Source organism: Nonomuraea sp. NPDC051298 (assembly GCF_055586305.1).
On sequence record NZ_JBVJIM010000002.1, the window covers coordinates 282478 to 336786 of the forward strand.

The 54309-nt window shown below is 71.1% G+C and carries 62 protein-coding genes (2 of these 62 cut by a window edge); 37 read left to right on the forward strand and 25 right to left on the reverse strand.

From position 1 onward, the window contains the following. A protein-coding gene (locus ACZ6S0_RS06370; RefSeq protein WP_465913863.1) for an alpha/beta hydrolase crosses the window boundary here: on the reverse strand, positions 1 to 199 show its start. The gene continues 488 nt to the left of window position 1, outside the view; only the first 199 of its 687 coding nucleotides appear in the window; its start codon is at positions 197 to 199; the stop codon falls past the left edge of the window. A gap of 12 nt (positions 200 to 211) precedes the next feature. Continuing rightward, positions 212 to 1633 carry an aminotransferase-like domain-containing protein gene (locus tag ACZ6S0_RS06375; protein WP_465913866.1) on the reverse strand — a complete coding sequence of 474 codons (1422 nt, stop codon included), beginning with the start codon at positions 1631 to 1633 and terminating at the stop codon, positions 212 to 214. A gap of 59 nt (positions 1634 to 1692) precedes the next feature. Here ACZ6S0_RS06375 and ACZ6S0_RS06380 point away from each other — a divergent pair, with 59 nt between their 5' ends. After that, positions 1693 to 2877 (forward strand): trans-sulfuration enzyme family protein, encoded by a 1185-nt coding sequence (locus tag ACZ6S0_RS06380; protein ID WP_465913868.1) that lies wholly within the window; start codon positions 1693 to 1695, stop codon positions 2875 to 2877. An 80-nt stretch (positions 2878 to 2957) separates the two neighbouring features. Then, positions 2958 to 3887: a serine/threonine dehydratase gene (locus ACZ6S0_RS06385; protein WP_465913870.1), complete on the forward strand. Its 930-nt coding sequence runs from the start codon at positions 2958 to 2960 to the stop codon at positions 3885 to 3887. A gap of 21 nt (positions 3888 to 3908) precedes the next feature. On the opposite strand, the gene panB is transcribed toward ACZ6S0_RS06385, so the two are convergent. Next, entirely contained in the window at positions 3909 to 4748 is an 840-nt protein-coding gene (panB, locus tag ACZ6S0_RS06390; RefSeq protein ID WP_465913872.1) for a 3-methyl-2-oxobutanoate hydroxymethyltransferase, read from the reverse strand. A 144-nt stretch (positions 4749 to 4892) separates the two neighbouring features. On the opposite strand from panB, the gene ACZ6S0_RS06395 reads away from it, so the two are divergent. The 3 genes from ACZ6S0_RS06395 (at position 4893) to ACZ6S0_RS06405 (ending at position 8739) form a co-directional block, all read left to right on the forward strand. Next, positions 4893 to 6173 carry an MFS transporter gene (locus ACZ6S0_RS06395; RefSeq protein ID WP_465913874.1) on the forward strand — a complete coding sequence of 427 codons (1281 nt, stop codon included), beginning with the start codon at positions 4893 to 4895 and terminating at the stop codon, positions 6171 to 6173. Positions 6174 to 6447: 274 nt separating this feature from the next. Beyond that, positions 6448 to 8010 carry an MFS transporter gene (locus ACZ6S0_RS06400; RefSeq protein WP_465913875.1) on the forward strand — a complete coding sequence of 521 codons (1563 nt, stop codon included), beginning with the start codon at positions 6448 to 6450 and terminating at the stop codon, positions 8008 to 8010. 21 nt (positions 8011 to 8031) lie between these two features. Continuing rightward, positions 8032 to 8739: a TetR/AcrR family transcriptional regulator gene (locus ACZ6S0_RS06405; RefSeq protein ID WP_465913878.1), complete on the forward strand. Its 708-nt coding sequence runs from the start codon at positions 8032 to 8034 to the stop codon at positions 8737 to 8739. 36 nt (positions 8740 to 8775) lie between these two features. Here the strand turns inward: ACZ6S0_RS06405 and ACZ6S0_RS06410 are convergent, their stop codons facing one another. After that, entirely contained in the window at positions 8776 to 9552 is a 777-nt protein-coding gene (locus ACZ6S0_RS06410; protein ID WP_465913880.1) for an ABC transporter permease, read from the reverse strand. Then, the gene (locus ACZ6S0_RS06415) at positions 9549 to 10499 is read right to left on the reverse strand and encodes an ATP-binding cassette domain-containing protein (protein ID WP_465913881.1); all 951 of its coding nucleotides are present in this window, start codon (positions 10497 to 10499) and stop codon (positions 9549 to 9551) included. The genes ACZ6S0_RS06410 and ACZ6S0_RS06415 overlap by 4 nt, the downstream gene beginning before the upstream one ends. Before the next feature lie 48 nt (positions 10500 to 10547). Here ACZ6S0_RS06415 and ACZ6S0_RS06420 point away from each other — a divergent pair, with 48 nt between their 5' ends. Next, a complete protein-coding gene (locus tag ACZ6S0_RS06420) occupies positions 10548 to 11300 on the forward strand; it encodes a TetR/AcrR family transcriptional regulator (protein WP_465913883.1) in 753 nt (250 codons plus the stop codon). 16 nt (positions 11301 to 11316) lie between these two features. Here the strand turns inward: ACZ6S0_RS06420 and ACZ6S0_RS06425 are convergent, their stop codons facing one another. Then, positions 11317 to 12027, reverse strand: a complete 711-nt coding sequence (locus tag ACZ6S0_RS06425; protein ID WP_465913885.1) for a hypothetical protein — start codon at positions 12025 to 12027, stop codon at positions 11317 to 11319. Between the two features lie 173 nt (positions 12028 to 12200). Then, a complete protein-coding gene (locus tag ACZ6S0_RS06430; protein WP_465913887.1) occupies positions 12201 to 13307 on the reverse strand; it encodes a PP2C family protein-serine/threonine phosphatase in 1107 nt (368 codons plus the stop codon). A gap of 97 nt (positions 13308 to 13404) precedes the next feature. Between ACZ6S0_RS06430 and ACZ6S0_RS06435 the strand changes: the two genes are divergently transcribed. Next, entirely contained in the window at positions 13405 to 13755 is a 351-nt protein-coding gene (locus tag ACZ6S0_RS06435; protein WP_465913889.1) for a hypothetical protein, read from the forward strand. A gap of 271 nt (positions 13756 to 14026) precedes the next feature. On the opposite strand, the gene ACZ6S0_RS06440 is transcribed toward ACZ6S0_RS06435, so the two are convergent. Continuing rightward, entirely contained in the window at positions 14027 to 14452 is a 426-nt protein-coding gene (locus tag ACZ6S0_RS06440; RefSeq protein WP_465913891.1) for a MerR family transcriptional regulator, read from the reverse strand. A 79-nt stretch (positions 14453 to 14531) separates the two neighbouring features. On the opposite strand from ACZ6S0_RS06440, the gene ACZ6S0_RS06445 reads away from it, so the two are divergent. From ACZ6S0_RS06445 to ACZ6S0_RS06455, 3 genes are all read left to right on the forward strand, one after another. Continuing rightward, on the forward strand, positions 14532 to 14819 hold the full coding sequence (locus tag ACZ6S0_RS06445; protein ID WP_465913893.1) for an SDR family NAD(P)-dependent oxidoreductase: 288 nt from the start codon (positions 14532 to 14534) through the stop codon (positions 14817 to 14819). A gap of 11 nt (positions 14820 to 14830) precedes the next feature. Next, positions 14831 to 15511: a hypothetical protein gene (locus ACZ6S0_RS06450; RefSeq protein WP_465913895.1), complete on the forward strand. Its 681-nt coding sequence runs from the start codon at positions 14831 to 14833 to the stop codon at positions 15509 to 15511. Positions 15512 to 15725: 214 nt separating this feature from the next. Further along, positions 15726 to 16022: a hypothetical protein gene (locus tag ACZ6S0_RS06455; RefSeq protein ID WP_465913897.1), complete on the forward strand. Its 297-nt coding sequence runs from the start codon at positions 15726 to 15728 to the stop codon at positions 16020 to 16022. Between the two features lie 38 nt (positions 16023 to 16060). Here the strand turns inward: ACZ6S0_RS06455 and ACZ6S0_RS06460 are convergent, their stop codons facing one another. The 6 genes from ACZ6S0_RS06460 to ACZ6S0_RS06485 all read right to left on the reverse strand — a co-directional run bounded on the left by ACZ6S0_RS06460 (position 16061) and on the right by ACZ6S0_RS06485 (position 21985). Further along, a complete protein-coding gene (locus ACZ6S0_RS06460; protein ID WP_465913899.1) occupies positions 16061 to 16759 on the reverse strand; it encodes a GNAT family N-acetyltransferase in 699 nt (232 codons plus the stop codon). After that, complete coding sequence (locus ACZ6S0_RS06465; RefSeq protein ID WP_465913901.1) at positions 16756 to 17823, reverse strand: DNA alkylation repair protein; 1068 nt, start codon at positions 17821 to 17823, stop codon at positions 16756 to 16758. The genes ACZ6S0_RS06460 and ACZ6S0_RS06465 overlap by 4 nt, the downstream gene beginning before the upstream one ends. A gap of 52 nt (positions 17824 to 17875) precedes the next feature. Further along, on the reverse strand, positions 17876 to 18370 hold the full coding sequence (locus ACZ6S0_RS06470; RefSeq protein WP_465913903.1) for an SRPBCC family protein: 495 nt from the start codon (positions 18368 to 18370) through the stop codon (positions 17876 to 17878). Next, on the reverse strand, positions 18367 to 18774 hold the full coding sequence (locus ACZ6S0_RS06475; protein WP_465913905.1) for a metalloregulator ArsR/SmtB family transcription factor: 408 nt from the start codon (positions 18772 to 18774) through the stop codon (positions 18367 to 18369). Before ACZ6S0_RS06475 ends, ACZ6S0_RS06470 begins: the two co-directional genes overlap by 4 nt. A gap of 123 nt (positions 18775 to 18897) precedes the next feature. Further along, a complete protein-coding gene (locus ACZ6S0_RS06480; protein WP_465913906.1) occupies positions 18898 to 20673 on the reverse strand; it encodes an NAD+ synthase in 1776 nt (591 codons plus the stop codon). Between the two features lie 100 nt (positions 20674 to 20773). Further along, on the reverse strand, positions 20774 to 21985 hold the full coding sequence (locus ACZ6S0_RS06485) for an MDR family MFS transporter (RefSeq protein WP_465913908.1): 1212 nt from the start codon (positions 21983 to 21985) through the stop codon (positions 20774 to 20776). A 59-nt stretch (positions 21986 to 22044) separates the two neighbouring features. On the opposite strand from ACZ6S0_RS06485, the gene ACZ6S0_RS06490 reads away from it, so the two are divergent. Next, entirely contained in the window at positions 22045 to 23007 is a 963-nt protein-coding gene (locus tag ACZ6S0_RS06490) for a DUF5937 family protein (RefSeq protein ID WP_465913910.1), read from the forward strand. A gap of 40 nt (positions 23008 to 23047) precedes the next feature. On the opposite strand, the gene ACZ6S0_RS06495 is transcribed toward ACZ6S0_RS06490, so the two are convergent. Continuing rightward, positions 23048 to 24064: a terpene synthase family protein gene (locus tag ACZ6S0_RS06495; RefSeq protein ID WP_465913912.1), complete on the reverse strand. Its 1017-nt coding sequence runs from the start codon at positions 24062 to 24064 to the stop codon at positions 23048 to 23050. A gap of 200 nt (positions 24065 to 24264) precedes the next feature. Beyond that, positions 24265 to 24810, reverse strand: coding sequence for an EF-hand domain-containing protein (locus ACZ6S0_RS06500; RefSeq protein WP_465913916.1), 546 nt, complete (start codon positions 24808 to 24810; stop codon positions 24265 to 24267). Between the two features lie 194 nt (positions 24811 to 25004). On the opposite strand from ACZ6S0_RS06500, the gene glnA reads away from it, so the two are divergent. Continuing rightward, positions 25005 to 26366 (forward strand): type I glutamate--ammonia ligase, encoded by a 1362-nt coding sequence (gene glnA / locus ACZ6S0_RS06505; protein WP_344889082.1) that lies wholly within the window; start codon positions 25005 to 25007, stop codon positions 26364 to 26366. A 54-nt stretch (positions 26367 to 26420) separates the two neighbouring features. On the opposite strand, the gene ACZ6S0_RS06510 is transcribed toward glnA, so the two are convergent. Further along, positions 26421 to 27038, reverse strand: a complete 618-nt coding sequence (locus tag ACZ6S0_RS06510) for an AAA family ATPase (protein ID WP_465913923.1) — start codon at positions 27036 to 27038, stop codon at positions 26421 to 26423. Positions 27039 to 27136: 98 nt separating this feature from the next. Further along, positions 27137 to 27862: a potassium channel family protein gene (locus ACZ6S0_RS06515; RefSeq protein WP_465913927.1), complete on the reverse strand. Its 726-nt coding sequence runs from the start codon at positions 27860 to 27862 to the stop codon at positions 27137 to 27139. A gap of 480 nt (positions 27863 to 28342) precedes the next feature. Here ACZ6S0_RS06515 and ACZ6S0_RS06520 point away from each other — a divergent pair, with 480 nt between their 5' ends. Further along, positions 28343 to 29059, forward strand: coding sequence for a PaaI family thioesterase (locus tag ACZ6S0_RS06520; RefSeq protein WP_465913929.1), 717 nt, complete (start codon positions 28343 to 28345; stop codon positions 29057 to 29059). A gap of 149 nt (positions 29060 to 29208) precedes the next feature. On the opposite strand, the gene ACZ6S0_RS06525 is transcribed toward ACZ6S0_RS06520, so the two are convergent. Beyond that, positions 29209 to 30069 carry an alpha/beta fold hydrolase gene (locus tag ACZ6S0_RS06525; protein WP_465913933.1) on the reverse strand — a complete coding sequence of 287 codons (861 nt, stop codon included), beginning with the start codon at positions 30067 to 30069 and terminating at the stop codon, positions 29209 to 29211. Between the two features lie 94 nt (positions 30070 to 30163). Here ACZ6S0_RS06525 and ACZ6S0_RS06530 point away from each other — a divergent pair, with 94 nt between their 5' ends. Continuing rightward, entirely contained in the window at positions 30164 to 30895 is a 732-nt protein-coding gene (locus ACZ6S0_RS06530) for a type 1 glutamine amidotransferase (RefSeq protein ID WP_465913937.1), read from the forward strand. Here ACZ6S0_RS06530 and ACZ6S0_RS06535 read toward each other — a convergent pair. Next, positions 30876 to 31430, reverse strand: coding sequence for an HXXEE domain-containing protein (locus ACZ6S0_RS06535; RefSeq protein WP_465913940.1), 555 nt, complete (start codon positions 31428 to 31430; stop codon positions 30876 to 30878). The genes ACZ6S0_RS06530 and ACZ6S0_RS06535 overlap by 20 nt on opposite strands. A gap of 89 nt (positions 31431 to 31519) precedes the next feature. On the opposite strand from ACZ6S0_RS06535, the gene ACZ6S0_RS06540 reads away from it, so the two are divergent. From ACZ6S0_RS06540 to ACZ6S0_RS06550, 3 genes are all read left to right on the forward strand, one after another. Further along, positions 31520 to 34456, forward strand: coding sequence for a bifunctional [glutamine synthetase] adenylyltransferase/[glutamine synthetase]-adenylyl-L-tyrosine phosphorylase (locus ACZ6S0_RS06540; protein WP_465913944.1), 2937 nt, complete (start codon positions 31520 to 31522; stop codon positions 34454 to 34456). A gap of 99 nt (positions 34457 to 34555) precedes the next feature. Next, positions 34556 to 35584: a hypothetical protein gene (locus tag ACZ6S0_RS06545; protein WP_465913949.1), complete on the forward strand. Its 1029-nt coding sequence runs from the start codon at positions 34556 to 34558 to the stop codon at positions 35582 to 35584. A gap of 25 nt (positions 35585 to 35609) precedes the next feature. Then, positions 35610 to 36137 carry a GNAT family N-acetyltransferase gene (locus tag ACZ6S0_RS06550; protein ID WP_465913953.1) on the forward strand — a complete coding sequence of 176 codons (528 nt, stop codon included), beginning with the start codon at positions 35610 to 35612 and terminating at the stop codon, positions 36135 to 36137. Between the two features lie 37 nt (positions 36138 to 36174). Here the strand turns inward: ACZ6S0_RS06550 and ACZ6S0_RS06555 are convergent, their stop codons facing one another. After that, positions 36175 to 37014: a LysR family transcriptional regulator gene (locus ACZ6S0_RS06555; protein WP_465913957.1), complete on the reverse strand. Its 840-nt coding sequence runs from the start codon at positions 37012 to 37014 to the stop codon at positions 36175 to 36177. Positions 37015 to 37098: 84 nt separating this feature from the next. On the opposite strand from ACZ6S0_RS06555, the gene ACZ6S0_RS06560 reads away from it, so the two are divergent. Then, complete coding sequence (locus tag ACZ6S0_RS06560; protein ID WP_465913961.1) at positions 37099 to 38379, forward strand: MFS transporter; 1281 nt, start codon at positions 37099 to 37101, stop codon at positions 38377 to 38379. A gap of 160 nt (positions 38380 to 38539) precedes the next feature. Here the strand turns inward: ACZ6S0_RS06560 and ACZ6S0_RS06565 are convergent, their stop codons facing one another. Beyond that, the gene (locus ACZ6S0_RS06565; RefSeq protein ID WP_465913965.1) at positions 38540 to 38743 is read right to left on the reverse strand and encodes a DUF397 domain-containing protein; all 204 of its coding nucleotides are present in this window, start codon (positions 38741 to 38743) and stop codon (positions 38540 to 38542) included. 36 nt (positions 38744 to 38779) lie between these two features. After that, on the reverse strand, positions 38780 to 39661 hold the full coding sequence (locus ACZ6S0_RS06570) for a helix-turn-helix domain-containing protein (protein WP_465913970.1): 882 nt from the start codon (positions 39659 to 39661) through the stop codon (positions 38780 to 38782). Positions 39662 to 39884: 223 nt separating this feature from the next. Between ACZ6S0_RS06570 and ACZ6S0_RS06575 the strand changes: the two genes are divergently transcribed. Next, positions 39885 to 40124, forward strand: a complete 240-nt coding sequence (locus ACZ6S0_RS06575; protein WP_465913975.1) for a hypothetical protein — start codon at positions 39885 to 39887, stop codon at positions 40122 to 40124. A 319-nt stretch (positions 40125 to 40443) separates the two neighbouring features. Here the strand turns inward: ACZ6S0_RS06575 and ACZ6S0_RS06580 are convergent, their stop codons facing one another. Further along, positions 40444 to 41802 (reverse strand): tyrosine-type recombinase/integrase, encoded by a 1359-nt coding sequence (locus tag ACZ6S0_RS06580; protein WP_465913979.1) that lies wholly within the window; start codon positions 41800 to 41802, stop codon positions 40444 to 40446. 546 nt (positions 41803 to 42348) lie between these two features. Here ACZ6S0_RS06580 and ACZ6S0_RS06585 point away from each other — a divergent pair. From ACZ6S0_RS06585 to ACZ6S0_RS06660, 16 genes are all read left to right on the forward strand, one after another. Continuing rightward, positions 42349 to 43413 carry a hypothetical protein gene (locus ACZ6S0_RS06585; protein WP_465913984.1) on the forward strand — a complete coding sequence of 355 codons (1065 nt, stop codon included), beginning with the start codon at positions 42349 to 42351 and terminating at the stop codon, positions 43411 to 43413. Continuing rightward, positions 43410 to 43721, forward strand: a complete 312-nt coding sequence (locus ACZ6S0_RS06590; RefSeq protein WP_465913987.1) for a hypothetical protein — start codon at positions 43410 to 43412, stop codon at positions 43719 to 43721. Before ACZ6S0_RS06585 ends, ACZ6S0_RS06590 begins: the two co-directional genes overlap by 4 nt. Positions 43722 to 44136: 415 nt before the next feature. Continuing rightward, a complete protein-coding gene (locus ACZ6S0_RS06595; RefSeq protein ID WP_465913990.1) occupies positions 44137 to 45195 on the forward strand; it encodes a hypothetical protein in 1059 nt (352 codons plus the stop codon). Positions 45196 to 45218: 23 nt separating this feature from the next. Continuing rightward, positions 45219 to 45368 (forward strand): hypothetical protein, encoded by a 150-nt coding sequence (locus ACZ6S0_RS06600; protein ID WP_465913994.1) that lies wholly within the window; start codon positions 45219 to 45221, stop codon positions 45366 to 45368. Positions 45369 to 45391: 23 nt separating this feature from the next. Continuing rightward, positions 45392 to 45958, forward strand: coding sequence for a hypothetical protein (locus ACZ6S0_RS06605; RefSeq protein WP_465913997.1), 567 nt, complete (start codon positions 45392 to 45394; stop codon positions 45956 to 45958). A gap of 154 nt (positions 45959 to 46112) precedes the next feature. Further along, entirely contained in the window at positions 46113 to 46280 is a 168-nt protein-coding gene (locus ACZ6S0_RS06610) for a hypothetical protein (protein WP_465914000.1), read from the forward strand. Positions 46281 to 46352: 72 nt separating this feature from the next. Further along, positions 46353 to 46631 (forward strand): hypothetical protein, encoded by a 279-nt coding sequence (locus ACZ6S0_RS06615; protein WP_465914002.1) that lies wholly within the window; start codon positions 46353 to 46355, stop codon positions 46629 to 46631. An 11-nt stretch (positions 46632 to 46642) separates the two neighbouring features. Beyond that, positions 46643 to 47371 carry a protein phosphatase 2C domain-containing protein gene (locus ACZ6S0_RS06620; RefSeq protein WP_465914005.1) on the forward strand — a complete coding sequence of 243 codons (729 nt, stop codon included), beginning with the start codon at positions 46643 to 46645 and terminating at the stop codon, positions 47369 to 47371. Further along, on the forward strand, positions 47368 to 47772 hold the full coding sequence (locus ACZ6S0_RS06625) for a hypothetical protein (RefSeq protein WP_465914009.1): 405 nt from the start codon (positions 47368 to 47370) through the stop codon (positions 47770 to 47772). Before ACZ6S0_RS06620 ends, ACZ6S0_RS06625 begins: the two co-directional genes overlap by 4 nt. Then, positions 47769 to 48215, forward strand: coding sequence for a hypothetical protein (locus ACZ6S0_RS06630; RefSeq protein WP_465914012.1), 447 nt, complete (start codon positions 47769 to 47771; stop codon positions 48213 to 48215). Before ACZ6S0_RS06625 ends, ACZ6S0_RS06630 begins: the two co-directional genes overlap by 4 nt. After that, the gene (locus tag ACZ6S0_RS06635) at positions 48212 to 48706 is read left to right on the forward strand and encodes a hypothetical protein (RefSeq protein WP_465914016.1); all 495 of its coding nucleotides are present in this window, start codon (positions 48212 to 48214) and stop codon (positions 48704 to 48706) included. The genes ACZ6S0_RS06630 and ACZ6S0_RS06635 overlap by 4 nt, the downstream gene beginning before the upstream one ends. Further along, a complete protein-coding gene (locus ACZ6S0_RS06640; RefSeq protein WP_465914019.1) occupies positions 48703 to 48873 on the forward strand; it encodes a hypothetical protein in 171 nt (56 codons plus the stop codon). The genes ACZ6S0_RS06635 and ACZ6S0_RS06640 overlap by 4 nt, the downstream gene beginning before the upstream one ends. Before the next feature lie 46 nt (positions 48874 to 48919). Continuing rightward, entirely contained in the window at positions 48920 to 49363 is a 444-nt protein-coding gene (locus ACZ6S0_RS06645) for a hypothetical protein (protein WP_465914022.1), read from the forward strand. A 43-nt stretch (positions 49364 to 49406) separates the two neighbouring features. Beyond that, positions 49407 to 50054 carry a hypothetical protein gene (locus ACZ6S0_RS06650; protein ID WP_465914026.1) on the forward strand — a complete coding sequence of 216 codons (648 nt, stop codon included), beginning with the start codon at positions 49407 to 49409 and terminating at the stop codon, positions 50052 to 50054. After that, the gene (locus tag ACZ6S0_RS06655; protein ID WP_465914029.1) at positions 50051 to 50290 is read left to right on the forward strand and encodes a hypothetical protein; all 240 of its coding nucleotides are present in this window, start codon (positions 50051 to 50053) and stop codon (positions 50288 to 50290) included. Before ACZ6S0_RS06650 ends, ACZ6S0_RS06655 begins: the two co-directional genes overlap by 4 nt. 58 nt (positions 50291 to 50348) lie before the next feature. Continuing rightward, positions 50349 to 51965 (forward strand): DUF3560 domain-containing protein, encoded by a 1617-nt coding sequence (locus ACZ6S0_RS06660; protein WP_465914033.1) that lies wholly within the window; start codon positions 50349 to 50351, stop codon positions 51963 to 51965. Between the two features lie 20 nt (positions 51966 to 51985). Here the strand turns inward: ACZ6S0_RS06660 and ACZ6S0_RS06665 are convergent, their stop codons facing one another. Beyond that, entirely contained in the window at positions 51986 to 52927 is a 942-nt protein-coding gene (locus ACZ6S0_RS06665) for a hypothetical protein (protein WP_465914036.1), read from the reverse strand. Positions 52928 to 53334: 407 nt separating this feature from the next. On the opposite strand from ACZ6S0_RS06665, the gene ACZ6S0_RS06670 reads away from it, so the two are divergent. Beyond that, positions 53335 to 53538: a hypothetical protein gene (locus ACZ6S0_RS06670; protein WP_465914040.1), complete on the forward strand. Its 204-nt coding sequence runs from the start codon at positions 53335 to 53337 to the stop codon at positions 53536 to 53538. Beyond that, positions 53532 to 54309, forward strand: the 5' portion of a protein-coding gene (locus ACZ6S0_RS06675) for a DNA cytosine methyltransferase (protein WP_465914044.1). 2354 nt of this gene lie beyond the right edge of the window; 778 of the gene's 3132 nt are visible here — the first part of the coding sequence; its start codon is at positions 53532 to 53534; the stop codon falls past the right edge of the window. The genes ACZ6S0_RS06670 and ACZ6S0_RS06675 overlap by 7 nt, the downstream gene beginning before the upstream one ends.

A 54309-nucleotide genomic window follows, 5' to 3' on the forward strand; every position in this document is an offset into this window, starting at 1 on the left:
CCAGCACCACGGGGGTGACCGGGGTGAGCGCGCGCACCGTCGCCACCACCCTCGGCCAGTACGGCGCCCCGCCCACCGTCACGTCCGTCAGGTCGGGCACCACGGCGGCATGCCCGCGGCGCTCCAGCGACTCGGCCACGGGCGCCCACGTCGAGGGCCCGACGGACGGGCTGTGCACGAGTACGAACGTCGTCTGCATGCGCCCACCCTCTCAGACGACCAGGGGACGGTGGGAGGGCGTGCGCCCGGCCCCGTCGTAGGCGGCCCAGGCGGCGGCCAGGTTGGTCACCGCGCGCGACAGTTCGTCCTCGGGGAGCAGGAAGTGCAGCCGCAGGTGGGCGGCGAGCCCGCCGAGGGGGTCGAACGACCTGCCGGGCGGCACGGCGACCCCGTGCCTGAGCGCGACCTGGGCGTAGGAGTCGGCGTCGCCGCGCGGGAGGCGTACCCAGAGGGTCTGGCCGCCGAGCGCTGGCTCGAACGTCCAGGACGGCAGCCGCGCCCGCAGCTCCGCGCACAGGTGGTCGTGCCGCGCGCGCAGCGTGCGGACCTGCGCGGCGCGTACGTCGTCCAGGCGGCGCAGCAGCGCGGCGGCGGCGAGCTGGCTGAAGACCTCGCCCCCGAGGTCGTGCACCGCGCGCAGCCGGGCCAGCCGGGAGACCAGCGGCGCCGCGGCGCGGATCCAGCCCACCCGCAGCCCGCCCCACACCAGCTTGCTCAGCGAGCCGATCGTGATCACCTGCTCGCCGCGCCCGTACGCCGCCACCGGCGGCGGTGTCTCGCCCGAGAAGCACAGCTCGGCCCGCACCTCGTCGTCGATCACCGGGACGTCGTGCGCTGCGGCCAGGGCTGCCAGCCGCCTGCGGGACGGGTTGTCCATGATGACCCCGTCGGGATTGCGCACCGTCGGGACGAAGTAGGCCAGCGCCGGACGTTCGCGCACGTCCTCGACGCTCGCCGCGGGCTTGACGACCACCGCCGCGTGCCGGAACACCTCCAGCGCCCCCGGATAGGTCGGCGACTCTGCCAGCACCGTGTCGCCCGGAGCCAGCAGCAGCCCCGTGAGCAGCGTGAGCGCCTGCTGGGCGCCCGTCGTCACCATGATCTCCTCGGGCGCGGTCGGCACGCCCCGCCCGGTGTAGTACGCGGCCAGCGCCGCCCGCAGCGCCGGGTCGCCCGCCGGCTGGTAGCCCATCTGGCGCACCCCGGCCAGGCGTTCACCGGCCTCCGCGTACGCCTCGAACAGCGCCTGCGGCGGATCGTGCGGGGCGGCGCAGGTCAGGAGCTGCACGCCGTCGGGCGGGTGCAGGATGTGCAGCAGCAGCGGGTTGGCCGGCACCCCGTCGGCCGTCCTGGTGGCGGGCAGGTCGAGGGCGGCCACCCTGGTGCCGCTGCCCTGGCGGCGCACCACGCGGCCCTCCTGCTGGAGCAGGTCGTAGGCGGCCACCACGGTGCCCCGGCCCACCGCCAGCCGCCGGGCCAGCACCCGGTCGGGCGGCAGCGGCTCGCCGGGCGCCAGGACGCCGTCGTCGACGAGGGCCCGCAGCCGCGCGGCGAGCAGCAGGTAGAGCGGCCCTCGGCCGGACGCCCACCGGCCGAGCAGATCGACGACGTCCGCGAAATTGGCCTCAGTCATGGACCAATTCTCCGGCATTGGCTCTGACATCGGACGCTCCGGCGGGCGATCCTTGCCTTATGAGCGATTTCCCACCCGATGCAAGGCCCGAGACGAAGACCGTGCACGTGCCGCGCCCCGTCATCGAGGGCAGCAGTCCGATCAGCATGCCGATCTACCAGACGTCGGGCTTCGTCTTCGACGACCCGGCGCTGATGGCGGAGTCCATGGGCCGCCCCGACGGCGCGTACGTCTACGGGCGCTACTCGAACCCGACCGTGCGCGCGCTGGAGGAGGCCGTGTCCGGGCTGGAGGGCGGCGCGGCCGCCATCGCCACGGGCTCCGGCATGGGCGCGATCAACCTCGTCCTGCTCGGCCTGCTCAAGCCCGGCGACCACCTGGTGGCCCAGCGCTCCCTCTACGGGGGGACCGCCGCCATGCTCAACGAGCTGGTCGGCAGGTTCGGGTTCACGGTCACGTACGTCCCCGAGAACGACCCGGCCGCCCTGCGCGCCGCCGTCCGGCCGGAGACCCGGCTCGTCTACCTGGAGACGATCAGCAACCCGATGACGCTGGTGGCCGACCTGCCCGGGATGTGCCAGGCGGCACGGGAGCTGGGGATCCTGTCCGTGGTGGACAACACGTTCGCCACCCCGCTGCTGGGCAGGCCGTTCGAGCACGGGGCGGACGTCGTGGTGCACTCCACCACCAAGTACCTGTCCGGGCACACCGACGTCGTGGGCGGGATCGCCGTCTTCGCCGACGCGGGGCTGTACGAGAAGGCGTGGCACTTCGCGATCGAGCTGGGGGCCTCGGCCGACCCGTTCGCGGCCTGGCTGACGCTGCGCGGCCTGCAGACGCTGGCGCTGCGCATGGAGCGCCACTGCTCCAACGCCCACCTCCTGGCCACCCGGCTCGCCGGGCACCCCGCCGTCACGGCCGTCCACTGGCCGGGGCTGCCCTCGCACCCCTCGTACGAGCTGGCGGGCAAGCTGCTGTCCGGCTTCGGCGGGGTGTTCTCGTTCGACCTGGCCGGTGGGCGGGAGGCGGGGGAGCGGTTCATGAAGTCCGTACGCCTCGCGCTGCTCGCCCCCTCGCTCGGCGGCGTCGAGACGCTCGTCCTGCACCCCGCCACCACCTCGCACCGCGCGCTCAGCGCCGAGGAGCTGCGGCGCAGCGGCATCGGGGAGGGCACGGTACGCATCGCCGTGGGCATCGAGCACCCGGAGGACCTGTGGGCCGACGTTGCCCAGGCGCTGGCGTAGCCTCGGTCCGCAGGCGCCGTTCCGCCGTTTCGACGTTTCGACGTTTCGACCAATGAGAGCAGAACTTGGGGGAGTACCACGTGACCACCGTCACCCATGAGGACGTGCGGGCGGCGGCCCGCCGGATCGCCGGGCACGTGCTGCGCACGCCCGTGCTGGAGATCGCGCCCGGCCTCTGGCTGAAGCTGGAGCTGTTGCAGCACTCGGGATCGTTCAAGGTGCGCGGGGCGTTCAACCGCATGCTGTCCGCCGGTGCGCTGCCGGAGAGCGGGGTGATCGCCGCCAGCGGGGGCAACCACGGGCTGGCGGTGGCCTTCACGGCGCGGGCGCTGGGGGCGCGGGCGGAGATCTTCGTGCCCGAGGTGACCAGCCCGGTGAAGGTGGCCGGGCTGGCGGCCCTCGGTGCGCGGATCACGCAGACCGGGGCCATCTACGCCGAGGCCGCCGAGGCCGCCGCCAAGCGGGCCGCCGAGACCGGGGCGCTGCAGGTGCACGCCTACGACCAGCCCGAGGTGGTGGCGGGGCAGGGGACGACCGGTCTGGAGCTGGTGGAGCAGATCGGGGAGGTGGACACCGTGCTGGCGGCCGTGGGCGGGGGCGGCTTCGCGGCGGGGATCGCCCTGGGCACGGTCACGCCCGGCGGCGGGCCGCGGATCGTGGCCGTCGAGCCCGAACGGATCCCGACCCTGAACGCCGCGCTCCGGGCGGGCCGGCCGGTGTCGGTGGAGGTCGGGGGCGTGGGGGCCGACGCCCTGGGGGCCTCCACGCTCGGTGGGCTGGCGTTCGAAATCCTGTCGGGGCCGCGGGTGGACAGCGTGCTCGTGACGGACGAGGCCATCGTGGCGGCGCGGCGTACGCTCTGGGAACGGCACCGGCTGGCGGCCGAGCCCGCGGGCGCGGCCGCCTACGCGGCGCTGCTGTCCGGCGTCTACCGGCCGGCGCCCGGGGAGCGGGTGGCGGTGGTGGTGTGCGGGTCGAACACCGACCCGGGCACCCTCACCACCGCCTGAGCGCCCCCGGGGTCAGCGGCGTCACTGGTAGGAGTGCTCCGGTGCCGGGAAGGCGCCGGACACCACGTCGTCGGCGAAGGCGCGGACGGCGCGGTCCAGCTCGGTGTCCAGATCCGCGTAGCGCTTGACGAACTTGGCCGGGCGCGGCGTCAGCCCCATCAGGTCCTGCCACACCAGCACCTGCGCGTCCGTCGCCGCCCCCGCCCCGATGCCGATCGTGGGGATGGCCAGCGACGTGGTCACCCGCTGCGCCAGGTCGGCGGGCACGCATTCGAGCACCACCGAGAACGCCCCGGCCCGCTCCAGGTCCTTCGCGTCCGCCATCAGCTCGTCGCCCGCCTGACCGCGCCCCTGGACGCGGTAGCCGCCCATGACGTTGACCGACTGCGGGGTCAGGCCCAGGTGCGCCATGACCGGCACGCCCGCCGAGACCAGCGCCTCGACCTGCGGCAGCACCCGGCGGCCACCCTCCAGCTTGACCGCGTGGGCGCCCGCCTCCTTCATGAACCGGGTCGCAGACTCCAGCGCCTGCCGCGGTGAGCCCTGATAGGACCCGAACGGCAGGTCGGCCACCACGAGCGCGCGTGACGAGCCGCGTACGACGGCCGCCGTGAGCGGCAGCAGGTCGTCGACCGTCACCGGCAGGGTGGAGTCGTAGCCGTAGACGACCATGGCCGCCGAGTCGCCCACCAGCAGGACCGGGATGCCCGCTGCGTCGAACACCTTCGCCGTCATCGCGTCGTAGGCGGTGACCATGGGCCACCGCTCTCCGCGCTCCTTGGCGGCGGTGAGGTCGCGGACGGTGACGCGGCGCCCGGACGCGCCCCCGTACAGCGTGGTCGAAGTGGTCGAAGAGGACATGAGTAACCCTCCAAGAACGTCTCGAGGCGCCCCAGTGGCGTCCCCGGACTCCCCCCGATGATGCCACGCACCGACATAGCGGAAAACCGGTGGCGAAACTGTCAGTGCCTCTTGCCACAATCTACGCGGAGGTAACGAACAATCATGGCTCTCGACCCTTACCGACGACTGCTCAAACTCCCTGGCGTCCCCACGCTGCTCCTGGTGGGGCTGCTGGCGCGGGTGCCGTCCACCGCCACGGGCATGGCGCTGACCCTGCACGTGGCCGAGGTGATGCACCTGGGATACGGCAGAGCCGGTCTGATCGCCGCGGCCAGCACCGTCGGCATGGCGATCGGCTCCCCGCTGTCGGGAAGGTTCGTCGACAGGCACGGGCTGCGTCCCGTGCTCACGGTGACCACCGTGGCGCAGGCGGCGTTCTGGGCGTGCGCGTGGGCGCTGCCGTTCCCGGCCCTGGTCGCGGCGGCGGCCGTGGCCGGGCTGCTGGCGCTGCCCGTCTTCAGCGTGACCCGGCAGTGCCTGGCCGCCATGATCCCGGTCGAGCAGCGGCGCAGCGGGTTCGCGCTCGACTCGATGGTGGTGGAGCTGTCCTACATGGTGGGCCCGGCGCTGGCCGTCGCGGGCATCACGACGCTCGGCAGCGGCGTGACCATGACGATCATCGGTGTCGGCATGACGGCGGCGGGCCTCGGCCTGATCCTGCTCAACCCGCCCACCCGCTCGGCCGCGGAGGTCGCCGAGGCCGCGGAGCGGGAGGTGAGGGTGCCCAGGCGGCAGTGGCTCACCCCGGCGTTCGTGGCGTTGCTCGGCACGACCGCGGCGGCCACGTTCGTGCTCACGGCGACCGAACTGGCCCTGGTGGCCACCATCAACCGCGCCGACCAGACCGCGTGGGTGGGGCTGGCGCTGGCCATCTGGTGCGTGTACTCGCTCGTCGGCGGCTTCGTGTACGGCGGGCTGTCGCGCGGCGCGTCCCCCTTGGCGCTGATCGCGGGCATGGGCCTGCTGACGATCCCGGTGGGGCTGGCCGCGGACGGCTGGCAGTGGATCGTGCTGGCCCTGGTGCCCGCGGGGCTGCTGTGCGCGCCGTCGTTGTCGTCCACGGTCGACGTGCTCAGCCGCTGGGTGCCCGGCGCGGCCCGGGGTGAGGCGATGGGTTTCCACGGCACCGCCCTGCTGGTCGGCGGCGCGGCCTCGGCGCCCATCGCGGGGGCGGTCATCGACGGGAGCGGGCCGGAGTGGGCGTTCGTGGTGGCGGGGCTGGTGGGGGTGGCCATGGTGGTCATCGCCCTGCCCTTCTGGCGTAGCCGGCCGATCGGTGCCGGGCTGCCCGCGGAGGCCACGGAGGAGGCCCCGGAGGAGCCGTCCGCGCAGGCGCGGGCGGAGGCGGGGGGACCGGCCGCCGCGTCGACGGCGCGGGAGTGAGCGGCGCCCCGGGAGTAAAGCGGGGGCTTCTCCTGGGGTGCGGGAATCGGCGGGTGCGGGGGATCGGCCCGGCCGCACGGGCTCGTTCGGCGTGGGCCGAGCGGGGCGGGGGTGGCGGCTGGGCCGGGGGTGGACCGAGGCGCAGTGTGTCCGTTATGTGGTTGTGTGCGGTAGTTCACCGGATATTTACGAAACGGGACCGTTGCGTATCGGAATAGCATGCGATACGGTGACGTTGCGAAACTTATCCGTATCGAAATTGAGGATTTCCTCCATGGACCCGAACTCGGGACATCCACGCCGATGGGGCATCCTCGGCGTGCTGGTGTTCAGCCTGCTGGCGGTCGTGCTCGACAACACGATCCTGAACGTGGCGATGAAGACCATCGCCGACAAGACCGTCGGTTTGGGCGCCACCCAGAGTGAGCTGGAATGGGCGATCAACTCCTACACGCTGGTGTTCGCCGGTTTGCTGTTCACCTTCGGCGTGATCGGCGACCGAACAGGCAGAAAGCGGATGTTGTTCATCGGCATGGCGCTGTTCGGGCTGGCCTCGCTGGCCAGCGCGTACGCGCAGGATCCGATGCAGCTCATCCTGGCCAGGGCGGCGATGGGCATCGGCGGGGCGGCGATCATGCCGGCCACGCTGGCGATCATCTCCAACGTGTTCCCGCCCAGTGAGCGGGGCAGGGCGATCGGGATCTGGGCCGCGGGCGTGGGGCTCGCGGTGGCGATCGGGCCCATCTCCGGCGGCCTGCTGATCCAGCACTTCTGGTGGGGCTCGGTCTTCCTGATCAACGTGCCCATCGTGATCATCAGCATGATCCTCATCGCGACCATCGTGCCGGAGTCGCGCGACCCGAAGCCGTCCAGGCTCGACCCGGTCGGCGTGCTGCTGTCGATCATCGGTCTGGTGTCCATCGTGTACGGCATCATCCGCGGCGGCGAGCTGGCCACCGTGGCGAGCGCCGAGGTGCTGGTCCCGACGCTGTTCGGGGTGGCGGTGCTGGGCGCGTTCGTGTGGTGGGAGCGGCGCATCGACCACCCGGTCTTCGACGTGCGCAACTTCACCAACGTGCGCTTCAGCTCGGCCATCGGCATGATGGGCATCGTCTTCTTCGCGATGATGGGCGGGATGTTCTTCCTGACGTTCTACCTGCAGATCGTGCTGGGGTTCACGCCGGTGCAGGCGGGCGCGCTGATGATCCCGTTCGCCGCCGCGCAGCTCATCTTCGCCCCGCTCAGCCAGCGGGTGAACGAGCGGTTCGGCGCCAAGCTGTCGGCCACCGTGAGCATGATCGTGGTGACGCTGGCACTGGGCAGCTACGCGCTCATGGACCAGAACACGCCGATCGTGCTGATCGAGGCCGTCTTCTTCATCCAGGGCGCCGCGATGGCCAACATCATGCCGCCCGCGACGACGGCCATCATGGAGGCGCTGCCCAGGGAGAAGGCCGGTGTCGGCTCGGCCATGAGCAACACCGTCCGCCAGGTGTCCGGCGCGCTCGGCGTGGCCGTGCTCGGCTCCGTCCTGTCCTCCAGCTACCGCGGGGAGATCGCGCCCGCGCTGGCCGGGCTGCCCTCGGGGGCGCAGCACGCGGCCGGTGAGTCGATCATGGCGACGATGGGCGTCGTGCAGTCGCTGGGCGAGCGGGGCCAGGCGCTGGTCCAGCCGGCGTTCACCGCGTTCATCGACGGCATGCACGTCACGGCGCTGGTCTCGGCGGCGGTCGGGCTGCTCGGCATCGTGGTGGTGGCCAGGTGGATGCCGGGCAAGGTTCGTCCCGCCAAGCACACGACGCAGAAGGAGCCCGCGTTGTCGTCGTCGGCCGGATGATCGGTGCGACGATGGGAACGTATGGATCATTACGGGGAGAGAGGGCGAGGAGCGCGTACGATCGCGTGCTCCTCGCCCGCCCGGGAGGACAGCGCCACGGCGCTGGAGATGTATGGTGAGGCCGCGATGTCGATCCAGGAATCTGGGACCGCCCGCCCGGCGGGCCGTCCGCGCAGTGAGAAGGCCGAGAAGGCGATCGTCGACGCGACCCTCGATCTGATCGGCGAGGGCATGGGGGTGTCCGAGCTGACGATCGAGGCGATCGCCGCGCGGGCGGGCGTCGGCAAGACGACGATCTACCGGCGCTGGTCCAACAAGGAGGATCTGGTCGTCGACGCGCTGGCCACGCTCAAGGCGCCGCTGCCCCCGCTGTCCGGCGCGTCCGTACGCGACGACCTGATCAGCCTGGTCGACGCCATGCGCCAGGAGTCGGGGCAGGCCCGCACCCGCTGCGTGATGAACATCGCGATGAGCGAGGCCGACCGCTACCCGCGCCTGATGGAGCGCTTCGTCAAGCGGGCGGTCGAGCCGCGCCGGCTGGCCATGCGCGCCGTGGTCGAGCGGGGCATCGCCACCGGCGAGCTGAGAGCCGACCTCGACGTCGACCTGGCCATAGCCGTCATCTCCGGCACCATGATCCACCAGACCAAGTGGGGGCCGGCCGGAGACCTCGCACCCGACCTGGCCGAACGCGTCGTGGACACCGTCCTGCGCGGCCTGGCCCCCTGAGGCGCCGCCCCCGTCGCCCGGCCTTCGCCAGCCGCCTCAGGCCGCCGTCCTGCGCCGGAACAGCAGGGCCGCGATCGGCAGGCCGACCACGACCGTGCCCGTGAGCCAGGCCACCGCGACGAGACCGGCTGAGCCCATGGGCTGGTCCAGCAGCAGCGCCCGCATCGTGTCGATGATGGGCGTGAGCGGCTGGTTGGCGGCGAACGCGTGCAGCACCCCCGGCATGGTCTCGGCGGGGACGATCCCGTCCGACAGGTACGGCGTGAACAGCACGACGAAGCTGAACGCCCCGGCCGCCTGCGACGACTTCACCAGCAGCCCCCACAGCGCCGCCAGCGTGGACAGCGCCAGCACGTACGCCGTCACCAGGGCCAGCACCAGCAGCCAGTCGGAGAGCGTGGCGTTCGGCCGGAAGCCGAGCAGGAGCGCGGCGACCAGCGCGATGGCGGAGGAGGCCACGTTGCGCAGCACCGAGGCCACGATGTGCCCGGCGGGGACCACCCAGGCGCTGATCGGCAGGGTGCGGAACCGGTCGATCATGCCGCCGGTCATCTCGTCGGAGATGGTCACGGCGGTGAGCGCCGCGCCGTACCCGCCGGACATGAGCAGCACCGCGGGCACGACGAAGTCGATGTAGTCGAGCCCGCTGGAGCCGGTCGTGATCGCGCCGCCGAACACGTACACGAAGAGGATCATGATGATCACGGGCAGGGCGGTGTTGACGATGAGGCCGTCCAGCACGCGCAGCTCGCGGCGCAGGTCGCGGACGACCAGCCGGCGCAGGTCGGCGGCGGCGGTGACTGGGCCGCTCATGCGGCGGCCGCCGTCAGCTCGAAGAAGACGTCGTCCAGGGTGGGGGTGCGCAGCTCCACGCGTGCGACGGCGATGCCCGCCGTGTGCAGCAGGTCGAGCGTGCGGCGCAGGTGGTCGGCGTCGTGGAGGGCCAGCGTCAGCTCCCTGGACTCGGCGTCGAGATAGGCCCCCGACCCGGCCAGTACGGCGCCCGCCCTGGACAGGTCCTCGGCCCGCGCCGGGCGCAGCGCCAGGCGCTCCGAGCCGACCTGGCGCTTGAGCGTCTCGGGGGAGTCGTCGGCGACGACCCGGCCGCCGTTGATCACCACGACGCGGTCGGCGAGCTGGTCGGCCTCCTCCAGGTACTGCGTGGTGAGCAGGATCGTGGTGCCGGACGCGAGCAGCTCGCGGATCACGGCCCACAGGTCGGCCCTGCTGCGGGGGTCGAGGCCGGTCGTGGGCTCGTCCAGGAACAGGATCGGCGGGGCCGCCACCATGCTGGCGGCCAGGTCGAGGCGGCGGCGCATGCCCCCGGAGTACGCGCCCGCCCGCCGGTTGGCGGCGTCGGCCAGGCCGAAGAGCTCCAGCAGCTCCGTCGCCCGGCGCCGGGCCCGCTGCCCGCCGAGGTGGTAGAGACCGGCGAACAGCTCCAGGTTCTCCCGCCCGGTCAGCAGGTCGTCCACGGTGGCCTGCTGCGAGGTCAGCCCGATGACGCGGCGCACGGCCACGCCCTCGCGCGCCACGTCGTGCCCGCCGACCACGGCGGTGCCGCCGTCGGGGGCGAGCAGCGTGGTCAGGATCCGTACGGTCGTCGTCTTGCCCGACCCGTTGGGCCCCAGCAGGGCCACCAGCGAGCCGGTGGGCACGGTCAGGTCGATTCCGGTCAGCACCCGCGTGGCGCCGAACGACTTGGTGAGCCCTCTGGCGTGGATGGCATCTGTGAATGCTGTACTGTGTATGACGTTCATAGTTTTATCGTAATGCAGAATCCTAGGAGCGAGTCAAGGAGGAGTTCGATGGCGAAGGAACGGGCGCTGCCCCCCATGCTGCAGCGGATGTGGGGGCGCGAACCCGTGCCGCGCAGGGGCCCGAGGCCACGCCTCGACCTGGCCACGATCACCGCGGCCGCCATCGAGATCGCCGACTCGGAAGGGCTGGCCGGCGTCTCGATGGCGAGCGTGGCCTCGCGGGTGGAGGTGGCGACGACGGCCCTCTACCGGTACGTCGACAGCAAGGAAGACCTGCTCACCGCGATGGCCGACGGGGTGGCCCCGCTGCCGCCCGAGCCCGCGGGCCGGCACTGGCGCGACTACCTCGGCCTGTGGACCCGCGTCCAGCGCGACCTCCTGCTCGCGCACCCCTGGGTGCTGTCGGTCTCCCGCCACTCCCCGCCCCTGGGCCCGCGGCGGCTGCTGTGGCTGGACCGGGCGCTGGCCGCGCTCGACGGCACGGGCCTCGACGACGGGGAGAGGTTCAACGTGGCCAGCACCCTGACCGGCTACGCGCTCACCGACGCGGCGCTCGTGCTCTCGGCGACGGCGGGGTTCCCCGAGCACGACCACACCGGGATCGAGGGAGCCGCCGACTGGGGCGACCTGCTGGCCGAGGTGCTCGACCCCGAGACCTATCCCGCGCTGTCGGCGGTCATGCGCGCGGGCGTCATGCACGGCGCCGAGGGCTGGACGGACGACGCTGACTTCCGCTTCGGCCTCGACCTGCTGCTCGACGGCGTCGAGCAGTTGATCGAGCGGCGCGCGCGGAAAGGCTAGGCCGGGGGTCAGGCGGTCAGACGGTCACGTCCGCGGGCGGCAACGGCTCGGTGAGCAGGCGGCGGACCTGCTCCGGCCCGCGCACCCAGCGCCGCAGCAGCTCCCAGCCATGGAAATAGCCGAAGACGTACGGGCTCATCGGCGACGGCCTGAGCTGCCCGAGCACGGCCGCCACCGCGCCGTCGCCGTAGAGCGACCACCTCCACAGGTACGCGCCCAGTTCGGCCTCGCCTCGCCCCTCGGCCGCCAGGAAGGCGGCGTTGCCCCAGACGCCCCACAACACGTTCTTGGCGTGGTGCACGGCCGCCAGATCGACGTCGTCCGGAGGCAGGCCCACCTCCGGGTAGACGTACGCGTTCAGCCAGTCGCGTGCCTCGTTCCCGGGGAACAGCACCTCCTGCGCCAGCAGCCCGAGCCCCTCGCTGAGCACGAACGACGGCGAGAGCACGAACAACGGCGAGAGCATGAACGACGGCGAGAGCATGAACCGCACCCGCTGCCACTCGCCCAGCCGCGGCTCCAGGCCCAGGCACTCCCGCCGTGGCCCGCCGCCTGGACGGTGAACGGCTCCCGCTCGCCGACTACGCACAGGGTGGCCGTCCATCTGAACGAGCGCGCGGCCGACCTCGGCACCCTCGCCCAGGTCGCCGACGGGGACTTCGACGGCCAGTTCCGCCTGGGCCTCGACCTCATCCTCGACGGGATCGCGGGACGCCTGCGACCCCATAGACCCTCGGGCGGCGGGACGCCCGCGGCCCGCGTGGGTCCTCGGGCGCGGGATGCCTGCGGCCCGCGTAGACCCGCGGGCGGCGGGACGTCTGCCGCCCGCGTAGGCCATCGGGTGGCGGGACGCCTGCGGCCCGCGCGTCGCGTAGGTCCTCGGGTGCGGCTTCGCGAGCGTCAGACGTCGCCCGTGCCCGTCGGTGGGGCCTGCTGACGGAGGTCGGCCGGGTCGCGGGGGAGGGTGTCGATGAGGAGGGCCGTGACGTCGTCCTGGCCGCCCGCGCCGAGGGCGTACGCGACGAGCGAGCGGGCGGCGGCCAGTGGGTCGCCGGGGAGGGCGTGGACGCGCAGGGAGGCGGCGTCCGGGAGGTGGCGCCACAGGCCGTCCGTGCAGAGGAGCAGGCGGCCGGGCACTCTGGGCCGATAGCTGCGCAGGCGGGGCTTCGAAGGCCCGGCGTCGGCCCCGAGCCAGGCGGACAGCGCCTCGTGCTCACCCGTGTCGTCCTCGGTCAGCGCCATCCCGAGGCCCTCGCCCGGCAGCCAGTACGCCCGGCTGTCACCGATCCAGCAGCTCCAGACGCCCTCCGGCCCCACGATCCCCGCGACGTACGTGCAGGACGGCGCCCCGACACCGAGCCCCGCCCACACCGCACTCAGGGCCGTACCGTGCTCCGCGCGTGCCGGGTCCGGCGCCGTGCGATGGTCCGCGTGTGCCGGGTCTGGAGTCGTGCGGTGGCCTGCGTGTGCCGGGTCCGGGGTGCGGTGGTCTGCGTGTGCCGGGTCCGGGGTGCGGTGGTCTGCGTGTGCTGGGTTGGGGGTCGTGTGGTGGTCTGCGTGTGCTGGGTCCGGGATCGTGTGGCGGGCCGCCCTTTCTGTGGGGCCGGGCGGGGGGACGGTCGCGCGGATCGCGGTCAGGGACGCCACCGCGCGGGCCGCGTGGAGTGCGCCCGCCACGAGCGCCGTCTCCGGCTGGGCCCCTGCCCGCAGCCGCGCGGCCGTCGTCGCCGCGCCGGTGTCGGCGGCCACCCGGGCGGCGCGGTCCGCACGCGGCGCCATGGAGACGCCGTCGCACACCGCCCCGACCGTCCATGCTCCCGCCCTGACCAGGGCCATCGCGTCGGAGTTCACCCCTCGCCGCGGGCCACGTTCGCTGACCCCGGCCGCACCGCCCACAGTGAGCTCCAGGTGCGAGCGGAAGGCCGGTTGCGGAGTGCCGCAGTCCCAGCAGTGGCCGTCGGGGGCCACGGTGCCGCCGCACGTGACGCAGTGTGTCATCTCCGTCATGGCCCCACGATCATCGCAGATCCACCGGCGCCCGTCCGGCCCGTGCCATTCCGAAATCGGACCGGGGCCCTGATCTTCTTTGGGTAGGCTGGGCAGCATGTGCGACTACGGCATGGTCTTCTACAAGGTCCACTACGTGTGTGTGCCGTGTCGGCGTAGCCACAAGCAGCCCTGGGTCGAGCGCGAGCATCGGTGCCCGCGCTGCAGTCGGCCCATGCTCTACGCGGGCCACGACTTCGCCGCGCCGCGCCGGGGAGACGAGCGCCGCTGGCGGGCCGTGGCCACGGTGCTGACGGCGGGGCTGCGGTACGAGGGCTTCGAGCCGTGCGGGTGCGGGCGTCAGCCGAAGTACCGCCCGCGTACGAGCGCGCAGGCGCGGGCCCGGCTCCGCGCGGGCGCCCGCAGGGGTCTGACCGACGCCGAGGCACTCGCGCTACGCGACCTCTGACCTTCTGACCCTTCTCACCAGCACCTCCGATCGACCACAGAACGCCGCCGAACGCGCAGGCCGACCACCGAACGGCTTGCCGGGCACGCCACCGGGCGTACTGCCGGGCGGTGGCGGACAGCTGTGGGGCGGTGGGGGGCGTGCTGTCGGGTAGTGGCGGGCGTGCCGCCGCGTGGTGGGGGCGTGCTGTCGGGCGGTGGTGGACGTGTTGCCGGGCAAGTGACCGGACATGGTGCTGAGCAGGGTGCTGAGCAGGGTACGGGGCGAGGTGTCAGGGCTGGTGTGGAGCCTGGCTCCGAGCCCGGGTGCCGGGCGTGGCGGTGCGTTCGGAGTTGGGCGGCGTGCCGGGCAGGGTGTCGAGCAGGGTGTCGAGGGCTCGCTGCGAGGTCTGGAGCCGGTCGATCGTCTCGGCCAGGCGCCGGCGTTCCCGCCGCAGGCTGCTGACCATGCCGGGGCAGGCGCTGGGCACCATCCGCTCGCCGTCATCGTGCACGCAGTCGAGCAGCCGGGAGATGACGGCCGTGGGCAGCCCGGCGGCGAGCATCGTCCGGATGTGGCGTACGGCGGCCACGTCCGCCTCCCCGTACTCGCGGTAGCCGTTGGGCAGCCGTCGCGGGCGAAGCAGCCCCTGCTCCTCGTAGTAGCGCAGCAGCCGCCTGTTCACCCCGGTCCGGTGGGCCAGGTCACCGATCTTCATGCGCTCCCTTGACCTTCACATGGATGTGACGCCTTGGCGTCGCGAACTGCCACTGACAACAACGTGAAGGAGCACATCGATGCCAGGAGCGGTGATCATCGGCGCTGGGCCGGGAATCGGCCGGTCCGTGGCCCACCGGTTCGCGAGGGAGGGGCTGCGGGTGGCGCTCGTGTCGCGTACCGGAAGCACGCTCGACCTGGAGGGGGCCTCGGCGTACCGGGCGGACTGCGCCGACGAGGACGAACTGCGCGCCGCGCTCGACGCGGCGGTGGGCGAGTTGGGCACGCCGGACGCCGGCGGCGGGTGGCGCCGCGGGTTGAGTGCAACCTCTACGGTGATCAAAGCTATGCTCTGGCAGGTCTCCTGATCAGAAATGTCGTGATCGATCGCTACCCTGTCGTCTCCGCTTATCAAGAGGGAAGCATGAGTCCGGTTACGCACGAGATGATCAATTACTACCTTAAACTCCTCACGGATCTGGGCCGGGAGGATCCCTATATCAACAACGCGATGTTCTGGATGGTGGTGCGAGGGCGTGGGGAGCCCATTACAGTCACCGATGTCGCCCATCGGCTGGGTGCCGACCCCGACACGGCGACTCCCCACACAGTGCTGGAGCTGGGACAGCACGTCGTCCTGGAACAGAGCGACCGCGGTGTGATCGTACTGGCGGCGAACGCCTATCCCAGCGATCCCGGCCTCTGGGCCCGCCTGACCGAGAACGCGCAAGCGTGGGGTTTCTGGTGGCTGGTCAACAACGCCCACGAGCTGTTTTACGCGGCCGACGGCGTTCTCGTCACCTCAGTCAACATGGATTCGTTCCCCCATTCCCTGGAATGCTTCGGCCAGGACCCCGCCGCGCTCGATGACCATCTGGGAGCCTTGCGGGCACTGGGGGCACGGATGAAGGCCGATGACGAGGCAGGTGTGAAACCCGCCGCGCCCTACCCCGACTGGGAGACCGCACTGGCGACCGTTGAGGCGCTGACAGGCGTTCGCTTGGACCTCGACCGGTTTACCCGAGAGCAACTGTCTGTCCGAGCCCCCGGCCTGGGCTGATCGCGCTCAGCGCGGTCACTGTCGCGTTTGCGATTGCCGTGTTCGGCGGCAATCGTGACGTTTCGCGTATAGGCGGATTGTGGCGGTCTCGGCCCGGTGGGTTGCCGTTGTCGACGTGTGAACGGGCTCTGAACACTGCGGGTAGCTTGCAACCCGGGGACCTCACGACGATCCACCGGCGCTGAATGCGCTGGGCGAGTATTCGAGGCTCTGGGTGCTGCTACTTCTCACCGACATTCCGGACCCGATCAGCCCCCGAGTGCTGTCCAAACTGACCGGCAAACGCTGCTCCTACTCACCAGCAAAATCAGCCGGGGTACGGACGCTGGTGGCGATGCTGGACGAGGAGTACGGCCCGTCGGGGATACACGTGGCCGGCGTCACCGTCGCCGGTCCGGTGGCCCGGGGGACCGCGTTCGACCCTGACGACATCGCCGAACACTACTGGCACCCGCACACCCAGCCACGCGCGCGGTGGCAGCACGAGGTGCTCCACACGGACGACTCCTGACGAGCCCACTGGACGGGCGCCGCGTCGTTGGCGAGGTGTCAGGCCGTGAGCTTCCAGAGGTGGCCGATGGGGCGCAGGCCGAGGCGTTCGGCGACCCGCTGGGAGGAACGGTTGTCGGCGCTCGTGCTGTAGAAGAGCCGGGTGCCGGGCAGCAGCCCCGACCAGGCGGCGGTGGTCGTGGCGGCGTAGCCGCGCCCCCGGTAGGCGGGCGCCGTCCACGTGCCCGCCTCCGCCCCGGCCGGGGTCAGGCGGGCGGTGTGGCAGACGGCGGCCACCTGCCCGTCCTCGACGATCATCGCCCAGGGTGCGCCCGCACGCCCGCCGAGCAGGTCGTCCCACTCGCCGGGCTCCCAGTTGCGCGGCCGCAGCGGACGTACGAGCCGGGCGTGGGCGGGGACGGCGGACGTCAGCACCTCGACCCCCGCGTCATACCCCAGAGGCCGCTCCACCAGATAGCTCGGCCCGCTGGACACGGCCACCCCCATGCCGCCCAGCAGCGCCTGGCACCGCACCACCACGTCGGCCGGCTCACCGCCGTCGGCGACGAGCGAGAGCAGGCGCCCGGCCAGCGGGTCGGGCACGACGCTCGCCACGGCCGCCACCATGCCGTCGGCCGCCACGCCGATCACCAGGTCTTCCGGACCGGGCAGGCGGCCGAGCCCGTCGAGGCGCCAGATGACGCCCAGCTCGATCAGGAGCAGCTCGGAGTCGCGCGGCCCGCGCGCCGTAGAAGTCATCGGACCAGGGTAAACGGGACGCTCGCCGCCACCCGCCCGTTGACGATCACGTCGAGCTCCCTGTCGCCCGGCGGCTCGTCGCGCGTGGTGACCGGACGGAAGGAGTGGCTCTTGCGCAGCGTGAACGTCTCGCCAGGCCCGCCCGCCTCCCGCTGCCCCAGATGGAACACCCGCCGCGAGCCCGCCCGCCGGATCGCGTATTTCAGCAGCACCGGCCCCGCCGCGCCGGACGTCACCGCGACCGTGAAGCCCAGCCGCCCGCCCACCGCGACGGTGCCGGACTCGAGGGTCAGCGCCTCGACCGAGCCGCTGCCCGGGGTCGCGCCCACCAGCGCCAGCGCCTCGGGATGGCCCGCGCGCAGCAGCCCGCGCACCGCGTGCCGCAGCACCCTCTCCACGTGCGAGCCGCCGTCGGAACGCCACCGGGCCAGCAGCCCGAGCGCCGCATCGGGATGGTCTTTGGCCAGGTCGTTGACGTGGTTGGCGACCGAGCGGCGGACGTATTCGCTCGGGTCGTCGCGCAGCAGGTCAAGCAGGGGCAGCGTGGGACCCGGCGTCATCAGCCACTCGACCCGCCCGGCCCACGGCAGGCGCGGGCGCGAGCCCTCCGAGGCCAGGCGGCGCAGGTGCTCGTCGGGCGACTCCGCCCACTCGAACATGATCTTGAGTGCGTCGTCGCCATGGTGCCGGAGGAAGGGACGCACGGCGAACTCACCCGTCGCGAACGGCGTGAGCACGGCCAGCGTGTCCATCGCGGCACGCAGGTGGCCGAGCCCCTGGACGGCGGTGTGCTCGGTGGCCGGCCACCCGCTCCACAGGTCGAGCGGCACGTGCCCGGCGCACTCGCGCACCAGCTCGGCGGCCTGCGGGTAGGGCAGCGGCAGCGCGTCGTGCAGGGCCGCCGCCACGTGCGCGACGCGCCCCTTCAGCTCCAGCCCGTCGAGCCCGGCCAGGGCCCGCGCGACGAAGCGATCACGGTCGAACGGCGCCCAGGAGGCGGCCAGCCCGTCGGCCAGCACCGCCACCGACCGCGTGTTGATCAGGTCTTTCAGGGGTTGAGCCACGCGCCAACTGTGCCAGACGGCACCGACAGTTCCCCGGCTGGAGGACTGCGGGTCAGTCCCGCAGGCCCTCGTAGTACGCCCGCATCGAGGGGTAGTAGTCGTCGAAGGCCACGGCGGGGGAGCCGTCGCGGGAGGCCACGAGCTGGTCGAGATAGAACTCCCAGCCGGGGCCGATGTCGGCGACGCCGTCGTCCGAGTCGAGGTGCTGGACGAACCGCAGCTCCGTCACCCCGTCGGCCTCGGTGAGCAGCAGCTCGATCCGCCAGGCGCCGAACTCGTCCAGCGACGTGACCTCCAGGCGGTGCGGCGGCTCGCAGGCTTCGATGCGCAGGTCGCACCAGGGCTGCTGCTCCTCGAAGAGCAACTGCGCCTTGATCGTACGGCCCGGCCCCGCGTCGCCCTCCCACGGGCCGAACCATCGGGCCGTGCGGTCGGACTCGGTGACGCTGAGCCAGACGTCCTCGGCGGACGCGCGGAAGGTCCTGGTCAGGACGAGGTCGCTGCCCTCACCGGTCCGGAACAGCCTGCCAACGGGAATGGGGCTCACTTTGCGTTCTCCTGTCGCTCGAACTGAGAGTCGTGCTGTGCGTCGTGCTGAACCTGGGACTGAGATGGGGACTGGGTGGCCCGGCGTTCGCGGCGCGTTCGGTAGACCTCCGTCTCCAGCGCGTCGAGGCGGTGCTCCCACCCGGCGGGCCGCAGGAACGGGGCCAGCCAGGCGGCCAGCACGGTGAACGGCCCGGGGTCGAGCGTGTAGAGGCGCTGCCGTCCGGTCAGCTCGGCGCGTACGAGCCCGCTCTGCCGGAGCACGCGCAGATGGCGGCTCACCGCGGGCCGGCTGATCGCGAACCGGTCGGCTATCTCGCCCGCCGGCAGCGCCCCGTCCCGCAGCAGCATGACGAGAATCTCCCGGCGCACCGGATCCGCGATCGCCCCTGCCACGTCGTCCACGGGAGAAAGCGTAACCCACTGGTTACGCGTTCCGCCAGTCTTCCGGCAGAGGCGGGAGAGCGCGAAAGCGCCGCCGCCCGAGCGGGGGCGGCGGCGCTTTCGTACGCGGGAGGAGAGACGGTCCTAGCCGGTGGTCTCCCGCCAGCGGTTGGTGATGGGCAGGCGGCGGTCACGCCCGAAGTTCTTCGGCGTGATCTTGGGGCCGGGCGGATACTGCCGCCGCTTGTACTCCGCCAGGTCCACCAGCCGGATCACCCGCGTCACCAGCGCCGGATCGTGCCCGGCCGCGATGAGCTCCCGCGAGCCCATGTCCTTCTCCACGTAGTCGTCCAGCAGCCGGTCGAGCACCTCGTACGGCGGCAGCGAGTCGGTGTCACGCTGGTCGGGCCGCAGCTCCGCGCTGGGCTCCTTGACGATCGAGCTCTCCGGGATCGGGCGCTCGGCCTGGAGCAGGAACCCGGGGCCGGAGTGCTCGTTGCGCCACCTGGCCAGCTCCCACACCATCGTCTTCGGCACGTCCTTGATCGGCGCGAAGCCCCCGGCCGAGTCGCCGTAGAGGGTGGAGTAGCCGGTGGCCAGCTCGCTCTTGTTGCCCGTGGTCAGCACGAGGTGGCCGTGCTCGTTCGACAGCCCCATGAGGATCATGCCGCGCACCCTGGCCTGGAGGTTCTCCGCGGCCAGGCCCGACAGCTCGATCTCCTTCTCGTACGCGTTGACGATCTCCGCGATCGGCACCACCCGCGCCGTGACGCCCTGCCTGCGCACCAGCTCCTCGGCGTCGCCGATCGAGTGGTCGGAGGAGTAGCGGGAGGGCATGAGCACCACGTTGACGCGCTCGGGGCCGATGGCGTCGGAGGCGATCGTGGCGGTCAGGGCCGAGTCGATGCCGCCCGACAGGCCCAGGATGACCGACTCGAAGCCGTTCTTGACCACGTAGTCGCGCACCGCCAGCACGAGCGCCGAGTACACCTCGGCGCTCGGGTCGAGCGGCTCGGCGACGCGGGCGGGCAGCGGCTCGTACGGCGCGACGGGCTCGGACGACAGCACCAGCCGCTCGACCGTGATCGTGGAGCCGTCGCCCGCGTCGTACGGGTACGTCCCCGGCTCGGCCGCCGACTCCGGCAGACCGTCGAAGTCGACGATCAGCAGCTCCTCCTCGAACTTGGCGGCCCGCGCCACCAGCTCGCCCGACCCGTCCACCACGACCGTGTCGCCGTCGAAGACCAGCTCGTCCTGCCCGCCGACCTGGTTGACGTAGGCGAGCGCGCATCCGGCCTCGCGGGCCCGGCGCGCGCACAGCTCCAGCCGTACGTCGTCCTTGTCCTTCTCGTACGGCGAGGCGTTCGGTGCGACCAGCAGCCCGGCCCCGGCCTGCCCCACGACGGACACGGGGCCGCCCTCCTGCCAGAGGTCCTCGCAGACGGCGATGGCCACGTCGACCCCGTGCAGCCGGAAGATCGGCAGCCGGTCGCCGCGGACGAAGTAGCGGTATTCGTCGAACACCCCGTAGTTCGGCAGGTGGTGCTTGGCCGTGCGCGTCACCACCTCGCCCCGGTGCAGCAGCGCGGCGGCGTCGAGCGGGGCGCCCTTCGGCTGCCCGACCCGGGGGGCCAGCCCGGCGCGGTCGACGTAGCCGACCACCACCGGCAGCTCGCCCAGGCCCTCCCGCTCCAGCCTGCGCGCCACCTCCTCCAGCGTCCTGATGCTGGCGTCCACGAAGGACGTGCGCAGCACGAGGTCCTCCACCGGATAGCCGGTGAGGAACATCTCGGTGAAGACGACGAGGTGGGCCTCGCGCTCGGCGGCGTCGCGGGTCCACGCGATCAGCCGGTCGGCGTTGGCCGCCAGGTCGCCGACGGTCGGGTTCGTCTGTGCGAGGGCGATGCGCAGTTGTGCCACGTGGACAGCCTAGTACGCACCGATTTTTATCGTCAAAGCGACGAAAAGTGGTACGAGTGGTTACCGACGGTACCGGCGGCGACTCGTGGGTACCCGGCCGTCACGCCGAGCGGTGCCTGATGGCCGGGCCCAGCAGCAGCATGCCGACCGCCGAGGCCGCGCCGACCCCGCCGATCGTGAACCACAGCGCCTGTGAGCCCAGCGCCAGCAGCGGCCCGCCCAGCACGGGCGCCAGCACCGCCGCCAGCGACCACGAGAACCCGAACAGCCCCGCGTACCGCCCCCGAAGCTCGGCCGGCGCCAGCGCGGCCACGACCGCGCCGGGGATGCCCGCCGTGACGATCTCCCCGGCCGTCCAGACCGCGATCGTGGCGGCCAGCCCCCACACGCTCGTGACGTACGCGGTCATCGCGAACCCCGCCCCCATCACGGCCAGCCCGAGCGCGAACGTGCGGGCCGGGTCCCTGCGCCCCAGCCACCCCGACACCAGCGGCTGCACGACGACGATGAGCACCCCGTTCAGCGCCATGGCCAGGCCGTACTGGCCGGGTGACAGCTTCACGACCTCGGTCATCGCGACCGGCAGCATGGTCAGCGTCTGCGAGTAGACCAGCGCGTTGCCCAGCGCCACCAGCGTGAACCCGACCATGACCCGGTCGCGCAGCACCACCCCGAAGCCGCCCGCCGACCGGTCGGCCCGCGGCGTGGTCTCGGGCACCGCCCGCCACACCAGCACGGCGAAGACCACGCTCGACACCGCGTCGATCCAGAACAGCCACAGGAACCCCAGCTCGGCCAGCCAGCCGCCGGCCGTCACGCCGACCGAGTAGCCGAGGTTGATCCCCCAGAACAGCAGCCCGTACGCCCTGGGCCGCTCCTCGGGCGAGATCAGGTCGGCCACCAGGGCGTTCGAGGCGGGCCGGTAGATGTCGATGACCAGGCCGAGCGCGAACATCGAGGCCAGGATCGCGGGCAGCGAGGTGCTGTAGCCCAGCGCCAGCATGAACGCGGCCGTGGCCACCATGCCCCCCGACAGCGTGGCCCGCCGCCCGATCCGGTCCGCCAGCACGCCCGCGAGCAGTTGCGACAGCAGCGAGCCCGCCCCGAACACGCCCATCACCAGGCCCGCCGCGGCCACCGACAGACCGCGGTTCTGCGTCAGGAAGACGCCGGTGAAGGGGATGACCATGGTGCCCAGGCGGTTCACGACGGTCCCGCTCCACAGGGCCCAGAACGGGCGGGGCAGCCCACCGACCTGCGAGCGCAGGAACGACGGCAGCGCGGAAGGCTTCTCAGCGGTGGCGTTCGACACGGGACAAGCGTGGGATCCGCGCGCTTGGCGATGCCAACGATTTAGCCCACACTAAAAGCATGACCATCACGTGGGCGCTGAAGCCGGAGGACGTGGCGCGCATCCGGTTCGCGTTCTCCCCGATGTGGGAGCTGGTGGCCAGCCTGCGCACCCTCCAGCAGCCGGCGCGGCAGTCGATCCACCTGCCCTGGCTCAAGGCCGTACGGCCCCGGCTGGCCGGGCTCGACCTCGGTGAGCTGTTCGCGCTCGTGCCGCCGAGCGGCTACCTGGCCGACTTCATCACCCCGCCGCCCGACACGCCGATGCCCGACTTCGCCGAGGAACTCGACCGGGTCAGGCGGACCGACCCCGCACAGGCCCGCGAGGAGGCCGGGCGCGTGCGCGGCACCGACCCGGACGTGATCGCGCGGTTCACGGCCGACCCCGAGGCGGGCGTGGCCAGGGTGGCCGACACGCTGGAGACGTACTGGGCGGAGTGCTTCGCCGAGTTCTGGCCCCGCGTGTACGGCCTGCTCGAACGCGACGTCCTGCGCCGCTCGCGGCAACTCGCCCAGGGCGGGGCGCGCGAGCTGTTCGCCGGGCTCGACCAGGCCGTGGTGTGGACCGGGGAACGGCTGATCATCGACCGGCCCTGGTGCGACGCGGGCGGTCTGCACGGTGACGGGCTGGTGCTGTTGCCCACTGCGTTCTACTGGCCCGCGGTGGCCGTGATGACGGCGCCGTACCAGTCGATGCTCGTCTACCCGGTGCAGGGCGTCGGCACGCTGTGGGAGCAGGGCCCGCCGCCCGCCCCCGGCGCGCTGTCCGCGCTGATCGGCAGGAGCCGGGCCTCGATCCTGCTCGCGCTGGCCGAGCCCGCCACCACCTCGGCGCTGGCCGCCCGCATGAAGCTCACACCGGGCGCGGTCAGCCAGCACCTGAGCGTGCTCAGCGGCGGCGGGCTCGCCGTGGGGATGCGGGTCGGCAAACAGGTCGTCTACCGCCGCACCCTCGCCGGCGACATGCTCGCCGGCGCCGGATGACCGGCGCCCGACGCTCTTGCCGACGCCCGCGCCCACCGGCTCAGGCGTAGCGCTTCGACTCCAGCAGCCAGTCCAGATGGGCGCGCGGCGCCGCCAGGTACGCGCACGCGACCTTGCTGACGTCCCTGGCCGTCTTGGGCTCGAGGTCGTTCAGCGGCAGCCGCCTGGCGGCCTTGCGCATGTCCTGGCAGCGCGCGGCGATGCGGTCCAGTACCCAGGCCGTCGCCTCCCGCTCGCCCAGCCCGAGCTGGCGCATGGCCAGCACCACGAAGTTGTGCACGTCGCCGCGCTCCTTGGGCCGCGAGGCCACGTCGTTGCACCACGCGGTCACGTCGCTGCAGGCGTTCACGAGCTGCTGCCACGGCTCCGACTCGTGCAGCCACACCGGCACCTCCACCCGCAGGCACGGCTCGACCAGGTCGTACAGGTACGGGCCGACCGTGCCCCTGCGCAGCTCCGGGTACTCCTCCAGCGTCGGCATCCGCCCGGCCGCCCGGTTGTCGGCCTCGGTGCGGCAGGCGTCGTACTGGCGCTGCAGCCCCACCGCGAACCTCGCCCGCCACCGGTCGCTCATCCGCACGCTCGTCACCCGCCACAGGTCGGCGAAGGCCGCCTCCAGCGGGTGGCGCGCCGAGCCCTTGAGCATGCCGTGGAAGATCTCCAGCGGGCCCGACCGCTCGTCCAGCTCGTCGTCCAGATGGAACAGCCAGGTCAGCCACTGCGCGAACAGCGCCGCCGCGGCCGCGTCGAACTCGGCGAACGCCCGGCCCGCCATCCGGTGGTACCCGATGCCGGGGTCGGCGCGCAGGCCGGTGCGTCTGGCCCAGTCGATGACCGCGGCCTCGATCGCGTACACGGCCGGGTGCATCCGGCACGGCGCCGCCATCGCGGGCACCCGCTCGGTCAGCGGCATCAGCGCCAGGGCCGCCGAGCCGCCCCTGCGCGGCAGCGGCAGCAGCGACGCCAGGGCCGAGCGCAGGGCTGTGCGGACGGTGGCGAACACATTGGTGGACGCGGTGGACGTGCTGCTCACAGCGCCGCTCACGGTGTTGCTCATAGCGCTGCTCACAGGGGCGCTTTCCGTGGGGCCGTCTGTGGCGCTCTCGGTGCTCTTCGCTGGCGTGTTCACGATGTTGTTCGCCGGGCTCTCCGCTGGGCTCTTCGGTGCTTCGTCCGCTGCGTGGTCCGCAGTGCTTCGTGCTGTGTCGCTCGCTGTGTCGTTCGCAGTGTCATTCACTGTGTGGTTCACAGCGGCCGTCACAGGGGTCCGAAGAGCCAGTTGCCGGCGGCGTTGGGGTCGTCGCTGCGGTAGTAGTCGGCGGCGGCCAGCACCAGCGCGTCCACGGTCAGCGTGCCCCGGCCCGCCCGGTCCAGGCGGTCGAACGCCTCGTCCACGTCGTCGTAGGCCACGCCGAACGCCGACAGCATCGTACGGAACTCGCCCGGCTGGATCTCCCCGTCGGCGTCGCCGTCGCACAGCTCGGCCACGGCCACCGTGGCCGGTTTGAAGACCGGCTCGTAGAGGTCGCCCGTGACGAACGCGGCGGTCATCCCGCCGAGGAAGTCCGGGCGCGCGATGCCGAAGTAGCCGTCGCGATCGAGAGTCTCCGACAGCGTGGACCAGATCCGGTCGAAGCTGTCCACGAGACTCGCCCCGGTGACCGAGGTGGGGGACTCCCCGAAGCCCACCAGGATGCGGGCTCCCAGCCCCAGCAGGTCCTCACGCTCGACGACGCCCCTGCCGCCCGCGTCGATGTGGTCGAACGCCCGATCGAGCTTGTGATTGAGCAGGTCGATAGCCACCAATGCCTCCCCCGAGACTGACTGCGTGATCACAGTAAGTCGGGGCGGGCCCTTTGTCAGCGAGGCTCGCACCGGCAACCCCCGTAACGTGTGCGAAACACGGACACGGCATGCTGGTACATAGCTTGTACTTTCTATCGAACGTTTCTTTCGAACACTTCTATCGAAGACTGTCTGTCGAACGAGGGGATGCTGTGGACCGCCAGCAGGAGTTCGTGCTCCGCACGCTCGAGGAACGCGACATCCGGTTCATCCGGCTGTGGTTCACTGACGTGCTCGGCTTCCTCAAGTCCGTGGCGATCGCGCCGGCGGAGCTCGAAGGGGCGTTCGCCGAGGGCATCGGCTTCGACGGGTCGGCCATCGAGGGCTTCGCCCGCGTCTACGAGTCCGACATGCTCGCCAAGCCCGACCCCGCGACGTTCCAGATCCTCCCGTGGCGCAGCGAGACGCCCGGCGCCGCGCGCATCTTCTGCGACATCCTCATGCCCGACGGGTCGCCGTCCCACGCCGACCCGCGCTGGGTGCTCAAGCGCACGCTCGCCAAGTGCGCCGACATGGGTTTCACCTTCTACACCCACCCCGAGATCGAGTTCTTCCTGCTCAAGAGCAGGCCGGAGCCGGGGCAGCGGCCCGAGCCGATCGACCCGGGCGGCTACTTCGACCACACCCCGCACAGCTCCGGCCACGACTTCCGCCGCCAGGCGATCATGATGCTGGAGTCGATGGGCATCTCGGTCGAGTTCAGCCACCACGAGGGCGCGCCCGGCCAGCAGGAGATCGACCTGCGCTACGCCGACGCGCTCACCACGGCCGACAACATCATGACCTTCCGCCTGGTCATGAAGGAGGTGGCCCTGGAGCAGGGCATCTGGGCCTCGTTCATGCCCAAGCCGTTCACCGAGCACCCCGGCTCGGGCATGCACACCCACATGTCGCTGTTCGAGGGCGACCGCAACGCGTTCTACGAGGCGGGCTCCGAATACCGGCTGTCCAAGATCGGGCGCTCGTTCATCGCCGGGCTGCTCAGGCACGCCGCCGAGATCACGGCCATCACCAACCAGTGGGTCAACTCCTACAAGCGGCTGTGGGGCGGCGCCGAGGCCATCGCCGGGCAGGGCGGCGAGGCCCCCTCCTACGTGTGCTGGGGCCACAACAACCGCTCGGCCCTGGTCCGGGTGCCGATGTACAAGCCGCACAAGGGCGGCTCGACGCGCATCGAGTTCCGTTCGCTCGACTCGGCGTGCAACCCCTACCTGGCCTTCGCGCTGATCCTGGCGGCCGGGCTGAAGGGCATCGAGGAGAGCTACGAGCTGCCCGCCGCCGCCGAGGACAACGTCTGGACGCTGACCAGCGCCGAGCGCCGGGCCCTCGGCATCCAGCCGCTGCCCGGCTCGCTCCACGACGCGATCGAGGTCATGGAGCGCAGCGAGCTGGTCGCGGAGACGCTGGGCGAGCACGTCTTCGACTTCTTCCTGCGCAACAAGCGCAGCGAGTGGCGCGAATACCGCCGCCACGTCACCGAGTTCGAGCTGGGCCGCTACCTGCCCGTGCTGTGAGCCCGGCGGGGCCGCGCCGCACCCGAGAAGACCCAGACCCCGGCCCGTGAGCAGTCACCCGGTACGTGAACGGCGCGGGCCAGGATCGACACTCCGGCCGGACTCGAACACGATGGCCTCCAGGAGGCTCGCCTGCGCGCGGTCCATGATGCGCGCGGTCGCCGCCGGGGCCGGGTCGCCGCCCTTGACCCGCGTGAGCAGGCCGTTCCACCTGCTCTGATGGCGGGCGAACGTCCGGGGCGGGACCACCCGGCCCCTGGCCCGCTGCCCCGCCAGCGCCTCGTCGGCCGGCGCGTCCAGCAGGAGCAGGTGGAAGTCCGCGCCGTACCGGCGGGCCAGCCAGGCGAAGCCCCGCAGCGTGTACGTCCCGCAGCCCCGGTTGTGCGCGATCACCGACTTCCCCTGGGCCAGCGCCCGCCGGATGCGGGTCACATGGGTGACGAAGACCACCGTCCGCCGCACCGGGTACGGTGCCCAGCCGAGCCTGCCGCCCCAGTGCCGCCTGGACTGGGAGGAGTCGATGACCACGGACGCGCCGCCGGTCGGGACGGGCAGGCTCTCGGCGCCGTGCATCCCGTACAGGCGGCGCAGCAGGGTGCTCTTGCCCGCTCCGGGTGGGCCGGTCAGGACGACCAGCGACCCCGACGGGTATGTCAGCCTCGCACCCCGCACGAACCCACTCCCCACTGTGTCCCGCTCCTGCCGCGCCGTCATAGGTTGCACGCTATCCACCTTCTCCGAACTCGGGCCAGGACGCGCACCTCCGGGGCTCACGTCTCCAGCCGGGCGGTCAGCTCGGCCACCGTCTTGCGCAGCTCGGCCAGCTCGGTCGCGACGTTGGCCAGCTCCTCCTCGGTACGCCGTTCCAGGGCGACCGAGCGCTCGAACCGTTCGACGAACCACGAGGCGATCGCCGCCGTCACCACGCCCAGCAGGGCGATGCCCGCCAGCATCAGCCCCGCCGCGACCAGCCGGCCCTCGGAGGTGATCGGGAAGCGGTCGCCGTAGCCGACCGTGGTCATCGTGGTCAGTGACCACCACAGGGCGTCGCCGATCGTCGTGATGTTGCCGTCGGGGTTGTGCCGTTCGACGTCGAGGACGGCGATGCTGCCGATCACGGCCAGGAAGAGGGCGGTGCCGCTGACGTACACGACGGCGCGCAGGCGCAGCGGGAGGCGTACGCGCTCGGCGATGACGTGCAGGAGCAGCAGCGCCCGCAGCAACCACAGCGGGCGCAGGAGCGGGAGGACGACGACCGCGAGGGAGGGGAGGTTCCTGAGCACGAACCGCAGGCGGCGGGGCGCCAGGACGAGGCGCACGAGGTAGTCGGCGGTGAACAGCACCCAGGTGAGCACCTGGAGGTACCAGAACGCCTGACGGGCGGGGGCGGGCAGACCGGGCACGAGCACGGGGATCGCCCAGCCGAGCAGGAAGGCTATGCCGACGAGGAGCAGCGCGACGCTGGTACGACGCTCCCAGGAGGTGAGTCGATCCATGACGGCCAGTCTGGGCCACGGCGTCCGTTACCATCTGTGACCTCCATCACATTTTCGGCCTCTTCTCGCCGAATCGACCGCCTGTGCCGGGCGGTTGTGGTCGTCCGGTACCGGCGAGCCGGTCTCGTCGGGGGAGGCGGGGTGGCGTCTGTGAGGGAATCGGCGGATTGGTCGCGGGGGATCGGAAACCCCGTTAAGGTACTGCCAACGCCTTGATCGGCCTCACTCCTGGAGCGCTCCGGAAGTGGGGCCGATTTTCGTTGCTTCTCACCCCTGGGTCACGTCCGCGCTATGTGGCGTACGTAACGTCGTGGTGCTCTGGGTGGGGAAGTTTCGGGGACGTTCGGGGCGTTGTGGAGTGATACCGAGCGGCCGCCAGGACCCCCAAGCCTAGGTAGATCGGGAGTCCAGTAAAATTGGCCTGCTCTTTATGATATTTCCGGACTTCTCGCCTTGTGTGGCGATATTGGAGGGTGTGGCATGACGACGGCTGCCCTGCAGACCGTGCTGACCGTTCCCAAGCGCTTCCGTGGTCCCGTGGGCGTCGCCAACGGCGGCTGGATCGCGGGCGCCATGGCAGAGGCGCTGAACGGCGGCGGGCGATCAGCCGTCGAGGTCACCCTCCACGCCCCCACACCGCTGGAGACCGAGCTGCGCCTGGAGCACGTGGCCAACTCCGTGTCCCTCTCCGACGGTGACAAGCTGCTGGTCGAGGCCATCCCGGTGGCCGAGGACCTGGAGGGGCCGGGGTTCGTGCCGTTCAACGACGCGGCCCGCGCCGAGGCCGGGTTCGTGGGGCTGCGGATGCACCCGTACGCCGAGTGCTTCGCCTGCGGGCTGCGCGAGCCCGGCGACGGCCTGCGCATCTTCCCCGGCCCGGTGGAGGGCTCCGACCTGGTGGCGGCCGGCTGGCGGGTGCCGTTCACGGTGAGCGGCGAGGACGGCGTGCCCGCCTCGATCGTGGGCGCGGTGCTCGACTGCATCACCGGCTGGGCCCACTTCGGCCCCGGCGAGAGCGCGCTGCTCGGCCGGCTGGCCGTACAGATCCACCGCCAGGTCTCGCCCGGCGGCAGCTACTCGGTGGTGGCCCGCCCGACCGGTCGCGAGGGCCGCAAGATGTTCGGCCAGAGCGCCATCTACGAGGTGGACGGGACGCTGGTCGCCGCCGCCCGCGCCACCTGGATCGCTCCACGCTGAAGCCCTGGTCACGACGCCGGTTCGCGAGGTCCGGCGGGCGGTGTCCGCCGGTTCGCCGAGCCTTTCGCGCAGGCCCCCGAGTCTTCTCGGGGGCCTGCGCGTTTCGTGCCTTATGCCAGGTTGAACCGTCCCGCACGGGCGCGGGTGTGTCAGCTCGGCGACGTGAGGCGGCTGACGATCGTGGCCACGCACGGCTCGTCGAAGAGGATCGTGTAGTGGTTGCAGTCCGGCACGACCTCGTCACGCAGGCCAGGCAGCCGGGCGGCCCAGGGGCGGGCCAGGTCGTCGGGCAGCAGCCCTGTGTCCTGGTTGAGCAGGCCGCGCGGAGCCCTGAGCAGGAACAACGGCGCGGTGATCGCCCGTAGCGCGGCCTCGATGCGCTCTGGCTCCAGGCGCAGCCACCGCCCGTCCTCCAGCACCGCCTCGCCCACGGCGCGGGAGCGCAGCGCGCCCTCGGGGCCGGTCAGGTCGTAGCGCACGTACGCCTCCGCGTCGGCGTTCCAGCGACCGGCGAAGGCGGGGTGCGCCTTGAAGAAGTCCACGTACGCCTCGGCCGTGGGGAACGTCTGCTTCAGCCGTGCCAGCGCCGGGCCCAGCGTGGCCGCCGTCTCGGCGTCCGGGTCCACGCCCTCGGGCAGCGGCGGCAGGGGGAGCCCGCCGTCCACCAGGACGACACGGGCGAACTCGCGCCGCGCCCCGGCCAGGGCCGCCACGTACGCGCCCATCGAGTGGCCGGTCAGCACCGCCTCGGGGCCCGCGCCGACGTACTCGGCCACGCGCAGCACGTCCTCGGCGTGCCGGTCCAGCCCGTAGGGTCCGGGCATGGACGCGCTGTGCCCGCGTCCGCGCAGATCCATGGCGACCAGCGACCAGCCCTCGGGCAGTCGCCTGCCCACGGCGCTCCAGGCCATGAGCGACGCCGTGATGCCGTGCACCGCGACGATCACCCGCGCCCCGGTCCCGAACCTGGCGATCCGCTGACCGCCCACCTCATCGAACTCAACACTCATGACCGGAGCTTATGGACAAGACCCTCCCCGGCGCTGCCACCCCCCCGAGCGGCCCACGGGCTGACAAGTCGGAAAAATCTGGATAATTGTGGACATGCGGATCACCGTCATCGAACACGAGGCCGACGCCGGGCTCGGCTATCTCGCCGGCTGGCTGGGCGTGCCCTGTGACGTCGTGCGGCCGTACCTGGGGGAGGAGGTCCCCGCGCGGGCGGCGGACGGGCTGATCGTGCTCGGCGGCTCGGCCGCGGCCTGGGAGGACGAGCGCAGTCCCTGGCAGCCCGCCACGCGCGACCTCCTGCGCCGGGCCGTCGACGAAGGCACCCCGACGCTGGGCATCTGCCTCGGCGCGCAACTGCTCACCATGGCCTGCGGCGGCACGGTGGAGCGGGGCGCGAACGGGCTGGAGGTCGGCGCCTGCGAGGTGGTCCCGCTGCCCGCCGCCGCCTCCGACCGGCTGCTGTCGGGCGTCGGCGGGGCCGCCGTGGCCGTCCAGTACCACCAGGACGTCATGACGCGGCTGCCCGAGGGCGCGGTGCCGCTGATGACCGGTTCCCCGTACCCGAACCAGGCGTACCGTCTGGGCGAGGCGGCGTGGGCGCTGCAGTTCCACCCCGAGGCCACCCCGGAGATCTTCGCCTCGTGGACGGCCGGGTCGGACCTGGACGCGGCCGGGCGACTCGACGCCGACGTCAAGGCGGCCGAGGAGTCACTCGTGGCGACCTGGCGGCCGATGGCCCAGTCCTTCGGTGACCTGGTCAGAAACAGCGCAGGAGCCGAGGCGCACGCGACAGTCCCGGACGCGGTCACGGCACCCGGTGCCTGAGCCCACGCCGCCCGGCCAGGACGTGGGCCAGCGCGTGCACCCCCACCAGCACCACCGGCAACGCCACCAGACTCCCTGACCCGGACCGCACCGGCACCCCCGCCCTCCGCAACCGCCGCCACGCCCACACCGAGTACGGGATCACCACGACGGGCGCGGTCACGACGCCGGGCGTGTACCCGCGAGCCAGCGCCGCCTGCGCCAGATGCACCGCCCCGTGCGCCCCGAACCCGGCCAGCGCCGCCTGGAACACCGCGCTCCGCCCGCCCGTACGCGCCCCCAGGGCCGCCGCTCCCGCCATCACCGCGCCCATGAGCCCGATGGCCACGTTCACGTGCCGCTGCGTCATCTCCAGCCGCTCCCACGGCACCCTGGGGAAGTGCTTCTCCAGCCGGGGCCGCGCCGTACGGGTCCAGCGCGCCAGGGTCGCCAGCTCCTCGGCGTCGTGCGCCGCCCAGGCCGCCAGCAGCCCCCATGCCACCCCGGCAGGGACCCGTCCGTCCGCCGCGCCCCCGTCGCCCCGCGTGCCCGCCATTCGTGATCCCTCCAGGAAATCCAGAAACGCAACGCAACGTTGCGTTGTCATGCTACGGCGAACGGCGGGAGAGCTGTCAAGATGGAGGGGTGCCCAGGATCGAATCCACCGCGGCCAGGCTCGCCAAGCTCGGCTTCGCCGACGGCGCCAAGGCCGCCCAGCTCGTCCAGGAGTCGGACACCGCCCTGGACGGCATCCTGGAGTCCCTGGTCGACGTGGCCGACCCCGATCTGGCGCTGGCCTCGCTGACCCGCCTCGTCGCGCGTGAGCCCACCGTCGCCGACGCCCTGCGCCGCGACGAGCTGCTCAGGTCCCGCCTGCTGGCCCTGCTGGGCGTCAGTGCCGCGCTCGGCGAGCACCTCGTCCGCCACCCCGGCCAGGTCGCGCTGCTGGCCGAGACGGGCCTCGGCGACGCCAGGGACGAGCTGCTGCGCGCCGTCGGCGCCGACCCGGGAGAGAGCGAGCCACGCGGCGCGAGCGGCCGCGACGCGCTGGCGGCGCTGCGCGTGGCCTACCGCGGCAGGCTGGCCCACCTGGCCGCCCGCGACCTCACCGGCCAGGCCACGCTCCAGGAGGTCACCGCCGAGCTGTCCGGCCTCGCCGGCGCCGCGCTGGAGGCCGCCCTGGCCATCGCGCGGACGGAGGTCGAGGCCGACGAGGTACGCCTCGCGGTCGTCGGCATGGGCAAGTGCGGCGCCAGGGAGCTCAACTACATCAGCGACGTCGACGTCATCTTCGTCGCCGAGCCGAAAGAGGGCGCCGACGAGACCAAGGCGCTGCGCGCCGCCACCCGGCTGGCCCAGGCCGTGATGCGGGCCTGCACCGTCACCACCCCCGAGGGCTCGCTGTGGGAGGTGGACGCCGGGCTGCGGCCCGAGGGCCGCTCGGGCCCCCTGGTACGCACGCTCGCCAGCCACCTGGCCTACTACCGGCGCTGGGCCAAGACGTGGGAGTTCCAGGCGCTGCTCAAGGCCCGGCCCGCGGCGGGTGACCTGGAGCTGGGCGCCGACTACGTCGGGGCCGTCGACGACCTGGTGTGGTCGGCCGCCACCCGCGAGCACTTCGTCGAGGACGTGCAGGCCATGCGCCGCCGCGTCGAGCAGCACGTGAGCGCCGAGGGGGAGCGCCAGCTCAAGCTGGGGCCGGGCGGGCTGCGCGACATCGAGTTCGCGGTGCAGTTGCTGCAGCTCGTGCACGGCAGGCTCGACCCGCTGCTGCGCCGCAGGGCCACGCTCCCCGCGCTGGCGGCGCTCTCCCGGGGCGGCTACGTGGGGCGCGACGACTCGCGGGCGCTGGGTGAGGCGTACGCGTTCCTGCGCCAGGTCGAGCACCTGCTCCAGCTCCACCGGCTGCGGCGCACCCACCTCCTGCCCACCGACGAGGCCGACCTGCGCAGGCTGGGCCGGGCCCTGGGCATGCACACCGATCCGGTGGGGGAGTTCACGGCCCGGTGGCGGCGGCACGCGATGGAGGCGCGGCGGCTGCACGAGAAGCTGTTCTACCGGCCGCTCCTGCAGGCCGTGGCGCGGCTGCCGGAGACGGAGACGCGGCTGTCGGCCTCGGCCGCCGCCGCCCGGCTCGGGGCGCTCGGCTACGTCGACCCGGCCGGCGCGCTGCGCCACATCGCCAACCTCACGACGGGGGTGTCCCGGCGGGCGTCGATCCAGCGCACCCTGCTGCCGGTCATGCTCGGCTGGTTCGCCGACACGCCCGACCCCGACGCGGCGCTGCTCGGGTTCCGGCAGGTCAGCGACAAGCTGGGCAGCACGCCGTGGTATCTGCGGCTGCTGCGCGACGAGACCGCCGTGGCCGCCAGGATGGCCCGCGTACTCGGCACCAGCCGCTACGCCACCGGCCTGCTCATGCACGCCCCCGACGCGGTGGCGATGCTGGGCTCGGACGACGAGCTGGCCGTACGCGCCCCCGAGTCGCTGCTCGGCGAGGCGTCCGCCGCCGTGTCCAGGCACGCGGACGACCCCGAGACCGCCGTCGGCGCGGTGCGCGCGCTGCGGCGCAAGGAGCTGTTCCGCACGGCCGTGGCCGACATCTCCGGCCTCATCGACATCGAGACCGTCGGCACCGCCCTGTCGCAGCTCACCGACGTGACCCTGCAGGCCGCGCTCGACGCCGCCCTCGGCAGGGCGTCGGGCCTGACCTCGTTCGCGATCATCGCGATGGGCCGGCTCGGCGGCATGGAGTGCTCCTACGCCAGCGACGCCGACGTCATGTTCGTGCACTCGCCCCTGCCCGGGGTCGACGAGCGCGAGGCCACCGACGCCGCCTTCGCCGTGGCCAACGAGCTGCGCAGGCTGCTCTCGCAGCCCGCCCCCGACCCGCCCCTGATCATCGACCCCGACCTGCGTCCCGAGGGCAGGCACGGGCCGCTGGTGCGTACGCTCGCCTCCTACCGGGCCTACTACGCGCGCTGGTCGTCGCCGTGGGAGTCGCAGGCGCTGCTGCGGGCCAGGTTCTCGGCCGGTGACGCCGGGCTGGGGGCGGAGTTCGCGTCCATGGTCGACGAGTTGCGCTACCCGAGGGGCGGGCTGCCCGACGACGCGGTCAGGGAGATCAGGCGGCTCAAGGCCCGCATGGAGGCCGAACGGCTGCCGCGCGGCGCGGAGCCCGGCCTGCACACCAAGCTGGGCCCCGGCGGGCTGTCCGACGTGGAGTGGGTGGCGCAGCTCCTCCAGCTCCGCCACGCCGGCACGCTGCCGTCCCTGCGCACCACCCGTACGCTGGAGGCCCTGCGCGCGGCCGTGACGGAGGGGCTGCTCGCGACCGGCGACGAGGCCGTGCTGGCCGAGGCGTGGCAGTTCGCCTCCCGCATCAGAGACGCGATCATGCTGGTCAAGGGGCGGCCCGGCGACAGCGTGCCGCGCGACTCGGGCGAGCGCAGGCTGATCGCGCGGACGCTCGGCTACCCGCCCGACGGGTCCGAGGACTTCCTCGACGACTACCGCCGGGTGACCCGCCGCGCCCGCAAGGTGGTGGACCGGGTGTTCTACGGGGCCGACGAGCGCACGTGAGCCGGGGCGTGATGACGGGCACGTGAACACGGGGCGATGGGCCCGTGCCCGACGGCCCGTGCCGTTGCGCCGCACACGCCGTGGGTGTATGAATACGCGGTGTTATCCGTATATGTGGATCTGGCGCTCGGCCTGGTGGTGGCGTTCCTGCTGCTGTCGCTGCTGGTGAGCGGGCTCAACGAGGCTTTCGTGCGGGTGCTGGCCATCCGCAGCAAGTTCCTGTGGGCCTACCTCAGGGACACTCTCGACGGCGCCGACGAGAAGGGGTCCTGGCTGCCCGCCAAGATCATCGACGTGTTCAAGGCGCTGCCGTTCGTCCGCGACCCCCGTCCGGCGCACAACGACCTGCCCTCGCCCGCCGAGCCCGGCAAGCTGCCCGAGAAGAAGACCGGCGACTCCATGATGAACCTGCTCTACGAGCGGGTCAGGGAGATCGACCACGCCAAGCGGGGACGTACGAGCATCGCGACCCTCCCGCCCGCGCGCTTCTCCGTGGCCGTGATGGAGCTGGCGGCGGCCCAGGGCGACGGCGGCATCGAGCACTTCCTGCGCAGGCTCCAGCAGATCGACAGCCCGCTCCACGGCCACCTCAAGGGCGTCTGGGAGAGCGCGCAGGGCGACCTCGACCGGTTCAGGCAGGGGGTGGAGACCTGGTTCGACGGGGAGATGCAGCGGCTGTCGCTGCTGTACAAGCGCTACGTCAAGTGGGTCGTCGCGGTGCTCGGCGCGGTGGTGACGCTGCTGTTCAGCATGGACGGGCTGGAGTACGCCAAGACGCTGCTGCGCGACAACGCCTTCCGGGCCTCGGTGACGGCCGTGGCGGGGTCGGGGGCGGAGGCGTACGAGGAGCTGAAGACGCGCTGCACGGGCGGCGACCCGGTGTCCTGCGTCACCGAGACGCTGAGCGAGCCGGCCCTGGTCAAGATGATGGACGGGGCGCTGGTCAGCATCACGATCCCGGCGCAGGGCGACCCGAGCGTGCACTGGAACGGCGGCGCGTGGTGGGACCGGATCAGCACCCCGAGCCACTGGCCAGGCTTCCTGCTGACGTACGTGGCGCTGCTGTTCGGGGCCCCGTTCTGGTGGGACGTGCTCCGCCGCGTCACGGGGATCAAGTCCAGGCGCTGAGGTGTGGTGGCGTTATCGTGCCCTGGTGGAGACAGAGCGTTTGATCATGCGCCGGTGGCGCGACTCCGACAGGGCCCCCTTCGCCGCGCTCAACGCCGACCCCGAGGCGATGCGCTACTTCCCCAGCCCGCTGAACCGCGAGCAGAGCGACGCCTTGGTGGACCGGATCGAGCGGGAGTTCGAGGCGCACGGCTACGGGCTGTGGGCGCTGGAGGAGCGGGCCGGCGGGCGCTTCATCGGGTTCACGGGGCTGGCGGTGCAGACGTTCGACGCGCCCTTCCTGCCGGCGGTGGAGATCGGGTGGCGGCTGTCACGCGGGGCGTGGGGGCACGGCTACGCGACCGAGGCCGCCCGGCGGGCCGTCACGTACGCGTTCGAGGAGGCCGGGCTCGACGCGCTCATCTCGATGACCGCCGTGGGCAACGCGCGGTCGCGGGCCGTGATGGAACGCCTGGGGATGACGCGTGACCCGGCGGAGGACTTCGACCATCCGCGCGTGCCCAGCGACAGCCCCCTGCTGCGTCACGTGCTCTACCGCCTCAGGCGTCCGTAGCCGGGCCTGCCCGGGTGCGCGGTGCGCGTCGCGGGGGTCAGGCGCTCATCGCGTACAGGACGTCGCGCAGGCCCGGCTCCCGGCCGCGCAGCCACACCAGCCGCAGGGCCAGTACGGGCGTCTCCGCGGCGGGGGAGAGGCCGAGGGGGACCAGGGCGCCCGAGGCCAGGTCGGCGTCCACCGCGAAGTCCGGCAGCAGCGACCTGCCGAGCCCCTGCCTGGCCCACTCCCTCGCGGTCACGACGCTGGTCAGCTCGCGCCGGGGCGCCGCGGCCCCGAACATCAGGTCCGTCGCCATCCGGATCGAGCACCCCGGCGGCGACAGCAGCAGGGTGCCCGGGTCGCCGTCCGGCGCGGTGACCAGGCGCAGCGCGACCTCGCCCACGTCGAGGAAGTCGAGGCCGGGCGGCGGGTCGAAGCCGAGCGTGCCGATCCGGGTCCCGGCGTCGAGCAGCAGCGCCGCGTCCAGGCCGCCGCCCGCGACCTCGGCCAGCAGCGCCTTCCTGTCGAGCGTGCGTACGTCCACGTCCAGGTCGGGACGGCGGTCGGCCAGGCGGCGCACCACGGCGGGCAGCCGGGTGGCGGCCAGCATCTCCAGCGCGCCGACCGAGACCCGCCGCCGCTGCCCGGTGACGGCCCTGCGGACCTCGTCCGCGTGGTCGAGCAGCCCGTGCGCGCGCTCCAGCAACGCCTGCCCCGGCGCGGTCAGGCGCATCCCCCGCGGGGTGCGTTCGAACAACGCGACCCCGAGCCCGGCCTCCAGCCGCCGCACCTGCTCCGACACCGACGCCGGGGCGAGCCCGAGCTGGTTGGCGGCACCCACGACGGTTCCGGCCCGCGCGACCGCAGCGGACACCCGCACATGACGCAACTCCACGCCCGCCAGCATACGGCTTTCCCGAACGCCCCCCGCGGCCGCGGCGGTTGAGCGGGCATAGGACGTTTACGCAGGCTGGAGCCCATGAAGAAGCTCACCGGCCTCTCCCTCGCCTACTTCCTCGTGCTCCTGGACACGACCGTGCTCACCGTGGCCCTGCCGGACCTGCGGGCCTCGCTCGGCGGCTCCGTGGCGGGCCAGCAGTGGGCCGTGAACGCCTACACCGTGGCCTTCGCCGCCGCCCTCCTGACCGGGGGAGCGGTGGCCGACCGCTACGGGGCGGCGCGGGTGTTCAAGGTGGGCGTGGCCGGGTTCGGGGTGTTGTCCCTGCTGAGCGCGGCGGCGCCGTCCCTCGGGGTCCTGGTGGCGCTGCGCGCGCTGCTGGGCGTGGCCGGCGCGCTGTGCCTGGGCGGCTCGCTCGGGCTGATCGCCGAGCTGTTCCCCGCGCCGGCCGCGCGGGCGCGCGCCATGGGCGGGTGGGCGGCTGTCACCGGCACGGCCCTGGCGGCGGGCCCGCTGCTGGGCGGCCTCCTGGTGGACCTGTCAGGCTGGCGCGCGGTCTTCCTGGTCAACCCGCCCATCGCCGTCGCCGCCCTGCTGGCCGTGCGCTGCGACCGCTCGCCGCGTGGCGCCCGCCGGATCGACTGGTACGCCCAGGGCCTGATGTGCGCGTTCCTCGGGCTGCTGGCGGAGGCGCTGACGGACGCCTCGCCCCTGGCCGGGGCGCTGGCCCTGGCCGCCCTGGCCGCACTCATGGTCGCGGAGCGCCGCGCCGCCCACGGGGCCGTCCCGCGCGGACTGCTGCCCGCCACCTGGCCGGAACTGCTCGCCGGGGCCGTGGCCAACTTCGCCTTCTCCGGCAGCCTGTTCGTGCTGACGCTGTTCCTCCAGGACACCCGCCACCTCACCCCCATGGAGACCGGACTGGCCTTCCTGCCCCTGACCCTCCCCATGGTCGTCAACCCCGTGCTCACCGGCCGCATCGTGGCCCGACACGGCGCCCGCCCGCCGATCCTGGCCGGGCTGGCCCTGCTGGCGGCCGGTCTGACCGGGGCCGCGCTCGCCGACGGCCTGGCCGGGTGGCTCGTGGTGATGGGTTTCGGGCTGTCGTTCTGCTTCCCCGCGCTGATGGCGGGCATGGTCGCGAGCGCGCCCGCCGGGACGGCGGGCACGGCGGGAGGCGTACTGAACGCGGGCCGCCAGGTGGGCGCCACCCTCGGCGTGGCGGTGCTCGGCGGCGAGCTCACCGGACGCGGCGCCCCGCTCACCCCGCTCTTCGTCGCGGCCCTGCTCACCGCGGTGACCTGCGCGGGCTACGCCGCCGCAGGCCACAGAAGAGGATCCCGGCGACCGGCGGCGGAGTGATCCTCGCCGACGAGGACGGCCAGGCCCGGGAGGGCTGGGGCCCCCGGTTCCGCCGGCCAAGGGCGTCACCGCGCTGGACGTCCTCGGGCACCTGGCCGAGATCGAAGCCACCGCGATCCTCGGCCGCCCTCAGCCGTTGAACGAAGCCGGGGCCCGGGTCTCAGACCTCGCCTCGTTTGATGCGGCCCAGGAGGTCTTCGTAGTCGCCGGAAGACAACGCGATCACTCCGCCGGCCGGGCTCTTTGAGTCGCGGAGCCCGAAACGGCCGTCCCTCAGCAGGGCGACCTCCACACAGGCCCCGTTGGACCCGCAACGGCGGCTTCGCCGCCACACCTCCGGCGAAGAAGCGGTGTCGTCAGTCATGCTGTCGTGCCCTTTCTCTTGACACCTGGGTCAGGATCAACCCGCCCAGTTGTTCCGTTGTGCTTCGATGAAGCGAATCGAGTCTTCGGGACCAAGAGCGCTTTCGCGCAGTTTGTTGAATGCCAGGAGATGGCTGTGTGTCCGTATTTCGTCGGTGTCGAGGCCGCCGCCCGCAGGGTCTTCTAAGTAGACGACATCGGGGTGGATCTCGCCGAAGCCCTCCATCGTGGGAAACTGCAACAGGATGAAGTTCGGCGTGTATCCGCTGGGCACGCCCTGGCTGTTGAGCAGCACCTGGAGAGAGAAGTTCGGGGCTGCCTCGGCCATCGCCACGAGGTGTCGTAGCTGGCCCACCATGATCGCGTCGTCGCCGACCCGCCGCCGCAGCACCGACTCGTCCAGGACGGCGCTGTACGTCACCTCGGGATCGTCGAAAATGCGCTGTTGCCGGGCCATGCGAAGTTCGACGCGGCGCCGCACCTGACGAGGCGTCAGAACCGCGATGTGGGGAGGGGCGTCGATGATCACGCGGGCGTATTCCGGCGTCTGGAGAAATCCGGGAATCAGCATGAGTTGCCATTCCCGGATGTGCTCCGCGCCGCTTTCGTAGCCGAGATATTCGATGTAGCCGGGGGTGAGGGCGTCGGAGTACCGCTCCCACCACTCCGTGGCCGTGGACGGCGTCACCAGGCCGAGGAGCCTCGACCGGTCCGGCTCCGGCATCTCGTAGAGGTCGAGCAGAGCCCCGATGTCGTCGTGGCGGGGCAGGATCTGCCCGGTCTCCAGCCTGGAGATCTTCGAGGTGGACCAGCCGAGGGCCTTCGCCACCTGAGGGCCGCTCAGGCCGACCGCCTCACGGCGTCGCCGTAGCTCGTTGAACAGGCGGCGCCGCAGGACCGTGGGGCTGCTTGGAGGCATCCAGGTCTCCGATCCTCACCGGGAAGGCTCATTTGTGTATCGCTTGGATTCTCTCAAGTCATCCCGGCGGGAATCCCGATACACATCCCGCCAGCCTAGCCTAAGGGTAGCCGACCGGGCTTCTCAACAGGGCGAGCCGAGACAGGCGAGTCCCGGGGTCGTCCGGCGGGGATGTGCGACTGATCCCGGCATCGAGCCCGGCCGAGGGAGGAACTATCCGATCATGGTCCACCACGTACGCGTCTTACACTGGCTCTTCCACGCGATGGAGACGGCGGCGATCGTCGGACTCCTCGTCTACTGCGTCGCCCTGGAACTGGGGGCCGACGCGCTCGCGGCGCTCGGCGCGGGAGGCAGCGCCTTCATCGCGGTCTCGATGGGCTTCGCCGCCTTTCTCGCGGCCACCGGGGTGGTGAGAGAGCGCGGCCACGCCGGGCCGCCGTCGGAGCGGGAGACGCGGTAGCGACGAGTCCCCTAGGCGTACGCATGAGCAGCACGCGCACGAGGGGGCAGCCTGAGCCCTCTCACGTGCGGAAACGGCCCGGCATCGGGAGCGATACCGGGCCGTTCTGTTCCGGCCGTGTTCCGCCCGAGGAGGCGGAACAACGGGGAACGACGTGCAAGGACGAGAACGTTTTCCCAGCTCAGAGCCGGTTCTCAAGAAGATCGCCGAGGCCGGAAAACGCCACCGTCACACGTCGTAGAACTGACATATGCGCGCGGCTGACCAGGCAATTCCTTGATCCGTTAGGGTCCTGTTCGGTCGCTGTTCGGTCTGCCGCTCATCGCGCCAACACGGCGCCTCTCCCGCCCCGCCGACGCCGGGGCGAGCCTGCAGCGCCGCTCGCCCCTACCGCCCTTCGGTGCCTGGACCAGGTGAAAAGCACACGCCTGAGGCCAGCGGCCCGAGACTTATCGACCCCGCCGAGCGCCGTGTCTATGGCTCTCCGCGTCCGGTCCTCGCTGCCGGGCATGAGGTGCGTGTACGTGCGCAACGTGTAGCCCGGATCTTGGTGCCCAAGGTACTCGGCCAGCGCCTTGATGGACTCGCCAGCATGGAGCAACACGCTGGCGTAGTAGTGCCGTAGCGCGTGCATGCCGTGCTTGCGGAACTCCTGGTTGCGTCGGCCCGGGATCGGCGCGGGCCGATCCTTGGGGATCACGCCAGCCCGGACAAGGGCTGGCTTCCAGATGTACTCGTTGACACAGTTGCGGTTCAACGCCTTGGACTCCCGGCTGGTGACGATCAGCCCCAGCGTCTTCGGCCGCCCATCCAACTCCTCCCACGGCAAAGTGACCTCCCTCGGCGGGAACTTGGCTAGGTACGCCTCCAGGGCGCGAGCCACCGATTGGGGGAGCGGGATCGTCCGCTCGCGGTCGTGCTTGGGTAGGCCGAACAGCAGCTTGGCGCTGAGCATCTTGACCTGCTGCCGTATGTGGATGACGCCTGCCTCGAAGTCCACGTCGTCTACGGTGAGACCGAAGATTTCACCCTGCCGAAGTCCGCACCCAGCGCTGAGGCGAGCCATGATGGCGTAGCGCTCGGGCAGCGCGTCGATCACCGCGAGGACGCGTTCCGTAGACCACGGCTCGATCTTCCGGTGCGGCAACTTGGGCTTTCTCACGGTCTTCGCCGCACACGGGTTCTTGCCGATCAGATCATCCTCCACAGCGCTCTCAAGGAGCTGGTCGAGGAATGCGAGCACGCGCCCTGCCGTGCTGGCCGCCAACTTTTTCTCGAGCTGGCTGACCCAGGTGCGGATCTCGCTCGGCCGAATTGCGCCGATCTCCCGGTTGCCGAACTTCGGCTTGATGTGCTTGTCCCAGTAGATGCCGCGGATCTGCCGCGTGGACGGGTCGGCCGACTGCGAGTTCAGCCAGTTCTCGGCGAAGACGGCCAGGCGAGTCTTCGCCCCATTCGGGTCGAGGTAGCGCCCTCGCGCCTTGTCGGCCTCCATGAGCGAGCCATGGCGCTCGGCATCGACCTTCTTGGCGAACGCCTTCGTCTGCTCCCGCCCTTCGGGGTTCGTCCAAGCGGCTAACCAGCGCTTCCCCTTCCCGTGGCGCTTGCTCGGTTCTCGCTTGATGCTGCCGTCCGGCAGCGTGATGGTCTTGAACCAGAGGTCCCTGACGTGGGCCATCGTGCTTCTCCTGAGGAGTTGAAGTCGGAGCGCGGCGGGCTGCTCCCACCTGACGGTTTCGCCTGGTCGCGTGCTTGTGAGCCCTCGCGAACACGCCGTTTGCGGGGTTGTCCGATCGCGCTTGGTGATCTTCGCTCGCACGTCTCGTGTATACGTACGCAGCGCGCTATGGTGTGTCTGACGCGTCAGATGCGTCGAGTTGTATTGTTTGTATCACACGAGACCACCGGAACACGGCGAGAGCCCAAGTCCGAGACATCCGCCCCCAGGAGCCACCGGCCAGACAACAAGAAAGGCGCCCCCCGCATAGCGGAGAGCGCCTTCACCAACATCACCGACAACACCGCATCCACTGACCGGTTCCAGGTTGGTCGCCAGGCGAACCGATCGGGTGGGTGCCACAGAAAATGCTTGGAGCCGAAGATATCACCTCGCCAAGCGTTCCCCCTGGCGCGCCCGAACCACCGACGCTCGCCACGGCCGAACGCCACACAACCCTCGCTGAGCCCCTCCCGCGCGGCGGTCCTGTCCGCCGTCCCCGAGGGCATGCGCCGCACACCTTCTCAGCGGGCGTTCCTGTGCGCCGTCAAGGAGCACGCCGACGCGCTCGCCCTGAAGTGCCACGCCTACCGGAACCTCACCGACGTGGCGGCCAAGCTCGCCGACTGGGCCGACTGGACCACGCTGACCACCCGCCCGACCGAGCAGCGCATCGCTGATGACCTCGACCTGGCGCTGTCCACCGTGAAGCGCTGGATCCGGTGGCTGCGTGAGCGCGGCTTCCTCGGCGTTGTCGAGGAGGGCACGATGAACCGCTACCGCAGGGGCAACCAGTGCGGGCTCACCGACGACGGCTTGGGCAACCGGGCGGCTGTCTGGGTGCTCTGCACGCCCGCCCCTGAGCTGGACGAAGGCACCATGCGCACCGACAAAACGACAACTGAACCCCCTTCCTTGACTCTCCCTAAGAGAGTCAAGGAAGGTCCTACGCACGCGCGCGAGGAAAGATCATCTACGCGCCGCCGGAACCGAATCTCGACGACGAACAACGTCGCCGCCACGCCGGGGACCCGCAAGCACGCGCTCCAGATCGCCCAGAAGATCCACGACACCAGCGCCACGCTGCGGCGGCTGTCCCCCTGGTACATCCGGCACCTGACCAGGGTCTTAGTAGCTGCTGGGTGGACCGCCGCCGACGTGCTGCACGCTCTCGACCACCAGCCGGACGGCACGGCCTGGACCTACACCTGGACCAGCCGCGACCAGATCCGCAACGTCCCCGGCTGGGTGCGTTACCGGCTGTCGGCGTGGCTCGACGCGCACGGCCGGCCCCTGCCCGGCAAGTCGCAGCGGCTCGCAGCCGCGGCCGCCCAGCTCCGCGCTGAGCAGGCGGTCATGCGCGAGCGGCTGCAGGCGATGCACGCTTGTCGCGTCGGCGGGCCGGTCGAGCTACCACCGAGGTTGAGCAGGGCGGAAGCGCTCGCGGGCCCGCCGGTGGCTGAGCAGGGCTCCTCGTCCGGTCCCGGTGAGGCTTACCGGGCGGCGCGCGCGGCCTTGGATGCGAAGCGGCTGCAGCGGGAGGCTGAGCGTCTTCGCTGGATGGCGTCATGAGCGACTGGTACGCCGAGAGGGCGCAGGAGGCGCGGGAGTCGCTGGCGAGGTCGTCACCGGCTGCCGCTCGGGCGATGCGTGCTCGTGAGTGGGAGGCGGCGTGTCCGCGCCGGGTGGTGGAGGAGGGGCGGTGGGCCTGGATCGACGCGAAGGTGCAACGGTCGATCGAGGAGCAGCCCCGGCTCGTCGAGGCATCGCCGCCGGAGGTTGAGCTGGAGGTGGAGGACGAGGAGGCGGAGCGGCGCCGGGTGTCGTTGGCGCGGGCGCGGATGCGGGCCCGCGCGCACCGACAAAACGACAAATCCTGATCTACGTGGTAAAGGCGAGAGCCACGGGCGGTGCAGACTCAGGGTTCCCGCTGCACGCGCGTCAGATCAACGGAGACGCGCTTGTGTGCACCTCTGGTACATCTTGACGCGTCACATTTTTCGGGACGCGTATGACGCATCTGACGCGTTGACCGAATCGTTATGAGGGTACTGGATCACTGCACCCCTAAATGTATTGGTCACCCTCTCAAATATGCTAATATCGGAGATGTATCACTGCGAAGCACCGTTTCCGAACAGCCAAAACACCGGACGGAACGCCGCCACCGGCACCACCACCCGGCTGGACAGGCCCGATCGTGCTGATAGCGGCACCGCAATCAACAACAGGCGCAGGCTCCGGCCCCGCGACCGCCACGGTCGCGGGGCCGCGGCATGTCACAAGGGAAACGACATGACCACGATGATCGCCCGAACCCACACCGAACTGCTCATCACAGTCAAGGCAATCCGCTACGCAGGCGGCACCACCAGCCAGATGCTCGCAACCGTCGCCCGGATACTGACCGACCCGGCCACCCCCGACCAGTACGAGGACATCCTGCACACCGTCACCCAGACGGCCACCCACCACTTCGCCTACGAGACGGACACCGGCCCCACGTCGTACCCGGAGGACGCCACGTACGACGACCTCACCCCCGAAGGCCAGATGACCGTCCTCCGGCACGTCATCTTCGACCTCGGCGAGCGTGACAAGCCGGCCGAGACGCCCGCCGTCACGACCAAGGCGACCGACGCGACCACTCGCTACCTGGCCATGGCGATCGACGAGACCGACACCTTCAAGCTCGGCCTCGACGGCGCCCCCCTCCCCGCGCACCACCTGGTGGCCATCGCCGAAGCCGAGGAGGACGCCGAAGACGGCGAGACGACGCTGTTCCCCCTCCCGAAGATCGTCGCCATCCTCGACACCGGCGTCCCCCTCGACGATGGCGTCCCCGCGCTCGACGGCCTGCTTGACCGTCACGGCTGGAAGCTGATCGGCGAGAGCAGCGGCTACCCCGACGACATCGAGCACGAGGTCGCCCCGGCTAACCCACAGACGACCCCACCGGGCATCGAGTACCACGACGGCCGCCCGATGCCGTACTACGTCGCCGGCCGGAAGCGGCTCGACGAGCGCGGCTCGCTGGTGGACGCGCTCCTCGTGGCCACGTTCACCGCCGCCCAGGCCACCGACCCCGCCACGTATGGCGTCGACCACGTAGGCATCGAGATGCTGCTGGTCGGCGCCTCCCGCGCTGCCGTGGACGACCGGCTCGACTTCGAGCAGATCGTCCGGGGCAACGCCGACCTCGACTGCAAGCGGCGCCTGCTCATGGCCGCGTGCGCCGCGATCGACACCGCGCTCGACGTGATCAGCGACCGCGCTACCTGCCGCACCTGCGACGGCCCCGCCGTCGCCCGCACGACGGACGGCAAGCCCGTCTGCGCCAACACCTGCCACTGAGCCAACACGAAAGGACCACGAACATGCTGCGTGACCTGATCGACCTGCCCGAAGGCTGGGAGTGGAGCGTCTACGGCGACACCCCGGTCTGCCCGGACGGCCACGAGATCGAGGCGGACGGCACCTGCCCGGACGGCCATGTCTCGCCCCTGCTCGCCATGGGTCTCATCTGACCCCGCCACCCGAACGGAACATCATGAACACCACCACCCGCAGCATCGCCGAAGACCTGCTGCTCCTCCTGCGCCGCCTCAACCAGGCCGATGACCAGAAGCTCGCCCGCGACCCCGGCCCGTTCGGGCACGCCCGGCACGCACTCATCGCGATCATGGAGACCGCCGACTGGGGCCCCGCCCACGCGAGCGAGGCCATCCAGCACGCCATACAGGAAGGCTCGATGCTGTTCAGCGCGATGCTGGCCACGCGCACCGGTGAATGCGGTACCGCAATCAACAGTGTGACCTGGCCGAACACTGCCCCTGTCGAAATCAGCGACGAGCTGGCGCAGCAGATCGCCGACGCGATCGGCGAACACTTCCACGGCGACCGCAACTACTGGCCGCAGGTCATGGACGACGACTGGGACGGCGGCAGCGGCCGTGTCATCGTCTGGGATCACGGCGTGGACGACTGGACGGTCCTGGCCTGCCACGGCGGCCAGCCGGACTACTCCCCGGTGGAGTACGAGCCGGTCTCGCTGCCTGCGGGCGTGTGGGTCGAACCAATCAACCCTTGCGCCCTGCGGGTCCTGCCCCGCCAGTAAGGCCCCGAGAACGGCGATGGCCGGGCCCGCCACAGGCCCGGCCATTCCAACACCACAAAAAGCCCCGGACCCTCATCGCCACGACGAAGGCCCCGTGCGTCCCAGGGTAACCCACCCGCCGGGCCGAGACAGACCGCGCAGAACGGGAGCATTCGTGAACCGGGCAGCCACCGACGGCCATCACGACGACGCCGAGCACGAGCCACAGAGCATCACCGACATCTTCCCCGTCGAGGTCCGAGACCAGTGCGGCGACTGCACAGCCCGATGGGATGCGCCCCCGGAGCAGCATCACGTCGCCTGCTCCATCCACTGGAACTAGCCGATCACGCTCAGCCCTGCGGCCGCCGGCCCGGGGCGGGCCCCACGCTGCTCACGAAAGAGGACCAACACCATGCCCATGCAGCCCAACCGCAGCGCCTCCGGAATCATCCAGCGGCTCCGGAACGACGGGTTCACCGTGAACATCCCCGACGAGCCATACCGCCGCATCTACCAGCTCCGGCTCAGCCGCGGCCTGTACTTCGGCACGCTCGACGTCTCCGCCGACAAGGGCCGCGCCCTGCGGATCTCCCTCACCTGGCAGCCGAACCGCAGCACCCGAAAGGCCAGCGGTGCCACCCAGATCATCGGCGTCCTCAACACCCTGCCCGAGCAGGGCTGGGACAACTGAAAGGCAACCTCATGCCCCTCATGTACGTGCCGGGCGTCGCCCGCGTCTTCTACGACAGCATCCAGAACAGCCGCTACACCCAGGCCGACTACGTAGCCGTGCTCGACGGCTCGTGGGCGCTGGCCGTCGCGGTGTGCGACGGCGCGGGGGACGACTCCGACGCCGCTGACGCCGCCCAGATCAGCGCGCAGATCGCCGCGGCGGTTGCCGGCTCCACCAACAGCGGTGTGCAGGGCCTGCACGCGGCCCGCACCTACCTGCAGCAGCGCAACGAGGACGCCCCGCCTGGGCAGGAGGGCATCACTACGGCGGTCGTCGCCGCGATCACCCCAGGGCTGCTCGACATGGCCTGGGTTGGCGACTCACCCGCCTGGGCGGTGCTCCTAGACGGCAAGGTCATCCCCCTGACCGTGCCGTCCTGCCACCCTCGCTGGACGCCGTGCAACGTCGAGGAGCAGCACGAGGTCGGCGGTACCTGGCCGCACCGCCTGCTCGCCGGCACCGACGACTACGCCCGCATCATCCTCGCCTCGGACGGCCTGACCGCGCACCTGCCGCTCGCCGGGCGGGCCGACCACATGAACGCGATGCTCAACGACCTGGCGCGCTTGGCCTCGCCGGACCTGTCCGGCGAGTACGTCGCGGCGTCGCTGCTCGACATGGCCAGGCAGGGCCGTGGCCGTGACAACACGACGGTCGCCGTGATCGACCTCGTGGCGCACGAGGGAGAGCCCGGGTGACGAGCACCGTGATCGGGCTGCTGCTCGCCGCGAGCCCCGCCTGGGCTACCCGCGTGCAGCTCCGGACGGCCGACGACGGCGACCATCTCTATCTGCCGCGCCTGACGGAAGTGCTGACCATCGGCGACGGCGACAACGACACCGAGATCTCCGAGGTCGAGGAGTACCCCGCCGCGCGCCTGATCGTCGGCCGCCTGTCGCACCCCGGCGACCGGCCACCCAACGAACTCGCTGCGGCGCTGCTTGACCAGTATTTCCCGCCCGCCGCCAACCGGTGGTGGCTCCACATGCGCGGCGGCGTCATCATCACTGGCCTGTGCCAGTGCGGCGCCCCCGCGGACCTTCCCAATTCCGTCTACGACACGGCACGCGCCGTGTCCGTACCGAGAGGAATCCGATGAGCAGGAGAATCAGACCCGCCGTCAACCCGAACACCAGCCACAGCGTGATCACCACGAAGGCGCGGATGTGCGGGTGGGCCATCGAGCCCGGCTCGGTCGACGACGGCACGACGGAGCTGATCCTGACCCGCGACGACTGGAAGATCGTCGTGGCGTTCCAGGGAAGCACCGCGCTGGCCGCCGCTCTGCAGTACCCCGGACGGTCGAAGCCCTCGGAGCTGATCGGAAGCGAGCAGTTGACCCGCTTCCTGCGCGGCAACCGGGAGCAGATGCAGGCGTTCCGCATCGACCAGCGGGTCATCGTCGGCGACCAGGCCGGGACGGTGAAGGACATCAGGCCCGACGACGAGAGGAAGGTCCGGCTCATCGTCCGCTACGACAGCGGCACCACGGGCAGCCCACTCACCACGCACGTCCGCGCCGAGGACGAGGCGGCGGTATGAAGCCGATCCACCGAACGGTCACGCTACTGAATCACGCCATCTACCGGAACCCGGACGGGGAACACACCTACGTGCTGGCCCCGCACGCCGACCTGGGCAGGGAGTTCCACGTCCCCGACTGTCCGAAGCTCAAGGGCGCCACTGACACGTCGCAGGTGACGGGCGTTTACGAACGCATCTTCAACATCCCGGCAGGGGTGTGGCCATGCAACTTCTGCCAGCCGCACGGGCGGCACAAGGTGACCCTTCCGGACGGCACGGACCGCTACCGGCCGATGGGCCCGATCGCGTACGGCAATCGCGGCGACGTGCTGGTGCAGCACGGTGAGTACGCCCTGTGCTACCAGGTCGGCGGCAAGTGGCGGGTCCGGGAATGGGTAGCGGACGGGCCAGCCGCGCTGACCCGGGCCAAGAAGCTGGGCGTGACGGTGATCCTTGGCCCGCCCGACGCTCGGTACGGCCTCCCGATCGGGCCGGAGGCGCAGCAGTGACCCCGCCCGCCGCCTTCGTGAAGGTCGAGGACGTCGTCAAGAGCCGGGACGGCCCGTATGTCGTGCTGCGCGTCCGCGAGAACGGTGGCCTCATCAAGGCCCGCCGCTCGGCCACCAACACCATCTGGCACCTCGTCCCGCACGCCGGGACCTGGATCCGGCTTTAGCCGCTCGCAGCCCCGCCCCTGCTGCGGGGCTGACAGCGGTATCGCAATGAGAGAGGAACTTGTGTCCCGCGACCCTGACGACCTCACCTTCTGCCAAGACGAGGACGACGACAGCCCTCACGTCGAACGGCGTCCGTGCCCGTCCTGCGGCACCAACTCGCGCATCATCACCCGTGGCGACTCGCGAGGAACAATCGTGTCCAAGTGCTGCGAGGCGCCGCTTGACGGCGAGACCGATGAGCCCGACGAGGACGAGCCCGAAGTCCTCATCGAGGACGGCAAGCTCGTCTGCCCCTGGCCCAACTGCCGCGCCGCCAACAACATCGTCGAGTTGGACGTGGCGAGCCGAGAGAACGCCCTGTCCCTCTCGGAGAACGGCGTGATCACCGCGCACCTCGGCGACAGCAGCTTCGAGAGCGACGGCTACGAGTGCCTGGCCTGCAACCGTGCCGTGTCCATCCCGGACAGCCACGAGATCACTCACTCCTGAGTACGAAAAGCGCTACCGCAATTAACGAAGGGAGAACGCTGCAATGGCGACCGCCAAGAAGCGCAAGCGCCGCCCAGTCACGCAGGCGCAGAAAGACCGAAGCGCCACCAGCCGCACCGCAGCGCGAGAGGCGCTGCACGCCTACGCCGTGCTGTGCCTGACCGACCCGGCCGAGCTGGAGCAGTTCCGCGCGACCGCGGCGAGCATCGGCTGGAAGCTCGACCCCGCCAGCGACGAACCCGGCTACTCGCTGCAGAACGCGCTGCTCCTGGCCGCGCAGCGCCGCCCCCTCACCCACTGCGGCGGCTTCGACTACTGGCTCAGCCAGGGCCGCGCCGTGGCCGAGGGGGAGAAGTCGCTCGGCACGTGGCGCCACGTCGGCCGGAAGAAGACCGACGAGGAGAAGGCCAAGGAGGAGGCGCTGGCCGAGGACGGCTGGCAGTCCTCCCAGCGGCGGCCCCGCTACTACGTGAAGAAAGGCACGTTTGACGTCGCTCAGACCGTGCCGCGCGAGCGGTGCCCGCACTGCGGCACCACCCCGGCGGGTGAGGAAGACCGCACCACGCAGTGCCCGCCGGACTGCGTCGTGTTCGCGCCCAGGCCCGGGTCCAAGCCTCCCCGCGTGATTGTCGTCGAGCTGCTGCAGGCGCAGCTCCTCGACGCCGACGAGGACGAGGGCGGCGAGGAGTGAACACGGACCCGGCGACTCGGACGGGCCGTCGGCAGCTCGCCCGCAACGCCCGCTCGTACGGCTACTACGACATCCCGGCCAGCCCCGACCAGGGGCGGCAGTTCCAAGTCAACTGCCCGCTGTGCCGCGAGCGGGTCAGCGCCGCGTGGGAAAGCGGCAAGACCCGCATCGCGCTGCTCGACGCCGCGATGGACGCCCACCTGCTCCGCGACTGCGAGCACGGCCCCCAGCAGTAACCACCCCCGCGCAGGGCGGCGGGTGGCCGCTGCCCTGCGCCTCACCTGATGAGGCACATTGATCACGATCAAGCACAACCACGAAGACGGCACTCTCGTCTATGGCACCCGCAAGGGCGACGGCGTGTTCGACATCATCCGCAAGTACGAGCACGGCAACTTCAAGTTCTTCCCCTCACTGCGGATGATCGGGCTGCGGAACTCGCGTGACCGAATCGCCGACCGTTGGGCGATCAACGCTGCGGCCAAGGCCCTGCGCGCGGCGGGGTTCGAGGTCGAGGTCGAGATCGACGACGAGCACCGTGACCGCGCCCAAGTCCTGGAGGACAAGGCCGACCGGCTCGACGACCGCCGCGACGCGCTGGAGCGCAAAGCCGACCGGCACGCCGGGGCGGCGACGGCCGCGCACGAGCGGGCGCACCAGATCAGCGAGCGGTTCGCCGCGGGCCAACCTATCCTGATCGGTCATCACTCCGAGCGGGGCGCCCGGCGCGACCGGAAGCGGATGGACCAAGCGATGCGCAAGAGCATCGACGAGAACGACCAGGCGCAGAGCGCCGCTCAGCGCGCCAACGCGGTCGGCAACCAGATGCGGCGCTCCGCGACTCCGACCGTGACCGCGCGCCGGATCAAGACGACTGAGGCCGAGCTCCGCAAGATCGAGCGGTCGTTGGAGGGCTATACCCGCAGGCACCTCGACCACCAGGGACAGCCGGTCTACATCGATCCTCACGAGGCCGCCACTGGCGACTACCGGGAGATGCTGCTCGCCCGCAAGGCCCAGCTCGAGAACCAGCTTGAGTACGACCGGGCGCAGCTCGCCGCGGCGGTCGAGGCGGGCGAGTACGTCGAGTGGGGCAAGCACAACGTGCACGTCGGCGACACCGTGCACTACTGGGGGATCAGGGCGCGCACGGTGGTGAAGGTCAACAAGGCTACCGTGGGCGTCGAGTCCGGCTACTCCTGGCCCGACAAGGTGAAGTACACCGACATCCGCGCCGTCGAGTGCCCGCACGGCGCGGACGGGCCGGCCGTCATCGCGCCGAACCGGCCCGCGAAGAAGGCCCCGGCCAGGCCGAAGGTCGATGTGCCGAAGCTCGACACCGAGAAGCTCAAGGCGGCCGCGAACATGGCCGACAACATGACTGTGGGTCGAGACCGGGAAGCGTTCGTATCCCCGCCCGCCGTAGTCGCCAAGCTTCTGGACCTGGCCGACATCCAGCCCGGCATGAGGGTCCTCGAACCCTCAGCGGGCACCGGCAACATCGCGGCGGCGGTCGCCGAACTGGGTGCCCTCGTGCACTGCGTCGAGCTCGACCACGGCCTCGGCAGGGTCCTCTCCGAGCGTGTCCCCGGCGCGAACAGCATCGTCATCCGGGACTTCTTCGACCTGGAGCCCAGCGAGGAGCTATTCGACCGCGTGGTGATGAACCCGCCGTTCTCCGGCGGAAAGGACATCGCGCACGTCGCCCACGCCCTGGGCTTCCTCAAGCCCGGCGGCCGTCTCGTCGCGGTGATGGCCGCCGGGGTGCTCCACCAGCAGTTCAAGGCAGCCACGTTGTTCCGCGCGCTGGTGGAGGAGCGTGACGGCTGGTTCGAGGAGTTGCCGGAGGGGTCGTTCGCTCCGGCGACCGGCATCAGCACGGTCGTCGTGATCATCCCCGCCGAGTACTAGCGGGAGCAATTCGCCCTACGCTATTCTCCGTCGTCTTCGAAGAAGGCCTTATTCTCGCGTTCGTTTCTTACGAGTCTGCGCAACGTATCCGCCATATCTGGTTCTTCTTCGAATTCATCTGCATCTATCGCCCACTTGATGCCTGCTAGTTCCAGTTCTTCAGAGCCGGTAAGAGTTAGGCGACAGAAAGGGCAGATGAATTCACCGAAGGCGACGATGCTCTTTTCTTCACCGAATCTATCGGACGCTTTCAATACGACGTTCGAAGCGCCTCCGCATGCCGGACATGTCCTTGTAGTGTAGATGGTCTGGCCACGGTCATTCAAGATCATGCCGAAGTTCACATCGTTTCTGTGAGACTGGAGCAACTGACCATTGGGCGGGGAGTTGGTGGGCATTTTTGAGGTGCTCGAATTGAAGATGTACCGGGCACTCTGGATGCGCAGGTGTACCTCACGTTCCAAGTCGGAGGTTTTTCTTTCCAGCGCGAGTGTAACGGTCTCGTGCCAGACTCCCCAGAACGATATCCGATCCTCTCCTATGTGATGAAGGAGGCTGTCAACTGTCCTGGAGAAGACCGGCATCAGATCTTCGCTAGTCTGAGCTCCGATGCTATGCGCAACGCCGTTTCTCGTTGCTACAAGCAAATCCAGCATTACGTCCGCTCGCGGCAGCACGTCAAGGCGTCGAAGTCTAGAAATGGCTTCCGTCATGCCGATAGTGCGCACGACCGAAGCGTCCTTTGTACCAGCCAAGTGAAAGAGCATCTCCACGCCGCTCCTCATGTCGAGAAGCAAGACTGGGTTCTCGCGGGCAAGCGTCGCCTTGGTGAGCCGCTCAATTGCAACACCTGCGTGAAGGGCGAATAGTTCGTGATCCGGTCGCGCGCGCGCGGCCATAGCAAGGTCAGCGAACCTCTGCGCGCCTGCAAGCAAGCTCTCGAAGCTGATCTGCTCGTCCACCTGCTGACAATATCGCTGCCCGTGCGAAGTGGGCGACAGGTTTCCGAGCTAAGCCGTGCCGCACAGGTGATCAAGCAACAGTCGCAGCCCTCCGTTGTGGCCCGCTCGACGATCGCCGCTACCTGCCACTACAGCGCGGACATGGGCTCATAGCGAGCCATATCAGTTCATCTGCGCCCTGTGGGCGTTATGTGTGACTTGGCGTGCCTGTCAACGCCGCCGCCTTGATGCAGCAAGACCTGTCGCCCCTTCGAGACGGCATGGCAGGCCGGGCTCAACGGGCCCGCCCAGCTCTCGTTCTAACCCCTCGCTACTCGCGAAAGGCAACACCACAGATGAACCGCCACTCTGCAATACCCCCAGCCCAAAATCACTCCGCGAAGGCACTCGTCAAAGCGAGCCGCGCCTTGCGGGCCGCGTCCGTGTTCTGGTCATTCCCCGGCCGCTACGAGGCGGTCGTCACGGCCACCGGCGGCATCATCTACCGCCAGGTCCCGGAGATGATCCGCATCCCGCTCCCCACCGTGGGCGAGCTGGCCAACGCCGTCGCGCAGACCCGCGCCGCGCGGGCCACCGCCGAGGACTCGTCCCGCAGGGAGTCCGGGTGCTGAACCGGCTCTTCCCCGACGACATCGACGTTGTCGAGATGTTCGCAGGCGGTGGCGGCTCCGGAACTGGGATCGCCGCCGTTCCCGGCACCAAAATCAAGTTCGCGGCCAACCACGCCAAGCCCGCGAAGTGGACGTACGTCGAGAACCACCCCGACGTGAACTTCTGGCTCGGCGACGTCCAGCAGGCCGACGCCATCGAGAAGTTCCCGTACGCCAGCTTCTTCTGGGCCTCGCCCGCATGCTTCGTCGCAGGCACCCTCATCCTCACCCGCCGCGGCCTCGTCCCCATCGAGGAGGTGCACGAAGGCGACGAGGTATTCACCCACCAGCGCCGCTGGCGTCTGGTGACCGGCACCATGAGCAAGCTCGCTCCCACCGTCATCGTGTCCGGCAAGGGCTTCCACCAGGGCATCGAAACCACCGCCGAGCACCCCTTCTACACCCGGAAGCGCACCCGGACCTGGGACAACGACGCCCGCACCTACCGATACTCCGTCGCCGACGAGTCCGAATGGACCGAAGCCAAGGACCTTGGGCCCGGCATTTGGTGGGCGACCCCGACCGACTTCGGAGAGGCGCTGCCGATGCCGGAGGTCGGCGGGCGCGGGATGGAGTTCACGCCGGAGTTCTGGTGGATGGTCGGCCGGTGGGTCGGCGACGGCTGGCTGCGGGCCAAGCGATCAACCAAACTCGACCCCAACCCCCGCCGACGTTCCCAGCCGGCGGGGTCGCCGTGCGTGATGTGCGGTGGAAAGGCGCGGCAGCACGGCA

Excerpts from the sequence above, each read along its gene's own strand:
- ACZ6S0_RS06525 (WP_465913933.1), bottom strand. The coding sequence starts at position 30,069 with ATGAGTGTTGAGTTCGATGAGGTGGGCGGTCAGCGGATCGCCAGGTTC.
- ACZ6S0_RS06590 (WP_465913987.1), top strand. The coding sequence starts at position 43,410 with ATGAGCGACTGGTACGCCGAGAGGGCGCAGGAGGCGCGGGAGTCGCTG.
- ACZ6S0_RS06575 (WP_465913975.1), top strand. The coding sequence starts at position 39,885 with ATGGTCCACCACGTACGCGTCTTACACTGGCTCTTCCACGCGATGGAG.
- ACZ6S0_RS06435 (WP_465913889.1), top strand. The coding sequence starts at position 13,405 with ATGTGCGACTACGGCATGGTCTTCTACAAGGTCCACTACGTGTGTGTG.
- ACZ6S0_RS06650 (WP_465914026.1), top strand. The coding sequence starts at position 49,407 with ATGGCGACCGCCAAGAAGCGCAAGCGCCGCCCAGTCACGCAGGCGCAG.
- ACZ6S0_RS06410 (WP_465913880.1), bottom strand. The coding sequence starts at position 9,552 with ATGAGCGGCCCAGTCACCGCCGCCGCCGACCTGCGCCGGCTGGTCGTC.
- ACZ6S0_RS06645 (WP_465914022.1), top strand. The coding sequence starts at position 48,920 with ATGAGAGAGGAACTTGTGTCCCGCGACCCTGACGACCTCACCTTCTGC.
- ACZ6S0_RS06585 (WP_465913984.1), top strand. The coding sequence starts at position 42,349 with ATGCGCCGCACACCTTCTCAGCGGGCGTTCCTGTGCGCCGTCAAGGAG.
- ACZ6S0_RS06560 (WP_465913961.1), top strand. The coding sequence starts at position 37,099 with ATGAAGAAGCTCACCGGCCTCTCCCTCGCCTACTTCCTCGTGCTCCTG.
- ACZ6S0_RS06495 (WP_465913912.1), bottom strand. The coding sequence starts at position 24,064 with ATGAGCAACACCGTGAGCGGCGCTGTGAGCAGCACGTCCACCGCGTCC.
- ACZ6S0_RS06400 (WP_465913875.1), top strand. The coding sequence starts at position 6,448 with ATGGACCCGAACTCGGGACATCCACGCCGATGGGGCATCCTCGGCGTG.
- ACZ6S0_RS06380 (WP_465913868.1), top strand. The coding sequence starts at position 1,693 with ATGAGCGATTTCCCACCCGATGCAAGGCCCGAGACGAAGACCGTGCAC.
- ACZ6S0_RS06425 (WP_465913885.1), bottom strand. The coding sequence starts at position 12,027 with ATGGGGTCGCAGGCGTCCCGCGATCCCGTCGAGGATGAGGTCGAGGCC.
- ACZ6S0_RS06535 (WP_465913940.1), bottom strand. The coding sequence starts at position 31,430 with ATGGCGGGCACGCGGGGCGACGGGGGCGCGGCGGACGGACGGGTCCCT.
- ACZ6S0_RS06565 (WP_465913965.1), bottom strand. The coding sequence starts at position 38,743 with ATGACTGACGACACCGCTTCTTCGCCGGAGGTGTGGCGGCGAAGCCGC.
- ACZ6S0_RS06405 (WP_465913878.1), top strand. The coding sequence starts at position 8,032 with ATGGATCATTACGGGGAGAGAGGGCGAGGAGCGCGTACGATCGCGTGC.
- ACZ6S0_RS06515 (WP_465913927.1), bottom strand. The coding sequence starts at position 27,862 with ATGGATCGACTCACCTCCTGGGAGCGTCGTACCAGCGTCGCGCTGCTC.
- ACZ6S0_RS06630 (WP_465914012.1), top strand. The coding sequence starts at position 47,769 with ATGAGCAGGAGAATCAGACCCGCCGTCAACCCGAACACCAGCCACAGC.
- ACZ6S0_RS06420 (WP_465913883.1), top strand. The coding sequence starts at position 10,548 with ATGGCGAAGGAACGGGCGCTGCCCCCCATGCTGCAGCGGATGTGGGGG.
- ACZ6S0_RS06570 (WP_465913970.1), bottom strand. The coding sequence starts at position 39,661 with ATGCCTCCAAGCAGCCCCACGGTCCTGCGGCGCCGCCTGTTCAACGAG.
- ACZ6S0_RS06440 (WP_465913891.1), bottom strand. The coding sequence starts at position 14,452 with ATGAAGATCGGTGACCTGGCCCACCGGACCGGGGTGAACAGGCGGCTG.
- panB (WP_465913872.1), bottom strand. The coding sequence starts at position 4,748 with ATGTCCTCTTCGACCACTTCGACCACGCTGTACGGGGGCGCGTCCGGG.
- ACZ6S0_RS06620 (WP_465914005.1), top strand. The coding sequence starts at position 46,643 with ATGCCCCTCATGTACGTGCCGGGCGTCGCCCGCGTCTTCTACGACAGC.
- ACZ6S0_RS06605 (WP_465913997.1), top strand. The coding sequence starts at position 45,392 with ATGAACACCACCACCCGCAGCATCGCCGAAGACCTGCTGCTCCTCCTG.
- ACZ6S0_RS06530 (WP_465913937.1), top strand. The coding sequence starts at position 30,164 with ATGCGGATCACCGTCATCGAACACGAGGCCGACGCCGGGCTCGGCTAT.
- ACZ6S0_RS06460 (WP_465913899.1), bottom strand. The coding sequence starts at position 16,759 with ATGACTTCTACGGCGCGCGGGCCGCGCGACTCCGAGCTGCTCCTGATC.
- ACZ6S0_RS06520 (WP_465913929.1), top strand. The coding sequence starts at position 28,343 with ATGACGACGGCTGCCCTGCAGACCGTGCTGACCGTTCCCAAGCGCTTC.
- ACZ6S0_RS06490 (WP_465913910.1), top strand. The coding sequence starts at position 22,045 with ATGACCATCACGTGGGCGCTGAAGCCGGAGGACGTGGCGCGCATCCGG.
- ACZ6S0_RS06635 (WP_465914016.1), top strand. The coding sequence starts at position 48,212 with ATGAAGCCGATCCACCGAACGGTCACGCTACTGAATCACGCCATCTAC.
- ACZ6S0_RS06615 (WP_465914002.1), top strand. The coding sequence starts at position 46,353 with ATGCCCATGCAGCCCAACCGCAGCGCCTCCGGAATCATCCAGCGGCTC.
- ACZ6S0_RS06445 (WP_465913893.1), top strand. The coding sequence starts at position 14,532 with ATGCCAGGAGCGGTGATCATCGGCGCTGGGCCGGGAATCGGCCGGTCC.
- ACZ6S0_RS06375 (WP_465913866.1), bottom strand. The coding sequence starts at position 1,633 with ATGACTGAGGCCAATTTCGCGGACGTCGTCGATCTGCTCGGCCGGTGG.
- ACZ6S0_RS06415 (WP_465913881.1), bottom strand. The coding sequence starts at position 10,499 with ATGAACGTCATACACAGTACAGCATTCACAGATGCCATCCACGCCAGA.
- ACZ6S0_RS06430 (WP_465913887.1), bottom strand. The coding sequence starts at position 13,307 with ATGACGGAGATGACACACTGCGTCACGTGCGGCGGCACCGTGGCCCCC.
- ACZ6S0_RS06580 (WP_465913979.1), bottom strand. The coding sequence starts at position 41,802 with ATGGCCCACGTCAGGGACCTCTGGTTCAAGACCATCACGCTGCCGGAC.
- ACZ6S0_RS06395 (WP_465913874.1), top strand. The coding sequence starts at position 4,893 with ATGGCTCTCGACCCTTACCGACGACTGCTCAAACTCCCTGGCGTCCCC.
- ACZ6S0_RS06600 (WP_465913994.1), top strand. The coding sequence starts at position 45,219 with ATGCTGCGTGACCTGATCGACCTGCCCGAAGGCTGGGAGTGGAGCGTC.
- ACZ6S0_RS06595 (WP_465913990.1), top strand. The coding sequence starts at position 44,137 with ATGACCACGATGATCGCCCGAACCCACACCGAACTGCTCATCACAGTC.